This is a genomic window from Vibrio sp. B1FIG11, from assembly GCF_905175335.1.
GTDB lineage: Bacteria > Pseudomonadota > Gammaproteobacteria > Enterobacterales > Vibrionaceae > Vibrio > Vibrio campbellii.
Genome location: NZ_HG992751.1, coordinates 2,362,349 through 2,420,019 on the forward strand (window position 1 = coordinate 2,362,349; position 57,671 = coordinate 2,420,019).

Here is a 57,671-nt window from a genome sequence, read left to right on the forward strand (position 1 = left end):
TTGAATGTATAAGCATTGATTGCTCGCCCTGATGACTTCAAATCAATTTTGAATTGAGCAGCAGAAACGTTCTGATAAGCTCCCGCAGCAGAGAAGTTTCTCGCTACGCTTGGAATGGTTGATGTCGATAAGAAGGCCTTTTCATGCAAGATATCACCAATATTCAGCTTTTCTAAAAGACTGTTCTTAATTGATGAGCCTCGATAGACCGTCCCTTTAAAGTTGGGCAATTTATTCATTACGCTACGCATATGAGAAACCCGTACTTTTAGAGCTTCCGCATACCCTGGCATCAAAAATTCTTTGGGTTCACCCGCTCGCATGTACTCATTAACAACATCATGATCAGTGCGGCCATAACGTTTGATTGCCGAGTATTCCTCTGGGATCATCTTTCTTTCTGCTTTTGCGTGATGAACAATTGACCAATCCATCAGGTCATCGGCCATCTGCTCTTGCTGCATAGGCGATAGGCCTCGCCCTTTAAACTCGGCAAAGTCTTCTGCCAATGCAGCACTCTGAGCAACAATCGTTAAAAGTGTAGCCAATAGTCTCTTGTACATATTTCGCTCCCTGCTTAACCGCAAACTAGAGAACACCAGTAAGATTGGCTTATCTCTTCACCCGAATATAGGTTGTATGTCACGCCCTCTACCGCTTCGTGTGATGAAACTGTCTCTAGCGCCACCATTGCAGAACCTCGATTTAACTCGATGTTCGTTACTTTGTAGTAGGTGTTAGGTGGTAACAACACCTCAGCCTCTCCTCCAAATTCGGACAAACCGCCAAGCGCGCGACCATTACTCTTCACTTGAACTTCATACAACACGCGCTGTAGAGGTTGTGGAGAGTTCGGCCTTACAACAGCGAAACGCTTCGCAACTTCAGGAATGGTACTGCTTGATGTAAACGCAGGCTCAACCACCACATCCCCCACTTGGAGTTTGTTTAAAAGAGACTGTTTTGCCCATGCGCCGCGGTAAGTCACCCCCTTGTAACGAGGCAGCTTTTTCATGGCACTACGAACCTGCTTAATAAACCTCCTTGCACTTTTTCCCGCACTCCCCCAAGTAGAGGTATCCGCAGCTCTCAAGTAATCATTCGCAAGCTGATAGCCAGAAACGGAAAAATCTTCCAAGGCCTCTGCTTCATTAGCCGTCATCAATTTGTAGCGCCAACCACTGGAAGCTTTCGCCCAATCAGAAAATTGTGAGGCTAATTCATCGACTTGTACTTGGCTACGTAAAGGGGCTTTCAATGCCTCAAAAGGCGCAGCCTGGGCGACGAAGCTAAAACAGAGAAAACAGAGTGAAATAATTCTCAACATAGTCTGTTCCTCCCTTTACCAATATCTAGGGTTATTTGGGCTTAAATCACAGGAGATATTTAGCTCATTCTGCTTGATGACTCCGAAACGAATCGCACTAAACAGCTCTAGCTGTTGGCGAGTCACACTGTCAAACCAATCAGAAAATGGGGTTAACCAATACATTGACTCATCACCGGAGATCTTAAACAAGGCGTCTTTCAGTTGCGGGTACATGATCATGCAAGTTCTGCCCGGTAGGTTGGTAAAGTTGTCATTAACTTGAACTAGCAGGTCGAGCTTTCTACCTAATTCAGAATTAGCGTTAAACAAATCATCGATAGATGCATGTAGACGCGCGTCATAACTCATGTCTTCGCCATTATTCGCTCGGTAGTAATATGCAGATTCGCTATCGTCGATATTGTAATAAACGTCCAACGTCATGTAGCGCAGTAGATGAGCAGGTAATGGCTCAGATAGGAGTGCGGTCGTCCCCATTTCTCCTGATGCGTAGTGGCCTGTAGAAATATTCTGCGCATGGATAATACCAATGTATCTCTGGAAGTCGCCAAGCTGTGCAGCAAGCCATTCCTCACCATTGCTGTCAGCCACGCTCATCGCTTCTAAAATACGATTTTTTACCACGCTTTTCGCTAGCGGTAATGCTGCAGCAAGATTGCTGGTATTCAAGTTGGACGCCTTTAGTGCTGACGCAATTAAAGGTGCATGTTTATCGAGATCAAAGCTTCCCGGATATAGGTAACTATAAAATCCGTTTACATGTGTTGCTTGCCATTCACTCTCTAGTGCCGAGCTAATAAAACCTTCCAGTTTTGCCAAGCGCTTTGAATGCACGTAATAACCTGAGTCTTTGTTCCTTTCATGCCAATCAGCAATGTGGTGCAATGACGATTCGCGAGAGAGGTTTTCTTTTGCTAGGTAGCTAGGAGACCAAGCGGCACAAGCATTACCACCGCCACACTCAGCTTCCAGTGCCGCACTGGAATCAAACATCCAACGCATCACTCGTGCTTTATCAGCTTCTGCAGTTGTGATGATGCGTTGCTTGTCGGAAAAGCTTAGGATCTGCTGCTCAAGCCAAGCCTCTTCATGTTGAGAGCTCCAACCTTCGTTGATCAGTTCATCCATAGATTGTGTAAAGACACGCTTGATCGCATCGCGATTTGGCATCACCATCTGCGAAATTACTTCATCTTTTGCAGAGTCATAATGCTCTTTCTCTGCAGGAATCCACGTGTACTCAGTACACCCTCTGAAGTTCGGGTCCCCCCCAAGTATCCCAATTCGAGTACACTTCTCGTACCCTTCTTGAATAACAAAGTACTTTTGACGACGTTCAGTAGCCGTGGCTGGACGCCCAAAAATACTGCGAGACATTTCATCTATCGCTAAATAATCCGCTTGGTCTTTAAAATAGCGATGGGCTTTCGCAACCGCTTCTGAATCAAACAAACGATCGATGGCATTCATGCCTTCTGCATACATTTCTTCTTTTAACTTGGCTCTAAGCACATCAAGCTGGGCGTTCGCGGTCTCGACGATTTTGATCTTCGAATTGAGAACTTGTCGGTAAAGTTGATGCAGTGATTGACGATCTAAGCCTTCCACTTCCCCATTTCTAAGCTCATCAAGCACCGCCACTGCCATGTCCAGATGGTCTTGCTGGCAATGCTGCAAGCGCGCTAGTGCTCGATTAGCTTCTCGCTTAGATGGCACATACATTGGACGGTTGTTGTTTTCTTCCTGCTCTGGGTACAAAGCCAGCAACGCATCAATCTCAGTACGGCAAGTTGAAGCAAGATCAGAGGCAAACAGTTTGGCATTCGCACCTTCTAGCGCGAGCTTATTAAAAATGGCTTTCTGAACTTCAGTCTCGACAGAGTTAATCAACGTCTCTGCTAACACGGCTTGTGCTTTTAACGCTTCTTGATAATGCTGCTGATATTTAAGCGCTACATCAGAGGCATACCCCTTCGCCAGCGCTTCAAGCATGCGCTGTTGACCGGATGCAAGATCCGCCCAATGCTGCTTATCTTTTTTGTCTTGTTGAGTGACGATGTCGTCGTGAACGGTAAAGCTATAATGATCGCCCGCGGCAACTCGATTCCAACGAGCCGTTAGGATCTTACGATCAATTTCTCGCTCAGGTAGCTTTAGAACGCCAAACCAATCAATCAGGCTCATCACCGTAGCAAAACGGTCGTATGACGTTTTTGTCTCATCTTCAAAGGCTTGAGCCACATCATTTGCCCACAACCCCACCGCAATGGTATCGCCGACTGGCCCTAACGCTTCAAGCGCGCCCTTGGCAAAGCCTGCCGTCGAGTGTCCGATTGTCGCAAGCAGGCTCGCCGCTTCTTCGGATTCTAGAACGGCAACATTGGCAGGACCGACCTCAAGTAGAGATGCAGTTTCTGGGAAAACTTCATCTGCCTCAGCAAGCGAAGGTCGAGCGTCTGCGTGGTGTTCGGGCGCAGACAAAAATAAATCTTCTGGCGTTAGGTCTTCACTGAAGTTTCGGTAATTTGACTTACGTATATCGTGGAAGCTCTCACGATCCAATACGTTGTATTCGTCACCAATATTACAAACTTCAAAGGCACTAACACAGGGGGAAGCAATGGCACACGCCAATACCAATTTTCGTAACTTCATATAATTATCCTTGGTTTGAGAAGTTATTTGCTTCTTGCAGGAAGCAACAAGCCTCCGATTACTTATTCGCAACCGGAAATTGAACGTTTTTAATTAAGATGCTCTCGTGGGCAAACGCTGAGAGCAGAGAGACTTAGGGTTAAGTCTTTGGATGATGCCGAGGGATCATTGATTTCATAGACAGCCAAACTTTTGTTGTTGTGTTTTATTACCTCCTGCGTACAAGACAGTCTGTCAGAAAGAGGCTATCAAGGTTGCAAGGGCGCTATTTTTTATTGTTTTTATAAAATTTCGCAAAACATTAAACCAGCAGCCCAGTTGCGGCAATGCACCTTATCTCAACTTGTTGTAAGTGATTCGCCACTTAAGATAATGATAATTAAGACATTAAATCATATGAGAATTACAACTGGGAATGTTCCCAATAAAGATAATAATAACAATATAGATTACTGTTTCATTTCAATTATCTTCATTTCGGTCGATACCAGAGATAATTAAAAATAAAAGAATCAATAATATACTTTTGAGTAAAGCGGTCGAAGGTTGAGCAAATCGCAGAGTCAAACGAGAAGTAAACCATTCAACAAATTCATCATTAAGAGCTTGTTTTATAACATCTTAATAATTCAACTACTCATTAATTAGCAAGGTAAATGGTCGATATCTCACAATACAAAAAGAAATTAGCCATTGCACCGACTATACATAGCCTTAATCGATACACTTGAACTATGGTTTACCTTTCAGACCGACCATTTCCCTAGGTATTTACAAACCAACAATAAACGAGTGTTCTGCGGCTTTATTCGCCACCTTTATCGTTTCATTGTTAAGATGCAGTGAACTTTTCACTGGATGGACCATTGATAGGGAGGTCTTCGCCTATAATCCCTGACAGTTTTGGTTACTACGTAAAAATTATGTTTCTAACACCTTATTTTTCAGACACTAATCACCAATTTCAGTTTACTCGTGAGCAAGCAAGTCACTTTGCAAAGCGCGTAGCTGGTGATTACAACCCTATTCATGATGAAGACAACAAACGCTTTTGTGTGCCAGGCGATCTGCTTTTTGCCGTCTTGCTAAGCAAAGAAGGCGTGAGCCACAAAATGCGCTTCGATTTCTCCGGAATGGTGAACGATGGTGTGGCACTTCACATTGAAAATAAGTGTGAAAAAGAAAGTGCTGTTGTAGACGAAGCAGGCAAAGAATACCTGCACATGTCTCGCGAGGGTGAAACCAACCACGATCCAGCCTTCATTGAACATGTAGTCACAAACTACGTTCAGTTCTCTGGCATGAACTTCCCGCACATCATGGTTCCTCTAATGGAAGAGAAGCAAATGATGATCAACTGCCAACGTCCATTGGTGATTTACGAAAGCATGGAAGTGGAATTCAACCGTCTAGACCTGACTCACCCTGAAGTCGACTTCACAGGTGCAACATTCGATGTTGAAGGTAAGCGTGGTGTGGTAACGCTAAACTTTGCCTTTAAAGAAGATGGTGAAGTAGTAGGCAAAGGCATCAAACGTATGGTAGCGAGTGGCCTTAAACCTTACGACCAAGAAGCGGTAGACGATTTAGTCCAACGCTTTAACGAACGCAAGAACGCCTTCCTAGCAAAGTTCGCTAAGGCAGCCTAGTCTTCAGGAAGCAGACTTCAACAGAGTAAGCTTCACTAGATAAGGCCCTGCCGACCAATTTCAAAAATTCATAAGAAAGCCCAGTGACTTCACTGGGCTTTCTTTTTATCTGTGTTTTTTATCTGCGTTTTTTTATCTATGGCTCTCTTTTTGTAAGCGATTGGCTTTACGGTCATCAAATCCAGCGACGTACTTGGTTCTTATAATCCAAATAATCTTCACCAAACAGTCGTTCTAATGCCCGCTCCTCTGGCTTAATTTGAAAGCGATTCATGTAAGCAACAAACAATGCACCACATAAGATAACACTGAGGTGCTGCCACCATAGTCCAATCGCAATGATGACAAGCAATAGCGCGACGTACATTGGGTTACGTGTGTAAGCGAACACGCCAGTATCCACCACCTGCGAAGCGGTTTCAGGCTTCACTGGGTTCACGGTTGTTTTCGCTTTACGAAATTCGTAAACACCTGCGATTCCGATAAAGCCAGCAATCACAATGAGCCCAGCGGTAACAAACTCAACGAACGGCACGGTAATTTTCATCTCTGGCATGGCGTCTTTTAGCCAGTACATCAGGAGTACCATCAACAGAAACAAAGCGACAGGTGGGACTTTCAGCTCAAGCTTTTTCAATCTTCATATCCTTATGAGAATAAAACGTTGTCATCGTCAATAACGGTTCTTAAATAATAAAAAGCCCAGTCAAACTGGGCTTTTATAAAATACTATATCAAGGTTAGCAAAGCTTGAACTGGGTGTTTAGGTTTTACCCCTTCAAAGCGTTTGACTTGGCTTCGGCAGGAATACCCCGTAATCAAGCAGCGTTCATTGTCGAGCTTGTCCAAGTTTGGCTTCCAGCTCAGATCATAAATGTCACGCGACATCGATAGCTTGTCTACCTCATGGCCAAAGGTCCCTGCCATGCCACAACAGCCAACAGGCACGGTGTTCAACACTGCACCAAAGTGAGCGAAAATAGCCCCCCACTCTTTCTCGGCATTTGGCATTTTGGTCTTCTCAGTACAATGGGCGAACAAATACCAAGGCGCTTGCTGTTTCGATTCAAGAGCATCGAACTCGTTCAGCCTTGGATACAACCACTCATGAGCGGTAAGCACATCGAACTCGCCGCGCTTGCTACCTAATACCTCAGCGTACTCATCGCGGTAACACAGCACCAATGCAGGATCGACGCCCACCATTGGAATGCCTAAATCCGCGACCATTTCCAAAAACTTCGCGGTATCTTGCGCGGTGTTCTTAAACTGACGTAAGAAACCTTTGATGTGCTGGGCTTTACCATTTGGCTTAAACGGTAGAAGAACCGGATTCATGCCGAGTTTCTGAACGAGCTTGATGAAGTCTTCCACCACCTCGGCGTCGTAATAACTGGTGAACGGGTCTTGAACAATCAGCACATGCTTTTGTTTGTCTTCAGAAGATAAACCGCTGAGTGCTTGCAAGTCATAAGCCGTGGTTAACGTCTCTACTCGCTCTTTCAAAGTCGGCACAGACAACAACGGAGCATCAACATAACCTACAGTCGAAGCCGTTAAACTCTGCACCCAAGATTGTTTAAGCACACCATTTACCACACTTGGCGCTTTGGCCATCAGTGGCAACATGGATTCAATGTTTGATACCAAGTAGTCTTTTGCCGGACGTTGGTAACGTGAGTGGTAAATATTGAGAAAGCGAGAGCGAAAGCTAGGCACATCCACTTTAATAGGACACTGGCTCGCACACGCTTTACACGCTAAACAGCCATTCATCGCTTCATACACTTCATGGGAGAAGTCATACTCGTGACGACGATTAATAGAATGACGTACACGGTCGATCATGGTTTTGATGGACGTTTTGTTTTCCAACGTCTGCTTCTCTAGGTCGAGAATATCAATGCCCTGCTCAGTCAATTGGCGCAGCCACTCACGAACTAAGCCCGCACGCCCTTTCGGTGAATGACGGCGGTCTGCCGTGACTTTCATTGAAGGGCACATAGGTGAGCTGGTGTCGTAGTTAAAACACAGGCCGTTACCGTTACACTCCATCGCTTGCTTGAAGCTATCACGTACCTGTACGTCAATCTGACGATCGAAGTAGCCGCGTTTGGTGTCGGTGACTTTCACAAGCTCTGCATCGCTATTTAGCGGCGTACAGATCTTACCTGGGTTCATTTTGTTGTGTGGGTCGAAAGCGGCTTTGACGCGACGTAGTTCAGTAAAAAGTTCTTCACCAAAGAACTCTGGGCCGTACTCAGAGCGGAACCCTTTACCGTGCTCACCCCACATTAAACCACCGTATTTTGCCACCAGCTTAACCACTTCATCCGAGATTTCGTGCATCAAGGCTTCTTGATGAGGATCGCACAGATCCAATGCAGGACGAACGTGGAGCACACCTGCGTCTACGTGGCCAAACATGCCGTAGTTAAGTAATTTTGCATCAAGCAACTCGCGGAACTCAACGATAAAGTCCGCCAAGTTTTCCGGTGGAACACAGGTGTCTTCGGCAAACGCAACAGGCTTAGCGCGCCCTTTCGCTGCACCCAATAGACCCACAGCTTTTTTACGCATGTTGTAGATACGGCCGATGCTCGCGACATCACTGCACACTTGGTAGCCAATGATGCCCGCTTCTTCTGTTTCTAGCATGCTATCAAGCTTGGCCGTTAGGAACGCAACTTGAGAAGCAACTTCTTCTTCATCCTGGCCAGCGTACTCGACCATGTTAATGCCAAGCATCTCTTTATCAGGTACGTCGGTAATCAAGTCACTAACGGTGTGCCAAACGATGTCTTGTTTCGCGAGGTTCAGTACTTTTGAGTCTACGGTTTCAACCGACAACGCTTTTGCTTCAACCATGAATGGTGCGTTACGCAATGCAGAATCAAAACTGTTGTATTTAACGTTAACCAGAGTTCGCGCTTTAGGAATGCGGGTTAGGTTGAGCTTCGCTTCCGTGATAAACGCTAATGAGCCTTCCGCACCACATAAAACTCTTGTGATATCGAAGCTATCTTTCTCTTCGTCAAACGCATTTTTAAGGTCATAGCCCGTAAGAAATCGGTTTAACGGAGGAAACTTATCGTTAATTTGCTGGCGTTTGTCACGGCATACCGACTCCGTCACACGCATTGCCGTATCGGCAAATTCCCCTTCATTCGGCAAGCCATGAGAAAGGTCGGATTCCAAAACAGAACCATCGGCAAACACTGCTTGGAGAGAGAGAACGTGATCGGACGTTTTACCGTATTTAAGCGAACCTTGACCGGACGCATCCGTGTTGATCATCCCGCCGATCGTGGCGCGGTTACTGGTCGATAAGTCTGGAGAGAAGAAGTACCCATAAGGACGAACGGCATCATTCAATTGGTCTTTGACCACACCCGTTTGAACACGAACCCAGCCCTCTTCTTCATTCACCTCTAACACTTTGTTCATGTGGCGAGACAAGTCGACCACAATACCTTTCGTTAAAGACTGGCCATTGGTGCCAGTGCCGCCCCCACGAGGAGAAAAAGTAATGCGTTCGTATTCTTCTCTATTGCTGAGTTTACCGATGAGGGAAACATCTTGGGTGGTTTTGGGATGGACAACAGCCTGAGGGAGTTGTTGGTAGACACTGTTGTCAGTGGCTACCGCGAGACGGCTAGAATACTGGCTTTCGATATCGCCAGTGAACCCGTAATGCTCCAGCTCTTTGAGAAAACTAAGAACAAGAGGATCGACATCCGTTTGCGAGTGTAATCTTGGTAACATTTGCTTCCTGCCCCTACTGCGCTGATCCAATCAGCTGCGGGTTATCTAATTTTTAATCATCCTTGCCTTTCGCTCCAACAGCCGTTTACGGAGGAAAGTCGTGAATGAAGTTGTTTTCTTTGAATTATGTCACTTTACAACATTTAAAAAAGCGTTCAAATCAGAATCTCAATACAATATTTAAACTTATACTTTATTTTTGAAGGCTTGATGCCTTACATTGAAAGGGAAATAGCCTTTCAATATGAGCTTTCAGGATGAAAAAAAAATAAAGTTGTAACCACTGAAGATATCCTTCTAAAACTTTGCCAGTCGGTTTCTGGCGTTCTCACTTCAGCAACCTCTTCTCAAATTAATTACTCTGCAATGGTGCAAAAGATCAATAAAACCAGCCTCAAGCCGGATTTTGGTTGTTTTGTGCTGTTTGATGGCGGTTTCACTGGCCTAGTTGTGATTAACTTTACCGCGAAGGCGCGCTTGAGATCTACACCAATTACATGCGCAATATGGGCATGCCAGAAGAAGAACTGGCAATCTCACACACCTCAGATGAAGTGGGCGATGTACTGGGTGAGCTGATGAACCAACTTGTTGGTGACTTCACCAACAAGATTCGCAAAGAGCTACAAACCAATATCACTCAGAATCAGCCAAAAATGCTATCACTGAACAAGCAAGTGATTCTGCAAGTCGATACCAACCTCGACCGCCCACAAGCGCGACGTGTGACTTTCTCAACAGCAAACAAAATCAATAACTACATTGATAAAGAATTCAAAAACATCGATCGTGAGACGTTCAAGAAGCAGCTCAAAGAAGCGATGAAAAACATCACGGCAGACTATGAAGTAGGCTTGAAGAAAGGCCGTAAAGTCTCCGTTAACCGTGGTGTTGGCGGTGAACAAGCTAGGAAAATGTTGGGCGACTCTTCTAAGTAACAATAGAACTGGTCACAACGTCGCCAACTATAAGAAAAAGCTTACAAAAGTTCTCTCTGCCTGACGTTCTCATAACAAATATCAATACTTTCTATTCCATAATTCACATCCCATTATGAGGCGCACTTGCGCCTCGGCTTATACGGAGATTTTCCCTTGAAAAAGATGTCTATTGCACTTGCGCTAGTGCTGGCTCTTACTGGCTGTCAAGCAACACAACGCCAAAACGCAACCACAGGTGAATACGAAACTAACTCAACCACGCAAGGTGCGCTTATCGGTGCGATCGCAGGTGCGGCAATTGGCCTAGCTGTGGGTGATAACGCAAAAGAACGCCGTAAAGGTGCTTTGATTGGTGCAGCTGCTGGCGGTGCAACAGGCGCTGGTGTTGGCTACTACTTCGACCAACAAGAAGCGGAACTGCGTCGTGCCCTACTAAACTCTGGCGTACAAGTTGAACGCGTTGGCGAAAACCAACTGCTTCTTCGCATGGAAAACGGCATTGGCTTCTCTTCAAGCTCTTACCAACTTGATTCAAGCATCCACAACACACTGCGTGGCGTGGCTCGAATCCTAGTTGAATACCCAGACACAAGTCTTGTGATCGATGGTTACACAGACAGCACAGGTAGCGATTCTTACAACCAAACGTTATCAGAGCGTCGTGCTGAATCAGTACGTCAATACCTAGTATCACAAAACGTTGCACCAGGTCGCGCAATCGCCCGTGGCTACGGTGAGCGTAACCCAATTTGCTCAAACCAAACTTCTGAAGGTCGTGCTTGCAACCGTCGTGTTGAAATCCAGATCTTGCCACTGAAGTAATTTGGTTGCACCATATCGGTAATAATAATGATTACCGGAGCAGGTCTAGCGAAGTGCGCTAGACCTGACATACCCAATGTCTTTCAGAACCATTGCCCTCACCTTTGCTTTAAGTACCTGCTTTAGCAACACAGCATTTGCTTCCCCAAACCCAACACAACCGGAAGCCCAATTCGACCTTGCTCAGCAACTGGCACTGAAACCCAACCCAGAGTCACCTACAGATGCCCGTTATTGGTTAGAGCAATCGGCACATCAAGGTTATTTGCCCGCTCAAAAGCAATTAGCAGAAGATTACGCACGCGGCTTAAGCGGTAATATCGACTACACTCAGGCAGTCTATTGGTTTACCTCGGTTGCATTAAATGATCCGACTGACCGCGGCTTTCTGTTAGCGGATTTTGTTCAGCATCATCAAGCTGACATTTCAAACTCTGATCTGGTGGAAGCTTGGTATCAATTGTCTGCACTTAAAAACCCTCAAGCAGAACAAGCCTACAATCAGTTTTTAGAAGAGCGCTTCAATCAACTCAGAGCGAAACAAGTTTCTGAGATTGTCGAGCTTGATAAAAAAGCCACCGATGAAGAGAAACAAGAAAAAGTAGAGATACAGCAAGAGGCTAAAGCGGACGAGTCCAACATTTGGTACGCTTCCGGTGCACTGGCTGTCGCTTTGCTGCTGGGTGGAGGTGCCTTTGGGTTCCGTAGAAACAGTCATAAAGCTAAAGTGAGCGCTGCGTACGAAGCCTCTAAGGCTCAGCAACTAGAGACACAAGTTAAAGAACTGCAGTTTGCTAACAAACAGCTTAAACGCCAATTGGAAAAAGTATTTAAAGAGTTTAAGAAGATCAAAGGGCAGCCTGAAAACCAAAAGCTCCTCATCGCTTGTGCCATGTTTGGCTATACTCCGCAAACCATCCCAGACAGTAAGGCAGTAAAGTTGCGCTACAGACAATTGTCAAAACTCTATCATCCTGATTCTAGGGGAAGTGAAGAAGAGATGAAGCGTTTAAATCAAGCGTTTAAAACTATTTCACAAAATGTTACAAAAGAGTAAAACACCGTCGCACACCTTAGGCTTGCGAGCTTTTCACCCTCGAAAACAAAGGCTCGCAATCGATCTCCCTCTCAAACAAATTAACAGACATTTAACCTGCCTATCTTTTGTATGCCATAATACTCGGCGAAAAATAACACCTAACGACTCAAAATTCATATAGGTGGGGAGAAAATCAATGTTCACTGAAGAAGGCACCTGTGACTGGTGTAAAAAACCTAGCTTTGTAACTCGTCATGATTACGTAGATGGTAAGTACCACAGTTCTTGCAAAGCTTGCTACGACATCGCCAAAATCGATGTTCGCCTATTCAACCAAGGCGAATTGCAAATGCGTGAGCGCATGGCGCAAAGAGCAAGTTAACAAGAACAAATCAACGGAACTGATTTTCAAGGGCGCCTTTTTACAAGGCGCTTTTTTGATCCCGCTTCAATACTTGCCTCACCGAGATTGTCTTGAGGGTATTCATATTCCCTAACTCTCCGGTGTTTCGATGTCTATTAACAAACCTATCTAAAACAATGTCACTTATTTCATAGTGAAGACGATGGTATTCCCTGTCAGCGGGTCAAACCAATGATGGTTCTGGAGTATAGTTTTTGCTCAAACACAAAACATTGGTGACCACATGTATACAGATGAAGCAGCCGCAATCATTGCCAACCAGCCGCCTGAAGTCGTTGCGACTGGTGAGTTGATGGTTTTGAAGAACACAATCAAGCGAAAAGTGTCAGGGCCTAATAGAGCTCGTCTACTGAGAATCGCAGGCTCCGATTTAGGCAGTCTATGTACACGAGCAAACCCTGGCAACATAGAACAGATTCGTGCCATGTTTCAATCCATGGTACAGCTCGTTAGAGCCGGTAACATTGGCCAGTTTGAAACAGAAGTCGCACGCGCAAAAACCGAATTCTAACCATTATTAAACATCGATCCTTGTATTTTCAGGCTGCGAATTCGCAGCCTGCTTTTTATCTACTTATCGAATTAGGTCCCCTGTTAGCAGCCATCTTACTGCCCGCTTCACTTCAAACTTCCGCTGTATATTTATCTTCCTCACAACTTTAAGGACTCTTAAAACCCAGTAGAGAGTCTCAAAAAGTACTGTATAAACCTGGAAAAACCACTGTATATAGAGCTCGAAAGTACTGTATATACAGTAGTAAACACCTGTATATACTGTACCGAAATGCAGACCATCTCACATTTCTCCACCCTTATCAAATATGTCAAAAATTAAAAATAGTCATTTAATTTCAATAACTTAACAAAAATAAAATGATAACTAAGAGAACGTTTTTCAACTCAATTCATAAAAATCGGTTGATCAGGAATCAAAAACAAACTACTGTATACACATACAGCATGTATAAAGGAACAGTAAGATGCAGTTACAAACTCAATCTCATACATACTCTCGTTACAACGTATTGGCACAAGCAACACAACCTATGGATGTGTCTGACCAACTGCTTTCTAAGTTGGCAGTATTGTCTCAACAGCAACAATGGGTCCTGTTTACCGCTGATTGCCCTCGTCCTGATTTTGAGCAACTTGCTGCTTCCAACATTCGCTGTCAAAACATCATTCAGATGAAGCCATCTCAACAGCTTTCTGAAGTGGAAATCGTGATTAAAGCTATTCAGTCTGGTAACGCCAGCGCCGTCGTCGCGTCGAACAAGATTGCATTAATGAACCAATCAATGCTTCGCGACATCGCTCAACGTTATCAGTGTGAAGTCTTTTTCGTCGAAGGCAGAGTGAACAAGTACCACTAACAAGATCGACGTTATCCATCCTGCATCTCGCCTCCTTTTAAGGAGGCTTTTTTTGTGCTTTAATAAATCAAAGCAAACGTTTGCTTTTTCTCTGGCGAGTTCAAATAGTTCTGGTATGATGCCTTCATTCGATTTATTCAGCGCATACTTCTCGCTGGATATCTTCTCTTTATGACGTTTGATTAAGATGATAGGAATGTCGCAATGAGCCTTGCTAATCAAGTACTTGCCGTCAATGACGACCTGCCAATTCGCACCCACAAGCCTGTTCACAGCGGAAAAGTCCGCTCTGTTTACTGGTTAACTGAAGAAGACAGCGCACGACTGATCAAAGAAAAAGGATACGATGTCGCTCCTGATGCCCCACTGGCCATCATGGTGATCAGTGATCGTATCTCAGCCTTCGATTGTATCTGGCATGGCGAAGGTGGGCTCAAAGGCGTTCCGGGTAAAGGCGCTGCGTTGAACGCAATCTCTAACCACTGGTTCAAATTGTTTAAAGATAACGGCCTTGCTGATAGCCACATCTTGGATATCCCTCACCCATTTGTTTGGATCGTACAAAAAGCGAAGCCAGTTAAGATTGAGGCAATCTGCCGTAAATACATCACGGGCTCTATGTGGCGTGCCTACGCAAACGGCGAACGTGAATTCTGTGGTATTGAACTTCCTGAAGGTCTTGAGAAAGATAAAGCGCTACCTGAATTGCTCATGACGCCTTCAACCAAAGGTATTTTGAAAGGCATTCCTGGCGTTCCTGAAGCGGATGATGTCAATATTACTCGCCAGAACATCGTAGACAACTTCAAAGCCTTTAACTTTTCAAACGCAGAAGACATCGCGGAGTACGAGAAGCTATTAAAAGAAGGCTTTAACGTTATCAGCAATGCACTCGAAGCTATTGACCAAACGTTTGTAGATACCAAGTTTGAATTTGGCTATGTACACGACGCGGCAGGTAATGAGAAGCTTATTTATATGGATGAAGTCGGTACGCCTGATTCATCGCGTATTTGGGATACGAAAGAATACCAAGCGGGTAACATCGTTGAGAACTCGAAAGAAGGTTTCCGTCAGTTCTTGCTAAACCACTTCCCAGATCCCGATATTCTACTAAACAAAGAGCGCATGCCAGAACGTGAAGCGCTTGCTCGTGATAACGAACTGCCAGTAGAGTCTTTGATGGACATCTCACGCACTTACATCGGTATTGCAGAGAAGATAACGGGCCAACCAATCAAGTTGAGCAACGATCCAAAAGCTGAAATCATCGAAATTTTGAGCAAAGAATACGGTTTGATCGACTGAAGTAACACTCAGTATTGAACGGTTAAATTAACCAAACGAAAAGTCCGCACAAGTGCGGACTTTTTTATGTTTTGAACAAAGCGACGAGTCGTCCCCTACTCTATATCAAGCGTCAACCCATCCGATGTGGATGCCACTTTTTTGGTTACTTGATAGTTTCTATCTTTAATCGTAGATAACATATACCACGTTGACTCTGCTTTCTCTGGTGTAAAGGTGACACCCATAAAGCCACGTTGCTTGATGTCTGTCCATTGCAGTTCAGAAACTAAATTCGGCAATGTATATTCCATTTGAGCAATGGCGACGGGCTCCAACGCTAAATATTCTTCCAAGCCCGGAGAGCTGACCGAACTTGTCGCGAACTCGACACCAACAGGGTTGTTTGACACATCCTTCAGTTCACTGGTCCACGCATTGTGCGTATCACCAGCTAAGCAAACAAAGTTGCCTGAGCTTGCTCTAGCGATTTCATAAACACGCTCACGTTCCACATAATAGCCATCCCAAGCGTCTAGGTTGTATGGCAACTTTATGGTGTCTGAACTTGGATCAGCAAGATAACTGGCGATCGCATTGTTTACTGCTAGCAGCGCGTCCATTTTCTGCTCATCCGTCGCCGTAAAGAGTTGGAACATCGCCAACATCACCGAGCTAGGTAGCTCCATTCTCGACATAAGAACCTGCTGCCCAAGCACATTCCATTTTGCTTCTTGATTAAACGCATTCATTAACCAAGCGAGCTGCTCTGTACCAAGTAGTTCTCGTTCTGTACTGCGAGACTGCGCAACTAATCCACCAATCGCTTCCATAGTAGGAGCATCGAGAGAAAAATAATCCAATGGCTGGTCACGGCCTACCAATCGAGTATCGAGCATCATCAAATTGATCAAATCACCAAAGGCAAACTGACGATAAATCAGCATATTTGAAAAGGTATTTTCTCGCACAGGAAGCCACTCAGTCCAAGCCGCTGCAGCCGCGGCGCGTCTATCATTAAAACTGCCTTCGCTGTTGTGGTGGTTTTCCGCCCCTTCCTTCCACGCATCATTGGCTAACTCGTGGTCATCCCAGATTGCGATCATCGGTAATGCTGCATGCAGAGCTTGGAGATCTTGATCTTGGCGATATTGAGCGTAGCGCTTTCGGTAGTCATCTAACGTAATACATTCGGTGCCCTTGCTTGGCTCACGTCCCAATGCTGCCGCATCCTCACTGGCATAACCCCCAGCACCATATTCGTAGATGTAATCGCCAAGATGTAAAACCACATCGAATGACGCTTTTTGGTGCTGTTCCAAGATCTCTTTATAGACATTGAAGTAACCCGCCGGATAATTCGCACAAGACACAACGGCCATCGATGCTTTGTCTACACTGCCTTCTGGTAGAGTCTGCGTTATGCCTACAATACTGCTCGCCTCACCGACCATAAAACGGTAGTAATACTGTGTATTGGGGTTGAGATTTTGCACATCTACCTTCACCGTGAAATCACGACTGGTATCTGTCGCAAAGGTGCCGCTTTGCTCAATACTAGAGAAATCTTCCGTTGCAGACACCTGCCAAGAGACATCGACATAACTCTCCTCCGTAGTCACGCGTGTCCAGATGATTACTTGAGTTTGAGTTGGGTCACCACTGGCGACACCATGTTCGAATGAGGCAGCGGTGACTGTATTTTTATCATCACTCCCACATGCAGTTAGTGTGGTAGCAACGGCTCCTGAAGAGACGGCTTTTATAAAATCTCGGCGAGACAATGACATAGTAACTTCCTTTGTTATTGTGTTCTTATCGATGCGCGTTTTCCTACGCTAAGTAATAAGCCAATTTTGGTATTGGGTTTGTTTGGCTAATTACTCTAAAAAACATTAAGTTAGAAGCTAGTTATGACAATTGCATTTCTGGATGTGACATTTTTGTTAATTAAAGTGTAAATGCTCTATATTCATCACATTTCCAACAAACTATGAACCTATTGATAAATATGATATTCAAAACAAAAAAAGCGACCCGTTATAGGTCGCTTTGTGTTTGAGGATATGTTCCTTGGCGTTAGAGCTTCAAATTAAGCACATCTTGCTCTGCAGTTTCTACTTTTAGTTTACTTCGAGATTCAATGTACTCTATCTGCTGAGAGTCTAACGAATAAGGCATCACTACACGTAACTCATGGATTCCTTCATGTTTTGCTAGTTTCACCAACATCACTAGATTGGATTCATCGCTCTGACGTGAAGACATCGATTTTAAGGCAGCATCCCAAAGGCGATCCTCTGGTTGGCTTAATTCCGCGATGTTCTGTTTCCACATCAGACCAAAAATGGGAGCGATGGTGGCGAAGGCCTCCAAAAAGGTCCACTTCTTACTTCCCGTTGCTCCTAGGAAGCTTGTGTAGTCGAATTCAATGCATGTCTTTCCTTGTTGCTCCATCCTATGCCTCGACACTCTGAACTGAGGTATACAAAATATCGTTCAATTACTTTGATATAGCAATAGGATATAAAACAATGGTCTTTTATGCCTTAATTTGACCTCAAAAGGAAATATTAAAACCAGCTTTGTAACAAATGATGTACAGCTTCGCCATATATACGCATCCAATTGATTAATATTTTAAACGCCAAACTAAAAGCACGCTCCCACAAGGAGAAGAAGCAAATCGGTACTAGAGGTTAACCAATTTGATTCCCAGTCCAATACGGGTTTGTGAATGGTCATAATCAATCAAGGTTTCACCATAGCCATGGTAGCCCTGAACATACAAACCTAGGATGTCATTAAAGTACAAGGTGTACCCCAATTCTACGCCACCTTTGTCATCGGCAAAGTTGTAGAAGCCTCGGGTATTAAACACACCAGCGCCAGTGTAGAACTTCGCCCACAATTCATAGGGTGCATAGTAGTCTTCCATGTCGTCATTTTCTGTGGTGACGACCCACCAAGCATGCGCACCGTATTCAACTGGACCGGAGAAACGCTCAGCAGCGAGATAAAGACGATCCCAGCTACGAGAAAGCTTACTCGACTGGCCGTTTGATTCATGCTTGTAACCTAACTCTAAGTGGTTAAATAACAGCATGTTTGATTGGTGAGCCAAGAACACTTGTGGTTTGTAATTGGTCTCTCTGAACGGAGAGGAAATGTCAGAGTTAGCGAGTTGCCAGAGAGACTTTTGCGTGTATGCGCCCATTAACGCGGTGCCAGAGCTGAATCGGTAAAACGGGATCGAAGCTGAGATCTGAAACTTCACTTCAAACTGTTGCAGCGAGTCCATTTCAGAACCGAGTTCGTTGTAAGCGTTTTGATTGATGTCGGTGGTGTATGTACCTAATACGTAGTTGTCTTCATAAGTTGAAATCTGTGCAATGTTTTTTCCGTAAGCCAATGCGGGACACAACAAGAATGGAATTACTTTATATTTCATCGTTTTCCTTCACGCCGCTCAAGAGGAGCGGCAAATTCATTCCTTATCACCTAAAAATTAGGTCATAAGCTGCAAGGGAGACGTATTAAAGCAATTATCGTTCCGGGTTATGAATTTCCTTATTTCACATCCAGCACACGACTGGCTTTTTTGTACTGCACTTTCCAACCAGACCAACGAGGTAGCTCCCAGCGTTTAGGGTCCCCCTTTCGATTGCCATCGGTATAAATAACATGAACCAACTTGCGAGACACGAAGTACTCCACGTCGAGTTTTAATTCAGCCAACAGCAGTTTAAGCGGAAATTGCTCTGCAAAGTCCTGATACTCCCAATCAGGAATGCCTTCGAATGAGATATCGTCCGCTTCAAACAGTTCAATGTCTTCCATGCTTTCCACACCAAGCGTTTCTAACTGTTCCACGAGCCAAGTTGAAAACGACAAACTATCAAGCTTTGCTTTATCAACAGGCTCAGGGTTTAATCCAAGCGCGTTATAAATCTTCCAATGTTGTATTTGCTGTTTTCTTAACGGGGCAAAACCCGGTAGTAGCGTTTCGGCTTCAATCATCTCCACGATGGACTGAACGGCGACACCACCTTCAAGCGCTTGGTATTCAGTGCAAATGGTTCGCCCAGCATAGATCAAATGCATGGTCGCGCGCGGCGCTTCTTCCTCATAATTGGTTTCGCCTTGCTGCCACTCGCCAAGTTCTAATTCACGCAACAGCTTAAGTGAAATGGGCAGCATGACAGAGGCAAGGTTAAGAGTCTGCTTTACGCCTCGTCCGGGCACGCTATGACTATCTAGCACCAATGCTGCTTCGCTTTTTTCGGGGAAACGGCTATTGCGCCCGACCATCATTTCCATCAAGCCATTGCCTAGCGCGTCACGACGTCGTTCTCGGCGCACAAATACAAGTTCTGGATGTAACTTGGCAATGGCTTTGGTCAACTCATCACGTTTGTATCGCGATGCGACTTCAAGATCCGGCAATTCAAATACTTCTCGCATTTGTTTTGCTAAACCTCGCGCTTCATCAAGCACGCTTGCATCAACATTAACGCCAGGAAGCTGCTCCCCTCGCACCAAACGAATCATCAACGAGGCATCGCAGCCAAATGGCTCTTCTTGTGCTAATGCTTCGGCCGATTCCCCACCTTGCAATTGATACAATTGAGCGGGTACAGACAACGCTGCTGCTAAGTCGATCATTGCTTCTTTTTCTGCTTTGGTTTGGATACGAGTCACTAAATCCGCAAATAAGGCATCAATTGGTAAAGGGTAAACTTTTTTACCGTGTTCGGTGATGTCACCTTGCTCGTCTATCGCTTCCATCCCTTGCAGGGTTTGGCGTGCTGAGTTAAGTGACTTTTCAGGCACAGAGTCGAGGAAGGAAAGTTCGGAAAGCCTATAACCACAACAAGCCGCAGCGAGCATTGACTCTACAAGTTCTTCACGGTGCAATTCAGGTGGCGTCACCAGTTCCAACGGAGCATGCTCACCAAACAAGCGAATACACGCCCCTTCAGCAACACGACCTGCCCGCCCCATTCGCTGCGCCGCACTGGCTTTAGAAATGTTGGTTAATGTGAGTGCTGTGCGTCCATTTCGTTGCACGGTTCTGCGTTCTAAACCACTGTCGATCACGACGCGGATGTTTGGAATGGTCAGAGAGGTTTCCGCGACGTTGGTTGCCAACACCACTTTGCGTTGCTTTTGTGCTGTCAATGCACGGTGTCGTTCTTCATCACTGACTGACGCATGTAACTTCACCACCAGCACATCATCAAGGTTTTGCAGCATCTGTGAACATTGAGTGATCTCTTTACGACCCGGTAAGAAAACGAGAATATCGCCCTCTTCGTCTTCCAAAGCTTCTTTCACTGTTCGAACTACATCATTCTCGCAACCCTTTTTGTTCGGCAAGTAACGGCTATCCAGTGAACGATGGGTAACGGTAACAGGAAAACAACGACCTTCCGAGCGCAGCCGTTTGGCATCCAAATAGTTCGCCAGTTTTTCACCCTCTAAGGTCGCTGACGCGACAATCAAACGGTGCTGTTTTTCTTGCTTTAAAATCGCCGTAAGGAGATCAATGTCCCAGCGGCGTTCATGAAATTCGTCCACCATCACGATATCGAAGCTAGCCAGTTTGTCTTCCGCGAACCAACGCAGTGCAACACCGGGTGTCACGAACACGACATTGGTGTTTTCATCGTAGTGTGCATGAAGCTTAATCGCGTAACCAATCTGCTTACCAAGTGGTTGGCCGGATTGTTCGGCAAGAAACTCGGCTAACGATGTGCAAGCAATTCGACGTGGCTCAATCACCAATACTCGGCCGTGATTGGCCGCCCAAAGCGGCAACCGTGTGGATTTACCAGAACCGGTTTCGGCTTCTACCACTAAATGGTGGTGGTTCACGAGTTGGTCAAATTCAGCTTGTAAGCTATCGATAGGTAATTGAGACATAAAAGATAGAACGTGATAATGGATTGCGAGGCATTATACCTGAGTGAGAAATTCCTGCTTTAGGAATCGCTTCTGACTAATTAATGACAGTATTATCGTTTCAGTGACGATATTTTCGTCGGTAATTGGATTTTTTTTGCGACATTACGTTGATGTACATCAACGAATGTTTACAACTAAATAGTGAACCCGTTAGAATTTTGCACGCATCCTTCAACCCTACATTTAAGGCACCCAATGAACAACGACAAGCGCCCACTCTATATCCCATATGCGGGTCCGGCTCTTTTAGCGACCCCTCTTTTGAACAAGGGCAGTGCGTTCTCCGGAGAAGAACGTAGTTCATTCAACTTGGAAGGTCTTCTACCAGAGACGACTGAAACCATCCAAGAACAAGTAGAGCGTGCGTACCAACAGTACAAAAGCTTTGAAAGTGACATGGACAAGCACATTTACCTACGCAACATCCAAGACACGAACGAAACGCTATTCTACCGCCTAGTTCAAAACCACATTTCAGAGATGATGCCGATCATCTATACACCAACCGTTGGTGCAGCGTGTGAGAACTTCTCAAACATCTACCGTCGTGGTCGTGGTCTGTTTATCTCGTACCCGAACCGTGATCGTATCGATGACCTGCTAAACAACGCAGCAAACCACAACGTTAAAGTTATCGTGGTAACGGATGGCGAACGTATCTTGGGCTTGGGTGACCAAGGTATCGGCGGCATGGGTATTCCAATCGGTAAGCTTTCTCTGTACACAGCGTGTGGCGGTATTAGCCCGGCTTACACACTACCAATCGTACTGGATGTGGGTACTAACAACCCGCAACGTCTAGCAGATCCTATGTACATGGGTTGGCGTCATCCACGTATCACTGGTCCAGATTACGATGCGTTTGTTGAAGAGTTTATCCAAGCAGTACAACGCCGTTGGCCAGATGCCCTGATCCAGTTCGAAGACTTTGCACAGAAAAACGCAATGCCACTTCTAGAGCGCTACAAAGACCGCATCTGTTGTTTCAACGACGACATTCAAGGTACAGCGGCGGTAACCGTAGGTTCTCTACTTGCAGCATGTAAAGCGGCAGGTACTAAGCTATCTGATCAACGTATTACTTTCTTGGGTGCTGGCTCAGCAGGTTGTGGTATCGCAGAAGCGATCATCGCACAAATGGTGTCGGAAGGGATTTCTGATGAGAAAGCACGTTCACAAGTTTACATGGTTGACCGTTGGGGTCTATTGCAAGAAGGCATGCCTAACCTTCTTGATTTCCAACAGCGCCTAGTTCAGAAGTTCGATAACACGAAGAAGTGGGAAAATGAAGGAAATGGCTTCTCACTTCTTGATGTGATGCACAACGCTAAGCCTACTGTACTGATTGGTGTATCGGGTGCTCCAGGTCTCTTCAGCGAAGAAGTGATCAAAGAGATGCACAAGCACTGCAAGCGTCCAATCGTGTTCCCACTATCGAACCCAACGAGCCGCGTAGAAGCAACACCAAACGACATCATTCGTTGGACAAACGGTGAGGCACTAGTAGCAACTGGTAGCCCATTTGAGCCAGTGGTTCATGAAGGTCGCTCTTACCCAATCGCACAATGTAACAACAGCTACATCTTCCCTGGTATTGGTCTCGGTGTACTAGCAGTGAATGCCAAGCGCGTAACGGACGAAATGTTGATGGAATCAAGCCGTGCATTGGCAACATGTTCGCCATTGGCTATCAACGGCAACGGTGCCCTACTTCCGCCACTAGAAGAAATTCACTTGGTATCGAAGAAGATTGCATTCGCTGTAGCGAAGAAAGCGATTGAACAAGGCGTTGCGCTAGAAATCACCGATGAAGCGCTAAACGATGCCATTGACCAAGCATTCTGGCAGCCAGTTTACCGTCGTTACAAACGCACAGCATTCTAAGTTTTGCTACGCTTTGTATAATATTTAGCCCTCGCATTGCGGGGGCTTTTGTTTTTTATGCTTTTTTTTCTCATCCTAACCATATTTTGGCATAAATGGGCTTCTCTCTTTTCATTTCTATCAGATATGATGAGGGATACACATTGAAATAAGGACATCGAACGTTTTGCTGTTTTCTCGCATAAAGTCAAACTGGAAGCTCAAGTTCTCATGGAAGCGTCTGGCTTTGGTTTTGTCGATCTCTTTACTCGGACTCTTGGTCACCGTTATCGCCATTGACCGTTGGGTCGTGCTGCAAGCGCAAGAAGAAATCTTCACCGACTACGAACAAGTACCAGAGCACGAAGTCGCAGTCGTACTTGGCACCAGTAAGTACATTGGGAAAATCCTTAATACTTATTACACCCACAGAATCAACGCCGCTATCGAGCTGTACAAACAAGGAAAAGTGAAGCAGTTTTTGTTGAGTGGAGACAACGCACATCGCTCTTACAATGAACCTTGGACGATGAAGCGCGATTTACTCAGAGCTGGTGTGCCAGAAGAAGTGATTCATCTCGATTATGCAGGATTTCGTACTTTAGACTCGATCGTGCGCGCTAAAAAGATTTTCGCCTCCGAGCGTTTCTTGATTGTCACACAACGATTCCATTGTGAGCGTGCTCTGTTTATTGCTGATGCTTATAATATCGATGCACAGTGTTTGGCCGTAGCGGGCCCAACAGCGAGTAAGCAGAAACTCAATATGAGAACACGTGAACTGATGGCCCGCGTGAAAGCATTTTTGGACTTGTACATCATGAATACGCAACCGCGCTTCCTTGGCCCTCAAGAGCCAATCGTTGCAGTGGAAGAAAAGCAGGAAGCCATCGACAACGAACGCAATATCCCGGTTCAGTGAGTCGAGCCAAGTGTCGCTTCTTTCAACATCCTTGTTCAATACAACACCGCGATAACAATTCATTAAAAGTAAATGGGTAGATTTCTACCCATTTCCAATTCTCAACCTCACACTTTCTTATTCCGCCGCCGATTCAGACAAAACACCCTTTCGCATTCGCAGTAACATTTAAATTAATAAATAACTACAAGTCAGTTACTTTGCCATAAAAAACCAACACTAAGGCAATGCAAAAGGAGCACAACCATGACCGCACTCGCTGTGACATTGAAGAACTGGTTCTTCACACGCAACAGCATGATATTGACGTCTAATGTCCTGCTATTCGCTATTCTGTTCAACACCTTACCCTTTGAGCCCCAAGTCGTAACCGGCTTATGTATTTTGATTTTCGTTGCCGTACTTTGGTTGACGGAAGCCATTCACGTAAGCATCACGGCCCTATTAATCCCGTTACTTGCGGTGTTCTTAGGCGTATTCAATACCCAAGCCGCATTGAACAACTTCTCCAACTCGATCATTTTCTTGTTCTTGGGTGGTTTCGCACTCGCCGCCGCGCTTCACAAGCAAAAACTCGATCAAGCGATTGCCGACAAGGTATTGCTGATTGCGCGCGGTAAAATGTCTGTCGCGGTCTTCATGTTGTTTGGTGTGAGCGCTGGCCTATCAATGTGGATCTCTAACACCGCAACAACAGCGATGATGCTGCCTTTGGTTCTTGGTGTAATGAGCAAACTAGATGCGAAGAAGAGTCACAGCACTTACCTATTCGTGCTACTTGGTATCGCTTACAGTGCGTCGATTGGTGGTATCGCAACACTGGTTGGTAGCCCACCAAACGCAATCGCAGCGGCAGAAGTTGGTCTGAGCTTCACTGAGTGGATGGAACTTGGCTTGCCGATTTCATTGATTCTTATGCCTATCGCAATCTTGGTGCTTTACGTGATGACCAAGCCGGATTTAAGTCATCAATTCGAACTTGACCACAAACCTGTTGAGTGGACAAACGGTAAGAAGATCACGCTGGCGATTTTCCTATTAACAGTAACATTCTGGATTTTCAGCAAACCAATTAACGCCATGCTGGGCGGCTTCGCGAAGTTCGATACTTTGGTGGCGATTGGTGCGATTCTTTTGCTTGGTGCTTCTCGCGCTGTAGAGTGGAAAGACATTGAGAAGACGACTGACTGGGGTGTTTTGATCCTATTCGGCGGCGGTATTTGTCTAAGTAACGTCCTTAAAGCAACAGGCACAAGCGTATTCTTAGCTAACGGTCTAGCTGGTTTCCTAGAGCAAGCAGGCGTACTACTCACGATCCTATCAGTGGTTGCGTTTGTTGTTTTCTTAACAGAGTTTGCAAGTAACACAGCAAGTGCGGCGCTATTGGTGCCCGTATTTGCCACCATTGCAGAGGCACTTGGTCTATCGCCAGTCATTCTGTCAGCATTGATTGCTGTAGCTGCATCATGTGCGTTCATGCTGCCAGTAGCAACGCCACCTAACGCGATTGTATTTGCGACGGGTCATATCAAACAGAAAGAGATGATGCGAATCGGTATGGTGCTGAACGTTGCATGTATCGGTGCACTAACTCTATTCGCTTGGTTGTTCTGGTAAGCATCACTCAAATAAAAAAGAGCTGCGCTCAAACGCAGCTCTCTTTTCAAACTAGCACTACGACTGCTGTCCTTGGTAATCACCCGAATACCTAACTACTACCCCCTAGTCATGTTCAGCAGTTCCCTTTTGGTGGTCGGTCGGCCACCTTTTTTCTATGAAGCCTCAATTACCGCTTCAGATTGCTTTTGCATACCGTAGTTCACCTCTATTCTATTTCGGCCGTTACGTTTGGCTAAATACAAGACTTCATCAGCACGTGCCATGGTTTCAGAAACACGCTCATTCTGCATTTGAGCAACACCAATGCTGCACGTCAAAAGCTCACCATGCACCCAAAGATGCTTCTCAACATTCTCTCTGATCAATTCCGCTTTTTTAACGGCTTGTTCGATATTCGTGTTCGGACAGAAAACCACAAATTCTTCCCCTCCCCAACGAACAAGGCGATCTTCAGGTAGGATTGAGCTCGCAATCACCATCACAAACTCACGCAAGATATCATCGCCCATCTGATGGCCATATTTATCGTTAACACGTTTAAACTTATCCAAGTCCATGTAAAGAATGGAGAACGAATCATGTCCCCATCGAACTTGTCGTGCTTGCTGCTCTAGCCAACTTTGTACCGCGTGGCGGTTCATCGCACCAGTTAAAGCATCGCGATGAGCCAGTTCCGCAAACTCATAATTTTGTGTACGAAGCGTCGAATTCACCTTCTCTAAATGACGGTGGCGTTTCCGTGCTTTGTTGTATGCGATTTTATTTTTGCGCATTTCTTGTAGTGAGAATGCTAAACCCAGCGCCATCCATGAGAACAACAAAGCGAACAACAGTGTCGACTGCTCTACATATGCGCCTTCAAACTCAATCTTATCGATAACGATCTTATGTTTACCGAGTGCCGCCCCCGCTCCGGTTGCGATATCAATTCGAGTGATATTGGAGAACTCCGGTGCAGAATGTTCAATCGCGACATCGTTGTCATTCAACCACCATGTCATCACCTGAAGGTTTGCAATTGGAATTTCTATGATCTCACTAAAATCTGAGGGAGAAAACTGCATGCCATTGTATTTAATGGTGTACTCATCATTTGGATCTGAGTAAGCCGAGTTAAAGTTTCTCAAATACAAACGTAAGTTCTTACTAGGATTCTCTCCATTCCCTGCCGATTCATAGCGGACTTTAAGACGAACGGTATGGTAACTCGAAAGATCGAGCCCTTTCGTTGCTTCTTTTACATCGGTATAGACTGAGATTCCGCAGTATGGCCATGCATATTTGCTCTCTTTCAAATCACAGTTCAACACCAAGCTGTGATTCTGGTAGGTAATGTCAGACTCGCTAAGGCCACCAGCAACTGCATCGTTTGTTACGTGGATATTGAACAAGTCTGGGGTCACAACCAGTTTACGAGTATCACCAAGCAAACTGTATAGCGCCACTAAACTGATGGTGCATATCGACAATGCAAAGATTAATTTATGTATCCACTTCATAATGATAGACCTAGTTACTGACTACTGTACTGTTTATATAGTGCAATGTACTGAAAGTTTTTTAACAATTCAAATAAAGTTATTTATCAAGCTAAAAAGTGATTTTTGATTCACACTCTCGTTTTCAATACACCTCCCTTACAAACTAAATGTGATTTTGGTTCAAGTCTGTAAGAATGTTCTCGCTAATTCTTATTTGCGAAGCATTTCACGCTGCTCAGAGGTGAGTGTTTAAAAAGGCAGCGAACACGCTTCAATTCAACTTCAGCGCCGCTTTCTTCTGCCTCTCTTCTTTACTTCGGTATATACTGGTCAAAAACACAATAATGAGTAATGTCATGTCAATAATTGCTACAGGCACGCTAAACAAAATGCGTGCTTCTCTAGATGGTGCAGTAAGCTACCGACTGCCAGTGGGTGAAGAAGAAGTGGATTTGAGTCCGTTTCTTGGAAGAACCCTCACCCTAACTCACACAGGTAACATCTATTGTTGTTCTTGTGGTAAGAAAACCAAGAAGAGCTACTCTCAAGGCCACTGCTTTGTTTGCATGAAGAAGTTGGCAAGTTGCGACATGTGCATCATGAAGCCAGAAACTTGCCACTACGAACAAGGCACCTGCCGTGAGCCGCAGTGGGGTGAAGAGAATTGCATGGTGGACCACTTCGTTTACCTATCGAATACTTCGAGTTTAAAAGTGGGCATCACGCGCCATACGCAAATTCCAACCCGTTGGATCGATCAAGGCGCGACACAAGGTCTGCCTATCTTCAAAGTGAAAACTCGTCATATCTCTGGCTTGATTGAAATCGAGCTAGCAAAACACATCGCCGATAAGACCAACTGGCGAACGCTACTTAAGGGCGATGGTGAGCCAATTGAGCTGCAAGAACGCTTCGCAGAACTGCTGCCATTAGTGGAAGATAAAATCGCTGAGATTAAGCAACAGTACGGTGACGACGCGATCGAAGTGCTAAGTGAAAATATCACTGCCCTAAGCTACCCAGTTCAGCAGCATCCCACCAAAATTACTTCGCACAACTTCGATAAAAACCCAGTTGTTACGGGTACGCTGCAAGGCATTAAAGGCCAATACCTGATCTTTGATACTGGCGTGATCAACGTGCGTAAGTTCACCTCTTATGAGGTTGAAGTGAGCGAATAAGCCCACCTTCACTCTATAAAAACAAAAAAGCTCGAGCCAAGTGCTCGAGCTTTTGATTTGTGGAATCGTCGATGATTACGCGTCGAGTATGCTCTCTAACACATCAAACAACATATCGATCTCTGCAGTTGTGTTGTAGTGCATACAACCAATTCGCACCACGCCACCCGACTCATCTAAACCCAGTTGGCGAACAAGTCCTAGCGCATAGAAGTGGCCGTTCCAAACGCAGAGATTGTGCTCACCTAATGTCTTAGCAATAAATTCTGGGGAGTATTTATCAAACGTAAGCGCGAATGTTGGCGTTCTCAGTTGGCTACTTTCATTGTTAATACCAAACAGATTCACCCCATCAAGCGCACTCAAGCGCTGCAAGAAATGCGCACTTAATTGCTGCTCATGCTGATTGTACAAAGCATAACTTTGCTCTAAGCGCTGACGAAGTGATGTACCTTCATCACCAAATTGCGCTAGGTATTCGATAGCAGCAGTCACGCCAGCTAAACCTTCGAAGCTCTGCGTGCCCGTTTCAAAACGTCCTGGGCCAATATTGGTTGCAGGCTCAACTTTATAAGGCTTGATTGCGTGCAACCATTGCTCGGCGATGTAAGCGATACCAACATGAGGTCCAAAGAACTTATAAGCAGAACAAGCAAGGAAATCACAACCTAGCGCTTGTACATCAACCAAATGATGTGGCGCATAATGAACAGCATCCACATACACCTGAGCACCAATGTTATGTGCCATTTCGACTACACGATGCATATCGACAATTGAGCCGGTGGTGTTCGATGCGTAAGTCACCGCGACTAAGCGCGTTTTTTCATTCAACAAGTTCTGAAGGTGCTCAAGATCCAGCGTACAGTCTTCTTCATTAATTCTGACTTGATGAACCACCACGCCTTTGTCTTCAGCCGCTTGCTGCCAACTCGACACGTTAGAGTAATGGTCTAGAGCTGAAACAATGATCTCTTCGCCCTCTTGCCAATCGCGGCTAATCGCACGACTAAGCTGGAATGTCAGCGAAGTCATATTCGCACCAAACACGATATTGCCGGAAGACGGTGCGTTTAGCAGAGCTTGTGCCGATTCGCGAGCCGATTGCATGACATCAACTGTCTCTCGACTTGAGAAATAATGACCACCAAGGTTGGAGTTGAATCGTCCAAGGTAGCTAACCATACTATCCAACACCGACTGCGGAACTTGAGAGCCGCCAGGACCATCAAAAAACGTTACTGGACGGTCGTTATGGTATTGCGCCAATGCCGGAAACTGCTCTCGAATTTGGTTAAGATTGAAGTTCATTTCGCTTATCCGTCGCTGTCAGTACAAATACATCCATGTGACCTTCTTGATCATTAATCACTGAGCGAATTGGAACGGCGTTGTGCCACAGTTTGCTGTCTGCCAGCATTGCTACTTCCCCATTCTCCAGCACTTTACGGAAGAAAGGCGCTTGGTTGTGGCTGCTGTAAAGCATGATGTCACCACCCATGATGTTGTGACGCCCGACACCGACTAATGCAATATGGTCAAAGCCGTCTTGGTGTACTCCTTCTGGCGCAACTTGTGTTTCATCGTAAATTGCGGTGATTCGCATTTGGTGAATTTCGATTTCCTGACCATTTGGTAGATGATTTGCGTTAACGAACAGCTCACACATTTCTCGCAAACCTTCGCTGGAAAGAATCCCTTTTTCAATTGGCTCAAATTGACGAACCACATCGCCTTGAAAACGATTTATATCCGAAGACTGTACAAAGCTGTTTTTGTTTAAATCGACTACCTGACCATTTTCGAACCCCACAACCGAGTAACGACGAAGACGATATTGGCCGTCAGCGTGTTCAGTACGAGGTAAACCTTCAAAGGAAGGAGAAAGCTGCTCAATCGCTGCCATGCTGAGCTGAGTTAAATGTAGGGTGTTCTCACGTGAATGTAACATCATTGGCTCCTTTAATGAGGCACATCTGGTTTGTATTAGTTAACATTTAATTTACAACCTAGGATACGCAAATATTCTGCAATTACCAGAATTTGACGTTGATAGCTTCAACAAAAACAAAAAAACAACATACATATCTACTACATGGCTACATATTAGTTTAAACATTCAAACTAGAGACTCAGCAGTATTTGAAACTAGAACTCTGCACTATGAATAGAATTTTATGCTAGAAGAAAACACTTCACGATGAACATCAGCAAGTTCTAACCTATAACCAATAATTCGATCAGTACAATCCGTTTATGCTTTTAAAGCACTAAGAATTTCCATACAATCGAAAGAAATGTTCAGCCCTCTATGGAGCCATAATGAGCGACGTAAAACACTGTAAATTATTAATTCTTGGTTCTGGCCCAGCAGGTTACACCGCAGCAGTCTACGCAGCGCGTGCTAACTTAAACCCTGTGCTAGTAACGGGAATGCAGCAAGGTGGTCAGCTAACGACCACTACTGAAGTAGAAAACTGGCCTGGTGACGCAGAAGGTCTTACTGGCCCAGGTTTGATGGAACGCATGAAAGAGCACGCAGAACGATTCGAAACAGAAATCGTGTTCGATCACATCAACGAAGTGGATCTGTCTCAACGTCCATTCCGTCTAAAAGGTGACTCTGGTGAGTACACTTGTGATGCGTTGATCATCTCGACAGGTGCATCAGCGAAATACCTAGGTCTTGAATCTGAAGAAGCATTTAAAGGTCGCGGCGTTTCAGCTTGTGCAACTTGTGATGGTTTCTTCTACCGCAATCAGAAAGTTGCGGTTGTGGGCGGTGGTAACACGGCAGTTGAAGAAGCGCTTTACCTATCAAACATTGCATCAGAAGTTCATCTGATCCACCGTCGTGATTCATTCCGCGCAGAGAAGATCCTTGTAAAACGTCTGATGGATAAGGTTGAAAGCGGCAATATCGTTCTTCACACAGACCGCACACTAGATGAAGTACTAGGCGACGACATGGGCGTAACAGGTGTTCGCATCAAAGATGTTAACAGCGGTACGACTGAGGATCTGGCAGTAATGGGGGCATTCATCGCGATCGGCCACCAGCCAAACACGCAAATCTTCGAAGGCCAAGTAGACATGAAAGATGGTTACATCATCGTTCAATCCGGCCTTGAAGGTAATGCAACACAAACTAGCATCGAAGGTGTGTTTGCTGCAGGTGACGTCATGGACCATAACTACCGCCAAGCGATTACTTCTGCTGGTACAGGTTGTATGGCAGCATTGGATGCAGAACGCTTCCTAGACGCGCTTACTGACAAATAACTTTTCACATTTGTGTCATATCCTTAAAGCCCAGCGGTATTCCCGCTGGGTTTTCTTTTGTATACTACCGCCTCATTAAAACAATTATCATTAAGCCTTCACAATGGATAAGAAAAAGCAAAGCAGCTTGAATAAGTGGCTTAAGCAACAGAGTAAGTTGGCCAAGCGCTGGCTGATGGTTGCGATAGGCCTAGGCGTACTATCAAGCGTGTTTTTATTGGCTCAAGCAGCCCTGCTCGCCTCCATTCTTCACCAATTAATTATCGAGCATGTCGACAAGAGTGAACTTGTTTGGCACTTCGTCGGATTGGGTGTCACCGTTGTCGGTCGCGCGGCCTGTACTTGGGGGCGCGAAATTGCCGGTTACCGTTGCGGTGAACAAATCCGCGTTTATATTCGTCAACTGATTCTCGATAAAGTCCACCAACTGGGTCCTGCTTATATCAAAGGCAAGCCAGCAGGTAGCTGGGCAACGTTGATTTTGGAACAAGTAGAAGACATGCAAGATTTCTTCTCTCGCTACCTTCCACAAATGTCGTTGTCTGTATTGGTACCTTTCATCATCCTAGTGGTGGTTTTCCCAATCAACTGGGCGGCAGGCCTCATTTTCCTTGTCACTGCACCTCTTGTTCCTATGTTTATGGCATTGGTCGGCATGAAGGCCGCGGATGCAAACCGTAAGAACTTTAAAGCACTACAGCGTCTTTCAGGTCACTTCTATGACCGTTTGCAGGCGATGACAACCATTCGTTTGTTCGACCGCACTAAATCAGAAACCGAAGCTTTGAAAGGAGCATCTGAAGTTTTCCGTACACGTACGATGGATGTATTGAAGATTGCCTTTCTATCTTCTGCGGTACTTGAGTTCTTCACTTCGATTTCAATTGCGATTACGGCGGTTTACTTCGGTTTCAGCTACATCGGTGAACTTAACTTTGGTTACTACGGTGCTGGTGTAACCCTCTTCGCAGGTTTGTTTATTCTGATCCTTGCGCCTGAGTTCTACCAACCACTTCGCGACCTTGGCACTTTCTACCATGCGAAGCAACAAGCGGTCGGTGCAGCAGAAAGTATCGTTGAATTCCTAGAGCTAGACGTTGACCAAGTAAAAGATGGTCACAAAGCTGTTGAACAAAACGCCGCGATTTATATCGAAGCGAACGATCTTGTTATCTTCAGCCCTGAAGGTAAGCAACTTGTCGGTCCCCTATCCTTCTCCCTAGATGCCAACCAAAGCACGGCACTAGTCGGCCCAAGTGGCGCAGGTAAAACCAGCTTGGTGAATACCATCCTTGGTTTTATGCCATACAAGGGCAGCTTGAAAATTAACGGCTGTGAATTGTCTGAGTTGGATCTAGCAACATGGCGCGAAGCCATCAGTTGGATTGGGCAAAACCCAATGCTTCTGCACGGCAGTATTCGTGACAATGTCACCTTAGGTAAGCAAGATATTCAAGACCAACAAATCCATTCGGTACTCAACGACTCCCACGCCGCAGAGTTTGTTGAAATGCATGGCTTGGATTACCAAATTTCTGACCGCTCAGGTGGTTTATCTGTTGGTCAGGCACAACGCCTTGCTCTTGCTCGTGCAATGCTACAAAACGGTCGTTTTTGGTTACTTGATGAGCCAACCGCAAGTCTGGATGCACGAAGCGAAAAACTGGTTATGGAAGGCATCGGTAAATACACCGAGTCCACCACTAACTTGATGATCACTCACCAATTGGCACCACTGCAAAATGTGTCTCAGATTTTGGTGATGCAAGAAGGTCAAATTGTCCAACGTGGTGATTACGCAACGTTAGCATCGCAAGATGGTTTATTTAAAGAAATGTTGGCTGCCAACCTAGCTCAACGTGAATCAGACAAGGGGAACTTAGATGCGTGATTTACTCCCTTATCTAAAACTGTACAAAAAGCACTGGTTTGGTTTGTCTCTGGGGATGCTTCTAACGTTTCTGACGCTGGCCGCTTCTGTTGGTCTATTAACGCTGTCCGGCTGGTTTATCTCTGCGGCCGCTGTAGCGGGTTTGACCATTGCTCGTGAGACCTTTAACTACATGCTGCCTGGCGCAGGTGTTCGTGGCGCTGCGATGGCGCGTACTGCTGGCCGCTGGGGCGAGCGTGTTGTTAGCCACAATGCAACCTTCAAGCTACTGACTGATCTTCGTATCTTCTTCTTCAAGAAGCTTGCGCCGCTGATCCCTGGCCGCGTTTCTACAATGCGTGATGCGGATCTACTGAACCGCCTAGTGGCAGACGTAGATGCAATGGATCACGTGTACTTGCGTCTTATCAGCCCTGTGATTGTTGGCGTATTCGGTATCTTATCGCTAACCGCAGTGCTTGCTTTCTTTGACTGGCATCTTGCCCTATTGCTTGGCGGTATCCTGACTGTGATGCTGTTGGTATGGCCGGTATTGTTCTACAAACTTGGCAAACATAACGGCGAACATCTTACACAAAATAAAGCACAGCTACGAGTGGCGACACTGGACTGGCTTCAAGGTTACAGCGAACTGAGCTTATTTGGCGCAGAAGAGCGCTACCGTAACGTAATTCTAGAGAAGCAAAAACAACTGCTATCCAACCAGTTCGTCAACGCTAACCTAACGGGTATGGCTTCTGGTCTGCTGATGCTAGCGAATGGTTTAACGCTCGTTGCTATGCTGTGGTTTGCTGCGGATGGAGTTGGTGGTCGTGCGCCAGATCCTTGGATTGCGCTGTTCGCATTTGCCACCATGGCAAGCTTTGAAATTCTGATGCCAATCGCCGGTGCTTTCCAATATCTAGGTCAAACACTGACTTCAGCGCGTCGATTGAACGAAATCACCTTAGCGGAACCAGACGTTATCTTCCCAGAACAATCTAAACGTGAAGATAAGCCGCTAGATATTGAGTTCAGCGAGGTTAATTTCACCTACCCTGATGGTCAGAAAAAAGTACTGAAAGATCTCACGCTATCACTGCCTCTGGGCTCAAAAACGGCGATTGTTGGTCAAACTGGTTCAGGTAAATCAACGCTAATTCAATTGCTTTGTCGCTACTGGGATGTAAACCAAGGTCAAGTGAGCATCGGTGGTGCGCCTCTGCAAGATTGGAGTGAATCTGATCTGCGCGCTGCAATCACAGTAGTAAGCCAACGTGTTGATGTTCTCAATGGCACATTGCGTGACAACCTGTTGCTTGCAGCCCCTGAAGCCACGGACGAGCAGCTAGCTGATATTCTGACCAAAGTGGACTTAGCGAATCTCTTAGAAGAGCCAGGATTAAATGCTTGGTTAGGTGATGGCGGACGTCAACTGTCTGGTGGTGAAAAACGTCGAATTGGTATTGCGCGCGCTCTGTTGCGTGATGCCCCAATTCTGCTTCTTGATGAACCAACTGAAGGTCTAGACAAACGCACAGAGCAAACGGTAATGGAACTGTTCAAAGAGCACTTTGCGAACAAAACCGTGGTATTTATCACCCACCGTTTGATTGAGCTAGAAAGCATGGACAACATCTGTCTGATGGAGCAAGGCGAGATCATCGAACAAGGTAGCCACCAAGCACTGCTTGCAGAAAAAGGTCGTTACCACCAGCTATTACAATCTCTGTAGTCTGGAATTAACATAAACAAAGGGCTCATCCATTGATGAGCCCTTTTCTTTTACTCTCGCAGTTTCCAAAGCAAGAGCAAACGCGATTATCGACCAGATTTTGCAAGGTACGCCGACATTTCAGCCTCTGGCACCATGCCGCCACCCGTCGCCCAAACGAGGTGAATGGCGTTATTCATCTTATCTTCACTAAATTGCATTCGAGCTTGGTAAGCTTGGTCTTGTGAAACGTGCACTGCCCCCATCATGCCCGCCAGTGCAGAAGGCTCTAAACGAATGTCTTCTTGTTCACTTAGCTCACCTAGATGATGATACATGCGCTCATCCGTCATGGTGTAGTAACCATCAAGCAGTCTTTCCATTGCTCGCCCAACAAAACCAGACGCACGCCCTACCGCTAGACCATCAGCGGCAGTAATGTTGTCGATACCAAGATCTTGTACTGCAATACCATCATGCAAACCAGTGTGCACGCCAAGCAGCATACACGGAGAGTGTGTCGGCTCCGCGAAGATACAATGAACGTGGTCACCAAACGCCATCTTCAAGCCAAACGCCACACCGCCAGGACCACCACCCACACCACAAGGTAGGTAAACAAACAGAGGGTGCTCCGCGTCAACAATGATACCCATATCATCAAATTGTTGCTTCAAGCGTTCACCTGCAACGGAATAACCTAAGAACAAGGTCTGAGAATTTTCATCGTCAATAAAGAAGCAAGTTGGATCTTTTTCCGCTTCTTTGCGTCCCTGCTCTACAGCAACACCGTAGTCTTGCTCGTACTCCACCACGTTTACGCCGTGAGAACGCAGCTTGTTTTTCTTCCACTCTCTTGCATCCGCTGACATATGAACCGATACCGAGAAGCCGAGTTTTGCACTCATGATGCCGATAGACATACCGAGATTCCCTGTCGAACCTACGGCAATGCTGTACTGCTGAAAGAACTGACGAAACTCTTCACTGAACAATTTGCTGTAATCATCACTTTCATTTAGAAGCCCAGCTTCAATCGCCAACTTCTCTGCGTGTGTTAGCACTTCATAGATGCCACCACGCGCCTTTATTGAACCTGAAATAGGCAGGTGACTGTCTTTTTTAAGCATCAAACGTCCAAGAATTTGAGTGCCGTATTGCGCTTCCAAGCAGGACTTCATCTTGTCGATTTCAACAACGTTCGATTCAATAATTCCGTCAGAAGCCGCCGTTTCTGGAAAGGCTTTCATTAAGTATGGAGCAAAGCGTTTTAGTCGTTCACTCGCGTCTTTGATGTTGGCAGCACCTAAGCCAACGTATGGTAGACCTTCTTCAAGTGTGGTGATATTTGGGTTGAACCAAACCACCTCTTCTAAATCGATCAGCCGTTTAACTAACGGGAACTCGGTTATGAGCGCACATATGTTATGGGTTGTCATCTTTTCCTAGCTGCAAATTACTGTCTATGAGCACTATTAAAGCAAATCTATGCTTTAACTGACAAACGATCAAAACTCACCTTTAGATGAATTGAATTTAAACAAAATCGTGATTTACACGACGTTTAGTGAATTTTTCGACTCATAGGTGAGCCTAAATATAACAACGCCGTTATTATGTGTTCTATCAAGTTAGACTCAATAACGCACATGTACACCAGAGACAATATTTTCGCCAAGAATCAGCGCATCAATAGTTTTCAGCTTTCCAAGCTTCATACTTTTGAAGTGGCAGCACGACACAGCTCATTTTCTCTTGCGGCAGAAGAGCTCTCCATGACGCCCAGCGCCATCTCTCACCGTATCAACAAGCTCGAAGAAGAGCTTGGCATTGCCTTGTTTACCCGCTCTCACCGAAAAATCACGCTCACTGAAGAAGGGGAGCGTATTTATCTCGCCTTGAACAGAACGCTCAACGAGTTAAACCAAGAGGTAATGGAAGTCAGAAATGGCGAAGTCTCCGGAGAGCTGACGATTTACTCCCGCCCTTCTTTTGCACAATGTTGGCTTGTGCCTAGGTTGTACCTATTTAAGCAAAAGTACCCTTCCATCGAGCTGAATATTCTTACTGGCAATGAGAACGTCAATTTCCAAGGTTATGGCATTGATGCCGCAATCTATTTCGATGAGCAAATGCCAGAAAAGTTGTGGTCGAAAGAATTGATGAGCGAAGAGATAATCCCGGTCTGCACTCAAACATATGCAGAACAATTTAACCTATTTGAAAAGCCAGCGAATTTGGTAAACGCCACCCTGCTTCACGACAACCAAGCATGGGACTACAACTCCCATCACGATGAATGGACGCTGTGGGCAAAGGAAAATGGCATAACAGACATTGACGATATTCCAAGCATTTCATTCGACCGTTCCGATTTAGCCGTTAGTGCCGCAATGCATAATGCGGGCGTTGCTATCGGTCGATTATCGCTGGTGGAAAAACGACTTAAATCCGGCGAACTGATCACGCCTTTTAAAAACCAAACTCTGCAATGCAAACAGAAATATTATGTCGTTACGGCTAACGAAAAGCATTCTCGAAAGCTCGAGCTTTTTATTGCGTGGCTAAATCAACAAGTTGGAAATATCTGACCTTTAAGCCCACAACGCTGTGGGCGCTGCAACGCCCAGTTTATACTCACATAATTTAGGGCAAAAATCGGCTGCCAAAACTGGCCTATGAAGGTAATAACCCTGAGCATAACAAATGCCTAAACTCTTCATAAAGTTGAGCTCATCCGAGGTTTCGATCCCCTCCGCAACCAGATCAAATTTATATTGAAGCTTCCAACTCGCCAAACGTTGCCAAAACTTTTCGTATTGAGCCCCCTGTCTTCTCAACAAGCTTCGGTCGAGTTTAATGACATCAGGTGCGACATAGCGAATGATCGACTCGTCCCTATGGTTATCACGTCCAAAGTCATCTAGGGCAATCTTAACGCCCAAACATTGGCATAACTGCAGGTTCATTTTAAACACGGCTCTGTTCCAAACCTCAGCGGGATACTGTGTCTGCTCTGTGATTTCAAGCCAAAGTGTCACTCCAAAACGCTTACATGCTTTAAGTAGCGGAAGCGCATCAGAAAAAAAGGATAGGCTTGAAAGATAAGACGGTGGAATATTAGCCGAAATAAAACTGATAGACTCAGGCAACTCTCCCAGACTGGTAGAGAGCTTTTTAAATAACCGCTGAGTAAAAAAGTTGGCATAGCCTTCTTCTTCGATGCAACGGAACGATTTTTCATTGCATCGAGGTTTATTCCATCGAGTTAAAACCTCGGCACCGATCTGGTTTTCGCGTTGTAACCCATAGATAGGTTGAAAGATAGGATAAAAAGCACCTTCGCGTATATCTGCAAAGACCGTTTTACATTCATCCTCCCTTGTTGAATTTTTCATAAGTATAACCGTCTACCATCATTTTCTAATATAAAGATTAACGGAGCGTATTGCACAATAGTAGGCATCAGAAAAGCCAATTTCTTGAGCTCTGCTATGCGGAACCTATAATGACATAGCAATCAATAACCTAATCCAGAGCTCGAAATGTGAGGAAGTGAATGTTCGGGGAATACCTAAAACGACTACGGGAAGAGGTTGGACTGACACAAAAAGAGCTCGCGACGAAGTTAAACCTTGCGAGCGTTGATTTTGCTTCGATTGATCCTGTAACGATTAGCCGCTGGGAAAGAGGAACCACTGCCCCTACTACCGTTAAAGCGATCAAGGTCCTCAGAGTACTGACAACAGATCTAATGCCTTTTCTTAGCTCTCTTCCAGTGGAGTCAGGTAAAAGTATCTTTGACGAGATCGTTGAGTATCGATTTAAGTCTCCTTGGGCCAAATTAATGAGTGATTCTTATGAGGCTCCGACCCAATGTAAAGATGTCCTAGAGGCACCGCTACTCGAGAGCAGCCAGGATGATTATCTAAACAGCTTAAAGCACTTTTTTGCGAGTCTATCTCTAGACAACAGTGCATTATTTGATATCGACTTGTATCAATATCAACAAGAGCAAAAAGCCGTTACTCGTAAGTATATTGCCAAAGAAAGCGAAGAGATCCTTGGACACAATATCTCCTTCTTATTTGATGCAAACGAGCTACGCCAATATCTTTCATCTCCTTTCTTTCCTGTTCCGTTGCAGCAATCTCGACCTTATTCAGCAAACCGCACTATGGCCGTCTGCACCGTTTCCCGCTTCTCATCGAATGAAGCAGTTTTTTGGAAAAATGGTGCGTTTGGTGCAAAGTTTGTTGCAACTCATGCGAATATTCATGATATGTATTTTTATGCAGTAGACCATTGGTCAGTAAGTTATATGAATAGTTTAGATGCAGAGAAAGTGGCCTTTGATACACCAAGTGACAACGGCATTGTAAAAATAGGTAACCAATCATTTAAACGCTGTTTATATCGCGTCGACAGTGCAATTTGGTTATCAAGGCCAGAAATTCTATCCCTACTAACATGTGAATAAGCAAGACCGATTATTGTTATCGCCTCCTATAGATGAACAGGATATAACCAAATTCAGACATATTATTGACATGAGTAAAGGTAACTCTGCCTAGCATAAAAACGGTTACTACTGTTTATGTGGTATCAAGAAAGAATGAAATACGATTCAAGTCATCATGAGGCTTATGTATGTTTGGGGATTACCTGAAACGACTTAGGACTGAAGCACAACTTACGCAAAAGGAACTCGCGGTAAAACTGAATTTAGCAGATCCAGAATTTGCCTCTATCGACTCCGTAACGGTCAGTCGTTGGGAACGTAATATTACGTCACCGAATCCCGTTAAAGCGGTGAAAGTGCTGCGTACACTCACAAACGATATTAGACCCTATCTCCTCTCTATTGAGTTCGATGAAGATAAAACGCAAATTGACCATTATCTCAATGAGCGTTACCACTCACCGAAAGATGTGCTTATGAATACATCATACCGTTCTAATCGAGACGCAGAGCCAAGCGATGTCGTTGAAGCCCCTCTGTTTGAAGCTAGAGGAGAAAAGTATGAAGAAAGTTTGAAGAACTTCTTAAGCGGTATTGGCATTGATCATAACTTGCTGTTTGATGTTGACCTTTATCAGTATCAACAAGATCATAAGATTTACGGCAAAAAATATCTGGATAGCTTGACGGGAAAGTTGCACGGGCACTCCTTGTCTTTCTTCTTTCATGCAGACGACTTGAGAGACTATTTTTGCTCCCCTTATCTCAAAGTACCGATAAGGAAAACCAAGCCCTATGCTGAAACGAAAAAGATGGCAATCTGCGCGTTAACCCACTTTTGCTCTGACGAGCCAACCTTTTGGATTGACCATCAAACTGGAATCGACTTTCTAGCTACACACGCTAACGTGCAAGATCTCTATTACTATGCCGTTGATAAGCTCACGGCTGACTATATGATTGGGATTGGGGCAGAGAAAGTCGCTTTTGATGAACCTAGTGTGCATGGCATCGTCAAAATTGGGACAGAAAAGTACATGCGCTGCCTCCTCAAACTTGATAGTGCAATTTGGATGACTCGCCCTGAGTTATTGCTACTATTGAAGAAACAATATTCTCAATAATCAACTAACCTAATTTAGGAGGCCAAAGTAATGCAGGCCTCCTTTCAATAATAACAACAAGGTACATGTATGTTTGGAGACTATCTAAAACAGTTGAGAGTGCAACAAGGATTAACCCAAAGGGAACTGGCCACAAAGCTCAACCTTGCGAACCCCGAATTCGCATCCGTTGACTCAGTGACAGTAAGTCGCTGGGAGAGAAACACCACCACACCCAATACGATTAAAGCTATCAAAGTATTGCGTGAGTTAACACTGAATCTAAAGCCCTTCTTACTGTCCATCCCCTCCCCTGAAGATGAGACATTTCTAGATGATATTCTTTATACACGCTTTCGCTCCCAGCGTGCGTTATTGATGATGTCAGACTATGAAGAGTTGAAGCCCAGCGAAGAGATTGAGATTACCGAAGAAACGTTATTTGAAGACGAGGTTGACGCTCACCTTACTCGGTTAAAAAACTTTTTCCTGAATGCAGATGCCCACTATCCTGGCATGATCGATCTGGACTTCTTAACAATGCATGAAGAAAAGAAACTGATTGCCAAAGTCTACAAAGACAGTGCTTCACAAAAAGTTCGCGGTCATTCCATTTCTTTTTTATTTCGCGTGGAAGATCTAGATACCTGCTTTAATACACCGCATCAAACCTTACCGTTTAACCTTGCACGGGCATACTCAGAAGCCAGAAAACTTGCTTTATGTTGTTTAAGTCGTTATGCGACCAGCGAACAGGTATTCATGATTCTTCACCCTACATTGGTCGATTACATTGCTCAGCGTTCTAACATTACTCAACTGTACTACTACGCCTTTGATAACCAGTTTACTGATTATTTGGTAAGCCTAGGGGCAGAAAAAATCGCTTACGATACTCCCGATAAAATAGGGTCAGTTAAAATTGGAAAAACAGCATATCGTAAATGCTTACTAAAAGTAGATACAGCAGTTTTATTAGCTCAACCATCGATTATTTCTCTTCTTCATCAACATCAAGCCAATATCATCAATGGCTAAAAATCGATATAAGTCATCCTTCTAATATAACAAGCACTATGAAATCGTATTAATTACCATTAAAAATTAGTGCTTGTACTCTAATTAATCCTGAGCAACTAACTCCTTAATAAATATCTAATATACTCATATGAAATATGTTCTCCCAGCCGAACGTTTCTCACTTTTAAGATAAGTGCAAAAAATAATTTACCGTATGGATAAGTGTATATATTTCATTAACCTATGAGATTCAAATCTAAAAAAGAGAGTAAATTCAAGGCATTTTTATTGTTATTTAGGACAAATAAGTCCTGAACTAGGCATCTTCTATTCTCTCAATAAGTACAATGCCTTCTCAATTTAACAACAAACATAATACGATTTGCGTAATATTTATGAACAAATACGACATAAATATTAATGCATTATCAGCCTCCCATACGCCATATCAATTTTTAAGGGCTGTGTGTAAATGGAATACCATTTCAAGTAATTGACATATTCGGCAGGGAAATATCATGCACATAACTTCTACCAAATATAACAAATTTAGCTATGGACATGTTTTAAACCAAAGGGGGAAAGTAAAGTGTTCGGGAGTTATCTAAAATCAATAAGAACCACATTAGGGTTAACTCAGGAGCAAGCATCGATAAGGTTAAACCTATTAGGTGGTGATTTAGCCAACATAGATTGTGTCACTTTCAGTCGCTGGGAAAGAGGCATCACTCAACCAAGCCTTAGTCGAAGGGTAAGGGTGCTTAGGGCATTTGAAAATAACTTGCTGCCTTATTTGTGCAGTTTGGGGGTGGACTCATCGTTAAAAGATGACGTGGAGCAATTTGAATTGTCGTTGAAGCAGCGATATCAGGATGCGATGTCTATTCTTTCAGGAATTGACTACAACACGCCATTTCCTATTGAGCATAACCATATTGACGAGGAAGAGCTCAGCCAAAGTAATGAGCAAGACTTCATCCATAGTCTCAACAACTTTCACAATCAGTTGAAGTGGCTTAACGTCAAACATAATCTCACTTCCATCGATCTGGTTGAATACCAGCGAGACGGTCGAGCAATCGCTTACAAATACCTTTCTAACAAGGAGTTAGTTGGCCATAACATTGGCATGTTCTTTACTGAACCAACATTTGAAAATGAGATTGATAGAATTAAAAAGAACCGCTTACCTATCGATTCAATCGATCTTAGGCTGACTAAGGGGATAAAAGACAAAGGGGTGTATTCTTATTACGCCATCAGTCAACACTCAAAGAACGAGCGTGTTTTTCGGAAGCAATTGCATACTGAGTTCACTTTCTTAGCTCAAAATGCTCAGATCCATCATTACTATGCGAGTGTGACACTCAAAAGCTCGGTAGATGTCATGCTAAAGATGGGCTTCAGCGTAGCCGCCTATGAAGGCGAAAACCCTGTAGGAGCGATTAAGGTTGGTTCTAAGCGCTATACTCGAGCCATCATGTACATAGAGACAAGTGAATTGTTTACTCAACCAGAATTTCTCTATCTGCTTACTTGCTGTGGTGTTTGTTCTCACCGAAACTGCGAAGCCTGTACAGAACGTTCCGGCTGCATCTGCTAAGTAAGCTTCCCCAATTTCATCATTGAGTATCCACTGCGATTAAAGGCCAACATTGCACCTCCCTCTTTCCTATGCCTCGTTGGTCTTTTCATTATTTCGTACTTGGTCAATAGGCCTTGCATCAGCAATCTTTGCCAAAGGGCACGAAATCAATGTGTTTATATTCTAGTTTTCTCAAATCTCATTTCGTAGGCAAATAACAGATTAGATTTCAATAATATGCTTATTGTTGACTACTTCGCCGTCACTTTAGTTCAATCTCATTCCTTAGCGTTTTCACATTTGCTCTGCAAAACCAACTTAGCAAACATGCTTTTATCTATTTCTTGGATGCTATCCCATGTTTCCATTCACTCGTTAATATCGGTAGGTAGATTGCCTCCGATTTACCTACAGGTGAGAACCATGAAAAAAATTCGCTATCCATTTGATTTACATGGAACGCTATCGATTCGATACAGGGATAAAGTAAACCCAATTTTCTTGGATACTGATGAAGAGAATCAGTCCATTATCAATATCGACGACTTCGCTGTAAGGTCATTCAGTTACGATGCTGAAGATCGATTACTTAAGATCTCTTTACAAAAAGCCGTCAACCTCACTGAAATCTCTGACTGCGGCACCGTGTTTACCGGCGTGGAATTAGAACAAAGCAACATCAAACTGGATCTTGTGTACTGCCTCTACAACGCAGGCATCATTAGTTCGAATATCTCTTACCCGCTTGATGATGCCTCACCCATCGCCTCAATTGCAGTCGCAAAACCCCTAACTCTGCACCTAAAGTAAATTTTCGGCATTAAAAAGCCCTCACTCCAACATGGAGTGAGGGCTCTCTATTGCTGTTTATATTAGCGATTATTCGTTGCCTGAGAGTTGATAGAAGGCTCGCTTTTTCTCATACATAGCCTCGTCTGCCATGGAAAATAGATTATCTAGTGAAACATTATCACTCGATGCCCCGCCGACAGAGAACTTGAGTGGATGACGCTTGTGCTCCGATAGATCAATCCATTTGTCTTCTTGCGCTTCTTCTAGCGAGCTTATCAATGCTTCCAGCGATTGCTGGCTTTGTTCAGGTGCAATGATCGCGAACTCATCGCCACCGATGCGATAAAGCATCAACTCATCTCGCAATATCGACTTAATCAATTGCGTAGATTTTGAAATCAGCAAGTCGCCTCGATCGTGTCCATAATTATCATTAAGCGTTTTGAGCCCATTAATATCGATGATAATGACTGCCATCGAGTCCCAGCAACCTTTTGCTACCGATTGGCGAGCGAACTCATAATCATCATCAAACGCTTTACGGTTTAGGCACTTAGATAGTTTGTCTCTGCGCGCGAAATCTTCCAGTTCTAACCATGAGTACAACTGCTTTTTGAATAGCTCAAGTAAGATGCGTTCTTCTTCATCTAACGCATAGGTGCCGTAATCAAAATACCCCACCACAGTGCCAGTTGATGAACGCATGGTTTTCACTCTCTCGCCTTTGGGCTTCGTAAAGCTAAAACGCATATCAGACTGAGGTAACAAGCGATTCAAACCCGAGTTAATCACTTCAGGAATAGCGTGATAACCAACACCAGCGTGACTGGTCGTGAAATTAATCAATGTCATCAACTTAGCTTTGTGCGCTTCCTCTCGTGTTAGGTTCACACGCAATTCTGCCGTTTGCTCTTCTACTCTGTGTTCTAGAACTTGGTTAAAGTTCGCTAACTGCGCATTGGTATCTTGAACTTGTTGGTTAGCTTTACGTAACGCTTGGTTTCGAATCTCGAGCTCGTCCATGTGATTCGTCAATTGAACCCACAGTGAATCTAAAAGGTTCATAAGCTGCCTAAACTCTTTGAATTGAAAGCGTTTAGGTGTGAGATCTGGCCGCTTATTATTTTTAAAACTACGAACCACCATCGTCATTTCTCGGATTGGTAGGGTCAGCCAACGACTTGCCAAAATTGCGATAACAAGCGTCACTACTAACGTTGCAACAATAATGTTTAACAACTGCTGCTTGGATTGCATCAACTCTTGATCACGAGCAGCGTTAGAAACCGAATGGATCATTGTGATTTCTAGGGGCTCAACAAAGTTCCGGTTTGTAACCACGATGTCGCTCATGAACTTTGAGTCATCTCCTTTCGTCAAGCTGACATCGCCGTAGTGAAAATTAACCGATTCTTGCTTGTAGAGAAAAGGTTGAGAGATCTGGATCAGATCTTGGTAAGACACCAACACGACCAGATAACCTTGAGGCTCATATTCTGAACCAGGTAACAAAGTGTACGGTAAAAGTGGGCTAACAATCGCAATGCCACTCTGTCCACCTTTATAAACCAAGCCTTCATCAAAGTAAGTGGTATGGTACATCTTACCTTGCTTATAAAGTGTATCTGCGGCTCTAATTTTGGTTAAAAGGCGGCTGTTCTCTAGATGATAGACAGAGCCGTTACTCTCGTACATCGGCTGCCAATTCTTATCAATGATGTAGGTCGTACTGACGTTCGTTGCAAGCCCTTCAAAGGTCTCAATCATTTGCCAGATAACACTTGAATAAAGCACGTTATCCATGCCTTGCACTAACAGGCGATCTTTTGAATACCAGCGAGTTAAGTTAGCAATGAATGTTAGATCTTCACTGATGGTTTTCTGAATACCTTGATTAGTGTTTTCCAACTTGATCTCTTTTTGTACCAAGAGGTCTGCTTGGTGCTTATCGATCATGCTGATCCCAACCCAATAGGCAGGCAAAAGAGAGCCAGCAACGACAATCAAAGTCAGTATGCTACGCAAACTAATCATGATGACTTCCTACGACGATGGATATGCTGTGAGTGATTTTGGATAAAATCGACCACAAATTGAGCTGCGCTTTTGGCTGGCATCCCCGAACGATAACGCTTATAACCGCGAATAAGCGCTTCCCATGTTACCGCCATTTCGACCGTACTTGGCATCGCATAGGCTGGCGTCAGCTCTTTGTACAACTCGCTATAATAGGTGCTATTTGCATCATACCATTTACGGTTTATGGAACGGTTCGTGGAAATAAGGTTCTGATTAATAATCACATCTTCAATAAACTCAGGGTTTTGTACAATGGTGGCCAAAGTACGCATTGCTTTACGTTTATCGCTATTTGCCATAGCTTCGGCATTGAAAGCGAGCACCTTTCCACCACTCAGAGAATGCATGTGATGGTTATTGTAAGTCGGTAAGCTGCTGATCTTCAGCTCGTTTGAAAAATGCTGCTTCAACTCACCCAATGCCCAGTCTCCATCAATCAAATACGGGACTTTGCCTTGAATGAACTGAGCGCGCGCTTGCTCTTGAGATACTTCATCGTGCACCACCCCTTTTTCAGGCAACGCGCCATAGAATTTGAGTGCTGCTGCTAACGCAGAGACATCGATATCAGTAAGTGGTTCAGGTCTGTGATCAGAGAACATAGGAACGAACGACATAAGAAAGTACATGTTGGGATATTGCATCGCTAGGGCGTTTTCTCCCTGCTTCGCTTTTTCCAATAACGTTTCCCATGTCGGCTGTATGTCATCCGTAAGTTTTGTATTCACGTACAAAACAAGGTGATTCCCCAAACCGAGTGGCACACCGTAGATGGCACCATCTACCGTTACTAATTCAAGAGCTTTAGGTTCAATACTCTTTTCCTCTATCCAACTCGGTGGAATCTTGGCGAGGTCAAAGTAATCGTGTAAACCAAGAAAGTCTGAAGGCACCCAAATTACATCAGGTACCGTAATCCCGGTTTGCTTGGCGAGCAGCAACTCAGAGCGGATATTATTAACATCAAATTCTCGGATGGCGAGTGTATTGCCTGTCTCTTCCTGAAATCGCTCATTGATTTCAGCAACCGTGGAGTACTCAATACCACTCCACACTTGGATTTCCTGCGCGGAAATCAAAGAAGGAAGAAACAAGAGAAGGAAACAGCTCAGATATCTCACAAGAACCCTCGAAAATGACTGACATCAAAACAAACATAGCGAACCACAAGTACCGATTCAAACAAGCGCCATGGAAATGTGCGAATGCTTCCATTGACGATTTCACTGTGCTGCAGAAAGCAAAAAGCGCCGCTTTTGCGACGCCTTTTTGGATTATATCACAGCAAATGTTTAAGCGTACTGTTGCTCAAACTCACGCATGAAATCGACAAGCGCTTGAACACCCTCAAGTGGCATCGCGTTGTAGATTGACGCACGCATCCCTCCTACTGCTCGGTGACCTTTTAGCGCTTTAAGGCCTTTCGCATCAGCAAGCTCTAGGAATGTGCCGTCAAGCTCTGGCTTCGCAAGCTGGAATGGAACATTCATTAGCGAGCGGTTAGCTGAATAAACACCATTGCGGTAGAAATCAGACTGATCGATGTAATCGTAAAGCAGCGCCGCTTTCTCACGGTTTACTTGCTCAATCGCTTTCACACCGCCCTGTTCTTTCAGCCATTTGAATACCAGACCAGACAAGTACCAAGCAAACGTTGGTGGCGTATTGAACATCGACTCTTTTTCTGCCAACACTTTGTAATCCAAAATGCTTGGTAGTACTTGCTTCGCCAAGCCAAGCAGATCATCACGTACGATGGCAATCGCGATGCCAGAAGGGCCAATGTTCTTCTGTGCGCCAGCGTAAATCACGCCGTACTTTGAAATGTCAATTTCACGAGAAAGAATGGTTGAAGACATATCAGCAACGATTGGTTTGTCCGTTACTGGTAGGTCGTTAATTTCAACACCATCAATGGTTTCGTTAGGACAGAAGTGAACGTAAGCCGCATCAGGTGAGATCTTCCACTCTGTTGCAGGTAGCACAGCAGCCTTTCCATCGATGACTGTTTTTGCATTAAACACGTCAGGTTCACAGTACTTTTTCGCTTCTGCTACGGCACTTTCTGCCCAGTAACCACCATCAATGTAAGTCGCAGTTTCCGCATCACCTAGCAAGTTAAGTGGAACAGCGGCAAATTGAGCACGAGCACCACCTTGGCAAAACAGTACTTTGTAATTGTCTGGGATATTCAGAAGATCACGAAGGTCTTGCTCTGCTTCTTCCGCAACCTTGATGAACTCTTTACTTCGGTGACTGATCTCCATCACTGAAGTACCAAGACCTTGCCAGTTGATTAGCTCCTTTTGTGCTTGCTGCATGACTGCTTTTGGCAGACCTGCTGGCCCTGCACTGAAGTTAAATACGTTGTCCGTATTTTGTTCCATGATGCTCATTGCTCCTGCTAAGTAAGTATGACGAAATTAATATCACGTTTTTGCAGGGATAAAAACAAGAAAAGAGGTCTTACGACCTCTTTTTAAACTGAAAAAGCTAAAAACTTACTTTGTAAACTTCTCTATTGCATCATCGCTGGCATAAGCAGTGCGATTAAAGGAAACTCTTGTCCATTTTCGAACTTCAATTTCCCATCCGAAATTTGCGCTTTTAGTTCATAACCGTCATCTTTTTTCTCGATAAGCTCCATCACCATCAACTCATCAACACTTTCTTGAATGAATGGGTAGAGATCCACCAGCTCATCCGAGAAATAGGTGTTAAGTGAACCACTCGTTGCTGTCATCAACTTCATAGGGTCTTGAGTGATGTTGTCCGTGCCTTGAGGAACAGACAGTTGCCATTCATTACGGAACTTACCTTCACCAAACGCCAAAGACAGTTCGTTCACAGAAAGACTAAAGCCTTTGCTGAAGAGCGCATCAATATGTGGCAACAGTTTTTGGATTTCTTGCTCATCCAGCATTGGCGAGCTTTGGTAAATCGACATGATCTCATCAAACGATTTGCTATCTACGTCGCCAATAGCAAAGTCCAGCTTGAAGTTATCAACATCTGTTCCATCCGTTAGACGCATTTGCTTCGCATCCAACACCAGTTTCGAACTCAGCTTATCACCCGCTTCGTTGAGAGAGGTATTGCCGCTGTAGCTAGCATTTTCAATCAGGAACAAAGGCGCCAGTTGTGCATCAACGATATCCAACTTTTGCAGTGAGAAAGATTGCTCACCTAACCAGTAACCTTTCGCTTGTTTGCCTTTACCCTCGCCAGTCAATTCAGTGAGGTGAATTTCTTCGCCATTTTCAAAATCAATCTGTACCGAAGGGATCGACACTTGGTAGTTCAAATCACCAAGAACTGTCACGTTACCTTTAACCTGAGCAGGACTTGATGAAAGGTGCATGCCTTGAGCGTCGTTTTGGTAGTTCCAGCTCGCTAAATCAAGCGTGAAATCGGTATTGCCGTTAAGCTGAGTTTGGCTGTGCATTGTCAACGGCAAGAAATCCGCGTCTACCAATCTAGAATCTGCACTTAGGCTTGTTAAACCATGAGTTACGTCACTGGTCACATCAAATGCTGTTGGCAAACCATCACGTTCAAGCTGCGCTTTGATTTCTGGATCAACCACGGTGTAACGCGTCAAAACAACGGAAGATAAGTAACCGCGGTCATATTCAACAACCTCGCCTTTCACCATCTCATCGTTCATATTGGCAATGCCGTCTTCAATAATAGATTGACCAATCTGACCAACCGCTAGCGGCCAACATAGCGCAAGAGAAATAGCGCCACCGATGGCACCCATTTTTTTTAGATTTTCCATAACGTCACTTATTGAGTATTTGTGCTCAGTCTAACCCAAACCCAAAACGGATAAAACATTGAGATATATCAGACTATTGATGGTTATTTTAGTTCATTAATCGAGAACAATACCCAGCTCCCAACCATTCTTGTATTTAATTGATATGTTGTTAGTGCCAAGTTTTAACCGGAGCTCAAACCACTGTGAACCGCTACGCCGTATTGTGCCTCGACAACAATCCCATTAGTGCCGAGCAGTTTCGCTTGGAGTTGTCAGCCTTCTCGAGCAAGTTTGATATTCTGTCGGTAGAATCGATAGAAGAAGCACAGAGCGCTCTCGAATATCTCGAAGAAAGAGAACAAAAAGTGGCACTCGTTATCGCTAGCCATCACGCGCATTTCAACGGCGTCGATTTTCTTATCGGTTTAGATCGTAAACCTCATACCGAGCAAGCTCGAAAGATCCTTATCAGTTGTTCTTCTGATATTGAGGCAATCTTAACCGCCGTCAATGAAGGACGCCTAGATCATTGCTTAACGAAACCACTGCCAGACAAGGTGCTTCGTGCTCACATCGAAAATCAAATGAGCAACTATCAAGCTGGCTTCTTGAACGACTACCACTCCCTTTCTGACGAAGAGCTGGCGGAGCAAGTGATCAGCGCACTACAACATTTCTTTGAACAAGATGACGATAGTGAAGCATGTCGAACCTACTCCCCAGAACACTTACTGACGGTAGAAGGCGAACCCAACAGTTTCTTGTGGTTTATCACCAGTGGTGAAGTTGCGCTGTACAAACGCGACGAGCTAGGAATGCAGCGTGAGGTGGTTCGTCACTCTAAAGGTAATATCATTGGCGGCATGTCCTTTGTCACCGGAGAAAACTCATTTTCTACGGCACTGACCCTGACTCAAACAGAAGTCATTAAACTAGATAGAAACGAATTCCGCAAAGTAATGCAGAGCGATTCAAACTTATTACCGCTCTTTACTAACCTGCTCCTCCGTCATTTCAACCGACGATTGCAACGCAGCATCAACACCAAGTTACAACTACAAAAAACTCTGGAGTCTCTAGAATCTGCCCACCAGCAACTTATTGAGAGAGAGAAAATGGCGATGCTTGGGCAACTTGTCGCCGGCGTTGCCCATGAGTTAAACAATCCTATCGCAGCCATTCTCCGCGGGGTGGAAAATCTGACGCATACACTGGAGAATCTGCTCACAGAACTCCCTAGCCACGACATTCAAGAAAAGGGCGTTGTTTTGTTGACTAGAGCCCAAAGGGTTAAGCCAGCTTCAACCGCGGAGTTAAGAGAGCGCGTTAAACAGCTTAGCAACTCCCTGCCAGACAGGAACCTAGCCAAAAAAGTCGTGAACCTTGGTCTCGAATCCGATAAAGCGTTGATAACAGATCTTACTCGTCAAAAAGCGGATTCATTACAGACATTAGGAACATTAGAGCAATATCATCAAGTCGGCTCATCACTTCGCTCGATAAATGTTTGTGCTGCCCGCATTGCCGACATGGTGAAGAGCTTGAAGGGATATGCACGTTCCGATGATGAAAGCCTGCACTTTGCTGATCTGCATGAAGGCATTGAAGATACGTTAGTGATCTTTGAAAACAAGCTCAAAATGCACAAGGTCACCACTGACTACGCTCCGCTGCCTCATACGCTCTGCCAACCCATTGCGCTGCAGCAAGTATGGACCAACCTGATTTCCAACGCGATTGATGCCTTCCCCGATAAAGGCGAGCTGACTATTCGATCGCGATCGGTCGAGAAAAATAATCAAACCTACGCTGTCATCTCATTCAAAGACAACGGATGCGGCATCCCAAAATCACAACAAAAAGCCATTTTTGAACTCAACTTTACAACCAAGAAAGAAGGCAATTTCGGCTTAGGAATCGGACTTTCTATCTGCCAACAAATTATGGCTAGCCATAAAGGCTGGATAGAGGTGGAGTCTGAGCTCAACCAGTACACTTGCATGACCGTCTGGTTACCTATCACTCAAGAAGGAGATGAAGCATGACTAAATATCTGATTTTGTGCGTGGATGATGAAAGAGAAGTCTTGGATAGTGTCCTTCAGGATTTGATTCCATTTGAAGATAACTTTGTGGTCGAAGGCGCGGAGTCCGTCACGGAAGCCAAACAAGTGATTGAAGAAATGGCGGAAGATGGCATTCAGCTCGCCCTCATTCTTTGTGACCACATCATGCCAGAGCAGACCGGTATAAGCTTCTTAATCGAGCTCAGTCAAAATGGTGACACAAAATCGGCACGTAAACTCTTGCTCACCGGGCAAGCAGGCCTAGAAGACACCGTTGAAGCTGTAAATCATGGAAGTCTCGATTACTACATCGCCAAGCCATGGAAAGGTGAAGAACTACGGGAAGCCACCACGTCTCAACTGACTGCTTTTATGATAGAAAATGATGACAACCTGTTGTCGTGGACCTCAATTCTGGATACAGAAGCCATCCTCAATGCAATGGCTGACAGACGAGCAAGCTTCGGCGAATAATCGTTTTGCGAGAAAAAGGCACCAAGATACCTCCTACATGGCGCGTTTTTTGCTGTGAACATGGCACAATTGACTCATTTGACAAAACATCGACACTTTTTTGTTGGTCGTCGACCTTGGTTTTTATTATGATGTCGAACAAATCAGATTACGGTTCAAGTGGTTACTTGGACCCATGGAACTATAAGACAAGGTTTATCGTTAGTTATGCGTAAAACACTATTAGCCACTGCCCTTTTGCTGGCATCTAGCCAAGCTCTAGCTGCGAACGACTACAACGCTCCAGCAACAATGAGCAACTTTAGCTACGACTACATGGAAGCTCGCATTGGTGCAAGCCCTGTGACATTCGGTGCTGGTTTTAGCAAATCAATCCACCCAAATGCACACGTAGTTGCGCGCATCGATTCTGAATTCGATGGCGATTTCGACTCAGCTGCAGGTTTTGGTTTCCACTCTCCACTTAACAACTGGGCAGACCTAACTGGTGAAATGCTAATGCGTGTTGTGCAGCCATCAAACTCAAGCAGCACAGACGTGGGTATGGAACTTAACCTTGGTGTACGCCAGTGGCTTGGTCCTCAGCTAGAAGTGGGTGGCAAAGCAGGTTACGTATCTATCGACAACGATGACGATTGGATCGGTTCGGTTTACGCTCGATTCCACTCTACAGAGCTATTCTCTCTAGGTGCAGAAGCGCGTATCAACGACTTCTACGGTGACCAAGTAATGTTCACGACTCGCTTCAAGTTCTAATCAATCATTTGATTACGCTCCAACAGAAGCAAAAAATAAAAAAACCGAGGCATATGCCTCGGTTTTTATGGGTAAAAACTAATTTGTTGCAATGACTAACTCAAATGAAGTGGTCAAAAACATCAACTTCCTTTTTGTCGCTTTCAACACTCACCTTTTATGACTCGCTAACTTCATCCTAAACGAGTCAATCATCGTGAAACTAAATAGATTTATTCACACATAGCCAGTAGCTGCTTCTTGCGTGGTTCTTGGATCAGTTTCCAATGGATACCATCAATCGCACCAGCAAACTTCCAAAGCAGCTTAACGTCTACATCACTGCCGTATGCCACTCTTACTTTGTTGAAGACTTCTACTGGGCCAAGCTCCAAAAACGTGTCTACGTCATCAATACCCGCTTTCTTTACCATACGCTCTAGCGTTAGCTGCATATTCGGTAGATCACGCAAACGTCTACTGGCTGAAGACTTTTGGTATTTGCGTTCCTTAATAGAACAATTAATTGATTTTTGTAGCAGCTCATCCAATCCAGCAAAACCGGAATCGAACAATTCTGTTACATCGTAATAATTTACCGTTGCCGTCGTTTGTTTTTTGACGTGCTTATATTTTTCACAGTTTAGTTGAGTAAACTCTTCATCAAGGCCATTGCCACCGCGCAAGTAACAGCAGTCGTTACTTACCAGAGCAAACATTGCGTCGTTGCTGAATAAACCAATACCGCCAAACATTGAACGTTTTTGGTACTCACTAAAATTGCTTACATAGTTAAAAAAAAGCTTGGTCTGTCATGTCCATTGACCTCTTTAATTGGAATAAGTTACCCCGATTAGCGATGTCACCAGATAAACAGCAGCTTGTAGCGAATTATAAATTGTCGATATGTTGGCGTATTTTTTGTGAATTGCGCTCACCAACTGTCTTAATCATACTTAACGTTAAAAAATAAGTTAGGATCTATGTCACAGATGCCAAAGTACAAATTCAACATACGTGATTAGTTTCACATTTACAACTCCTAGACCGATGTTTTTTTGACGCAATCACTGCCAAAAATTAAGCATCATGGTGATTAATACGGCAATTGCGAAAGCGAGACAGGTATTTAATTGATAACTAACATACTGTGAGGGTACACTGTGCGAAAGCTCTCAAGCACAGCGTCGTAATGGAACATCTATCATTTTTCTGGCTACCGAATAATAAAGATAAGCTTATAAAAGCACTCGAATCTGAGTTCGCTCAGCTGGTAGAACAGTCTATTTCTACTGGCAAAATTTCCCTTCCTCCGATCCCAGATGTCGTACTCAGGATTCAACAGCTTTGCACTGAAGAACACACCACCATCGCAGACGTTGCCAATGCACTTTTAGAAGATCCTGGCCTAGCTGCTGTTGTCGTGCGTGTCGCGAACTCCGTTATCTTTAATCGTCGCAATATCACTTGTAATGACTTAATAACGGCAGTTTCTCGACTCGGTATTCTTCGCGTAAGAGACATTGTCACTGCACAAGCGATTGAACAATTAAAGCATTCAGTAAACTTAACCAAAGAATGTAATAGTATCTTGGTGAAAAGTGCCGCAGTTTCTCGTGAGCTTGGCGCAACCATGGTGTTGGTGGTTCAGGAGTTTCGCAAGCATGAACCTGCGACTTATGGTCATCTAGAACAAGAGAAAGCATTGTTGGTTGGCTTATTGGCGGACATCGGCTTGTTCTGCTTGATAAACGAATACCACTTGTATCTTGATCGCGGTAATTACCTCGATCCAGATATCGCATTACAGATATTCCAGACCCGCTGTTCTGCAACAAGTAAATTAGTGCTTGAGAAATGGGGCTTTGATAACGATTTCCGCGAAGTTTCATCTAATGAGAAATACGAAGCTTCACGTCCAGAGGTCAGCTACCTCGATATTGCTCGCATTGCTAATCACCTCTTAATGTTCCGTAATCAAGATGACCGTATCGAAGATCACGAAGTAGAGTTCAATTTAACTGGCGCCGAGGTCTTGTACGATCTCAGCAATATGAGTGATACTGACTTCCAAAGTGAAATTAAAGAAGTGCTTAGCGCAAGCGGTCTTTAATCTCTAATACATCAAAATCCAGCCACGACTTCATTCAGATAGTATTCTGATTCATTTTTGCGTGGCTGAATTATCTTGCTTATCTCAGAAAGGAATCATTGAGTTTTATGTTCTCAGGGATGCTATTTATCTTCGCCCCATTAGTGGTGGGCTATTTAATTCCAGTTTCTCGCTCGTCAATACTGGAGAAGATCAATAAATCGACCTCTTACCTTATTTACGTCATCCTCTCTTTGATGGGATTGAGCCTGGCCGCGCTTGATAACCTTGGTAGCAACCTGCAAACCATCCTCCTCTACGCGGGCACTTTTTTTTGTTTGCTTGGGTGTATGTAACCTCATGGCTTTGCCACTGGTTGATAAACTGCTGCCTTTGCAGACGGACCAAAATCAAAAGAAACTTCCTCTCTCTTCTATGGCATTAGAATCAGTCAAATTAGTGGTCGTTGTTGGCGGTGGTTTGATTGCTGGCTTAATTCTTCCTATTGGGCTTTCTTGGGTTGATACCGCAAGCGAGTGGATTTTATTTCTATTGCTGTTCTTTATTGGTATTCAACTGCGCAACAGTGGCCTAACGCTGCGCCAGATTCTTTTGAATAAACAAGGCATGGCAATCGCTTCAGTGATCGTAGTGACATGCATGATCGGTGGCGTCATTGCCGGAATGATTCTCGACCTACCACTCTATCAAGCGTTAGCAATGTCATCGGGCTTTGGCTGGTACTCTCTGGCGGGTATTTTGATGGGCGATGCATTTGGCCCAATCTTTGGCGGAGCCTCCTTCTTGATTGAGTTAATGCGAGAGCTGGTTGCATTGGTCGCGATTCCACTATTTATTCGTACTTATCCTTCAACGGCTATTGGCTATGCGGGTGCTACAGCAATGGACTTTACCCTACCGGTGATTCAAACCACTGGTGGTGTGCGATGTGTGCCTGTCGCGATTGTTAGCGGCTTTATCCTAAGCTTATTAGTGCCTGTAATGATGCTTTTCTTTGTGTCTCTTGCTAGCTAGATCTCAGGAATAGTCCTTAACATCCATTACAATACGGCAAAAATTCAAATACCCAAGTAACCTCAAAATGCTCAATTCAAAGAGAATTTTCTGGTTTACCGCTTTGTTATCGAGCCCTTTGATTTTTAACTCTTGGATCGGTAATCAGTGACAGGCAAGGCATAGTGCCTATTAGGGTTACAAAGGGAATACAACCAAAAGGAATAACAATGAAACGCTTTGTCGTTGCGGCGCTCCTCGCTACAAGCTCAACTTTCACTTTTGCTGCTGATCAGCAATGTCTTGCAAACAAATACGACGGTTACATCGATGCTTCTCTGCAGTGGTACCAAGATCTCGTTGACCTAACCGTTACGCAATACCCTGATTTGAAAGAAGTAAGTCAGTGGTTCTTAGAAGGTCGTAAGCACCACTTTGAGCTTAACCGTGAAGCGGTACATTACTTCTTGAAAAACGATCCTAGCCGTGTTGCAACAGAGCAACCCGTCGAAGCATGGCTGAAGCTAGAACAGCACGATGTAAAACAACTGGCGACACGCAGCGATGAACTAGGCCAAGCGGCACAAAAGACGTTCAGCGACCGCCAATCAGCAAACCACCCAAAGAACTATGACCTACGTTCTGCTTTTGCTGACTTATTAAGCCATCCAAAACAGATCGATTCTGCACTTAATAAGTACAATCAATCAATTGCTAAGATTGAAAAGCAGAAGTGTGAATAAACCTCGCCTAAGAATTTCATTTCAGCAACATGGGTTTCAATAATTAAAACGGGACTTTGCGCCCGTTTTGGTTTAGATTGTGCCGCTCGCATTACCAAAATAACTACAAAGATTCTTTGCTATGGTTAAGGAACAAAAAACCGCTGACGTTAGCTTCGAGAGCTTGTTAAAGATCTTCACGATTCCTGAAGGTCCAGATTCGACGTTGACCAAAATCGACGAAAGTCTCTCCCAGAACTTGAATCAATTTCTTCGTGAACACATCGTGGCAGAAGAAAAGCCTTTACACGAAATAGAGAAAGACTTTTCTTCTGCTCAGATTCCTGAACAACCTGAGTTCGTTTCAGACCACACCGAGCACCTGCTTGATACTTTGGTATCTCACTCGGTTCACACTTCTGCACCAAGCTTTATTGGTCACATGACTTCTGCCCTACCGTATTTCTTAATGCCGTTGTCGAAGATCATGATTGCTTTAAACCAAAACTTGGTAAAGATTGAAACTTCGAAAGCATTCACACCACTTGAACGCCAAGTGCTTGGTATGCTGCACCGCCTT

44 protein-coding genes and 3 pseudogenes (2 of these 47 running past the window's edge) are annotated in these 57,671 nt (G+C 44.6%); 28 read left to right on the forward strand and 19 right to left on the reverse strand.

Annotated elements, in window-relative coordinates; translation table 11 throughout:
* The 3 genes in view from KHO06_RS10970 to KHO06_RS10980 are tightly spaced (at most 15 nt apart) and all read right to left on the reverse strand, a layout consistent with a single transcriptional unit that may run on beyond the window.
* Window positions 1-563, reverse strand: partial view of an ADP-ribosyltransferase gene (locus tag KHO06_RS10970; RefSeq protein WP_212581577.1) — the 5' portion only. The gene continues 211 nt to the left of window position 1, outside the view; only the first 563 of its 774 coding nucleotides appear in the window; its start codon is at window positions 561-563; its stop codon lies off the left edge, out of view.
* A 14-nt stretch (window positions 564-577) separates the two neighbouring features.
* Complete coding sequence (locus KHO06_RS10975) at window positions 578-1,327, reverse strand: ADP-ribosyltransferase (protein WP_212581578.1); 750 nt, start codon at window positions 1,325-1,327, stop codon at window positions 578-580.
* A 15-nt stretch (window positions 1,328-1,342) separates the two neighbouring features.
* Complete coding sequence (locus tag KHO06_RS10980) at window positions 1,343-3,985, reverse strand: hypothetical protein (protein WP_212581579.1); 2,643 nt, start codon at window positions 3,983-3,985, stop codon at window positions 1,343-1,345.
* 923 nt (window positions 3,986-4,908) lie between these two features.
* On the opposite strand from KHO06_RS10980, the gene KHO06_RS10985 reads away from it, so the two are divergent.
* The gene (locus tag KHO06_RS10985) at window positions 4,909-5,634 is read left to right on the forward strand and encodes a DUF3581 domain-containing protein (RefSeq protein ID WP_212581580.1); all 726 of its coding nucleotides are present in this window, start codon (window positions 4,909-4,911) and stop codon (window positions 5,632-5,634) included.
* A gap of 175 nt (window positions 5,635-5,809) precedes the next feature.
* Here the strand turns inward: KHO06_RS10985 and KHO06_RS10990 are convergent, their stop codons facing one another.
* A complete protein-coding gene (locus KHO06_RS10990) occupies window positions 5,810-6,271 on the reverse strand; it encodes an isoprenylcysteine carboxylmethyltransferase family protein (protein ID WP_005428055.1) in 462 nt (153 codons plus the stop codon).
* A gap of 92 nt (window positions 6,272-6,363) precedes the next feature.
* The gene (locus KHO06_RS10995) at window positions 6,364-9,399 is read right to left on the reverse strand and encodes an FAD-binding and (Fe-S)-binding domain-containing protein (RefSeq protein WP_212581581.1); all 3,036 of its coding nucleotides are present in this window, start codon (window positions 9,397-9,399) and stop codon (window positions 6,364-6,366) included.
* A gap of 291 nt (window positions 9,400-9,690) precedes the next feature.
* Between KHO06_RS10995 and KHO06_RS11000 the strand changes: the two are divergent.
* From KHO06_RS11000 to KHO06_RS11035, 7 genes and pseudogenes are all read left to right on the forward strand, one after another.
* A pseudogene (locus KHO06_RS11000) lies at window positions 9,691-10,337 on the forward strand (DUF3334 family protein).
* A gap of 156 nt (window positions 10,338-10,493) precedes the next feature.
* Window positions 10,494-11,162: an OmpA family protein gene (locus KHO06_RS11010; protein WP_005428024.1), complete on the forward strand. Its 669-nt coding sequence runs from the start codon at window positions 10,494-10,496 to the stop codon at window positions 11,160-11,162.
* A gap of 76 nt (window positions 11,163-11,238) precedes the next feature.
* Window positions 11,239-12,219: a J domain-containing protein gene (locus KHO06_RS11015; RefSeq protein ID WP_212581582.1), complete on the forward strand. Its 981-nt coding sequence runs from the start codon at window positions 11,239-11,241 to the stop codon at window positions 12,217-12,219.
* A gap of 178 nt (window positions 12,220-12,397) precedes the next feature.
* On the forward strand, window positions 12,398-12,583 hold the full coding sequence (locus tag KHO06_RS11020) for a hypothetical protein (RefSeq protein ID WP_005428035.1): 186 nt from the start codon (window positions 12,398-12,400) through the stop codon (window positions 12,581-12,583).
* 265 nt (window positions 12,584-12,848) lie between these two features.
* The gene (locus KHO06_RS11025) at window positions 12,849-13,136 is read left to right on the forward strand and encodes a hypothetical protein (RefSeq protein ID WP_005428049.1); all 288 of its coding nucleotides are present in this window, start codon (window positions 12,849-12,851) and stop codon (window positions 13,134-13,136) included.
* 469 nt (window positions 13,137-13,605) lie between these two features.
* Window positions 13,606-13,998 (forward strand): SulA-like leucine-rich domain-containing protein, encoded by a 393-nt coding sequence (locus KHO06_RS11030; RefSeq protein ID WP_105065168.1) that lies wholly within the window; start codon window positions 13,606-13,608, stop codon window positions 13,996-13,998.
* Window positions 13,999-14,202: 204 nt separating this feature from the next.
* A complete protein-coding gene (locus KHO06_RS11035; RefSeq protein WP_005428063.1) occupies window positions 14,203-15,306 on the forward strand; it encodes a phosphoribosylaminoimidazolesuccinocarboxamide synthase in 1,104 nt (367 codons plus the stop codon).
* A gap of 95 nt (window positions 15,307-15,401) precedes the next feature.
* Here KHO06_RS11035 and KHO06_RS11040 read toward each other — a convergent pair whose 3' ends face one another.
* The 4 genes from KHO06_RS11040 to KHO06_RS11055 form a co-directional block, all read right to left on the reverse strand.
* Window positions 15,402-17,075 carry an alkaline phosphatase D family protein gene (locus tag KHO06_RS11040; protein WP_212581583.1) on the reverse strand — a complete coding sequence of 558 codons (1,674 nt, stop codon included), beginning with the start codon at window positions 17,073-17,075 and terminating at the stop codon, window positions 15,402-15,404.
* A 289-nt stretch (window positions 17,076-17,364) separates the two neighbouring features.
* Window positions 17,365-17,742, reverse strand: a complete 378-nt coding sequence (locus KHO06_RS11045) for a hypothetical protein (RefSeq protein WP_005428025.1) — start codon at window positions 17,740-17,742, stop codon at window positions 17,365-17,367.
* A 235-nt stretch (window positions 17,743-17,977) separates the two neighbouring features.
* Window positions 17,978-18,736, reverse strand: coding sequence for a phospholipase A (locus tag KHO06_RS11050; RefSeq protein WP_005428061.1), 759 nt, complete (start codon window positions 18,734-18,736; stop codon window positions 17,978-17,980).
* Window positions 18,737-18,855: 119 nt separating this feature from the next.
* Complete coding sequence (locus KHO06_RS11055) at window positions 18,856-21,210, reverse strand: helicase-related protein (protein WP_212581584.1); 2,355 nt, start codon at window positions 21,208-21,210, stop codon at window positions 18,856-18,858.
* Between the two features lie 237 nt (window positions 21,211-21,447).
* Between KHO06_RS11055 and KHO06_RS11060 the strand changes: the two genes are divergently transcribed.
* The 3 genes from KHO06_RS11060 (at window position 21,448) to KHO06_RS11070 (ending at window position 25,654) form a co-directional block, all read left to right on the forward strand.
* A complete protein-coding gene (locus KHO06_RS11060) occupies window positions 21,448-23,136 on the forward strand; it encodes an NAD-dependent malic enzyme (RefSeq protein WP_038891325.1) in 1,689 nt (562 codons plus the stop codon).
* 166 nt (window positions 23,137-23,302) lie between these two features.
* Complete coding sequence (locus tag KHO06_RS11065; protein ID WP_005533464.1) at window positions 23,303-24,037, forward strand: ElyC/SanA/YdcF family protein; 735 nt, start codon at window positions 23,303-23,305, stop codon at window positions 24,035-24,037.
* Window positions 24,038-24,283: 246 nt separating this feature from the next.
* Complete coding sequence (locus KHO06_RS11070; protein ID WP_038891330.1) at window positions 24,284-25,654, forward strand: DASS family sodium-coupled anion symporter; 1,371 nt, start codon at window positions 24,284-24,286, stop codon at window positions 25,652-25,654.
* Between the two features lie 155 nt (window positions 25,655-25,809).
* On the opposite strand, the gene KHO06_RS11075 is transcribed toward KHO06_RS11070, so the two are convergent.
* Window positions 25,810-27,156, reverse strand: a complete 1,347-nt coding sequence (locus KHO06_RS11075; RefSeq protein ID WP_038891332.1) for a diguanylate cyclase — start codon at window positions 27,154-27,156, stop codon at window positions 25,810-25,812.
* A gap of 338 nt (window positions 27,157-27,494) precedes the next feature.
* Here KHO06_RS11075 and KHO06_RS11080 point away from each other — a divergent pair, with 338 nt between their 5' ends.
* The gene (locus KHO06_RS11080; RefSeq protein ID WP_050913462.1) at window positions 27,495-28,319 is read left to right on the forward strand and encodes a DUF2797 domain-containing protein; all 825 of its coding nucleotides are present in this window, start codon (window positions 27,495-27,497) and stop codon (window positions 28,317-28,319) included.
* Between the two features lie 75 nt (window positions 28,320-28,394).
* On the opposite strand, the gene KHO06_RS11085 is transcribed toward KHO06_RS11080, so the two are convergent.
* A complete protein-coding gene (locus KHO06_RS11085; protein ID WP_212581585.1) occupies window positions 28,395-29,630 on the reverse strand; it encodes a cysteine desulfurase-like protein in 1,236 nt (411 codons plus the stop codon).
* The gene (locus tag KHO06_RS11090; protein ID WP_005428534.1) at window positions 29,614-30,270 is read right to left on the reverse strand and encodes a 2OG-Fe dioxygenase family protein; all 657 of its coding nucleotides are present in this window, start codon (window positions 30,268-30,270) and stop codon (window positions 29,614-29,616) included. The genes KHO06_RS11085 and KHO06_RS11090 overlap by 17 nt, the downstream gene beginning before the upstream one ends.
* Before the next feature lie 371 nt (window positions 30,271-30,641).
* Here KHO06_RS11090 and trxB point away from each other — a divergent pair, with 371 nt between their 5' ends.
* The 3 genes from trxB (at window position 30,642) to cydC (ending at window position 35,206) form a co-directional block, all read left to right on the forward strand.
* A complete protein-coding gene (gene trxB, locus KHO06_RS11095; protein WP_212581586.1) occupies window positions 30,642-31,601 on the forward strand; it encodes a thioredoxin-disulfide reductase in 960 nt (319 codons plus the stop codon).
* Window positions 31,602-31,704: 103 nt separating this feature from the next.
* Window positions 31,705-33,492, forward strand: coding sequence for a cysteine/glutathione ABC transporter permease/ATP-binding protein CydD (cydD, locus tag KHO06_RS11100; RefSeq protein ID WP_212581587.1), 1,788 nt, complete (start codon window positions 31,705-31,707; stop codon window positions 33,490-33,492).
* Window positions 33,485-35,206: a cysteine/glutathione ABC transporter ATP-binding protein/permease CydC gene (gene cydC, locus KHO06_RS11105; RefSeq protein WP_212581588.1), complete on the forward strand. Its 1,722-nt coding sequence runs from the start codon at window positions 33,485-33,487 to the stop codon at window positions 35,204-35,206. Before cydD ends, cydC begins: the two co-directional genes overlap by 8 nt.
* An 86-nt stretch (window positions 35,207-35,292) precedes the next feature.
* On the opposite strand, the gene dsdA is transcribed toward cydC, so the two are convergent.
* Window positions 35,293-36,624: a D-serine ammonia-lyase gene (gene dsdA, locus KHO06_RS11110; RefSeq protein WP_212581589.1), complete on the reverse strand. Its 1,332-nt coding sequence runs from the start codon at window positions 36,622-36,624 to the stop codon at window positions 35,293-35,295.
* A 210-nt stretch (window positions 36,625-36,834) separates the two neighbouring features.
* Here dsdA and dsdC point away from each other — a divergent pair, with 210 nt between their 5' ends.
* Complete coding sequence (gene dsdC / locus KHO06_RS11115; protein ID WP_212581590.1) at window positions 36,835-37,776, forward strand: DNA-binding transcriptional regulator DsdC; 942 nt, start codon at window positions 36,835-36,837, stop codon at window positions 37,774-37,776.
* 3 nt (window positions 37,777-37,779) lie between these two features.
* Here the strand turns inward: dsdC and KHO06_RS11120 are convergent, their stop codons facing one another.
* Window positions 37,780-38,583, reverse strand: a complete 804-nt coding sequence (locus KHO06_RS11120) for an EAL domain-containing protein (protein ID WP_212581591.1) — start codon at window positions 38,581-38,583, stop codon at window positions 37,780-37,782.
* Between the two features lie 161 nt (window positions 38,584-38,744).
* On the opposite strand from KHO06_RS11120, the gene KHO06_RS11125 reads away from it, so the two are divergent.
* From KHO06_RS11125 to KHO06_RS11145, 5 genes are all read left to right on the forward strand, one after another.
* Window positions 38,745-39,665 carry a helix-turn-helix transcriptional regulator gene (locus KHO06_RS11125; protein ID WP_038891344.1) on the forward strand — a complete coding sequence of 307 codons (921 nt, stop codon included), beginning with the start codon at window positions 38,745-38,747 and terminating at the stop codon, window positions 39,663-39,665.
* Window positions 39,666-39,835: 170 nt separating this feature from the next.
* Window positions 39,836-40,771: a helix-turn-helix transcriptional regulator gene (locus KHO06_RS11130; RefSeq protein ID WP_050913470.1), complete on the forward strand. Its 936-nt coding sequence runs from the start codon at window positions 39,836-39,838 to the stop codon at window positions 40,769-40,771.
* Window positions 40,772-40,840: 69 nt separating this feature from the next.
* Window positions 40,841-41,788, forward strand: a complete 948-nt coding sequence (locus KHO06_RS11135) for a helix-turn-helix transcriptional regulator (RefSeq protein WP_212581592.1) — start codon at window positions 40,841-40,843, stop codon at window positions 41,786-41,788.
* 571 nt (window positions 41,789-42,359) lie between these two features.
* Entirely contained in the window at window positions 42,360-43,373 is a 1,014-nt protein-coding gene (locus KHO06_RS11140) for a DNA-binding protein (RefSeq protein ID WP_086369488.1), read from the forward strand.
* A gap of 405 nt (window positions 43,374-43,778) precedes the next feature.
* Window positions 43,779-44,165, forward strand: a complete 387-nt coding sequence (locus KHO06_RS11145; protein WP_005428530.1) for a hypothetical protein — start codon at window positions 43,779-43,781, stop codon at window positions 44,163-44,165.
* A 69-nt stretch (window positions 44,166-44,234) separates the two neighbouring features.
* On the opposite strand, the gene KHO06_RS11150 is transcribed toward KHO06_RS11145, so the two are convergent.
* The 4 genes from KHO06_RS11150 to KHO06_RS11165 all read right to left on the reverse strand — a co-directional run bounded on the left by KHO06_RS11150 (window position 44,235) and on the right by KHO06_RS11165 (window position 50,007).
* Window positions 44,235-46,181 (reverse strand): diguanylate cyclase, encoded by a 1,947-nt coding sequence (locus tag KHO06_RS11150; protein WP_045452897.1) that lies wholly within the window; start codon window positions 46,179-46,181, stop codon window positions 44,235-44,237.
* Entirely contained in the window at window positions 46,178-47,281 is a 1,104-nt protein-coding gene (locus tag KHO06_RS11155) for an extracellular solute-binding protein (RefSeq protein WP_223975923.1), read from the reverse strand. The genes KHO06_RS11150 and KHO06_RS11155 overlap by 4 nt, the downstream gene beginning before the upstream one ends.
* A gap of 237 nt (window positions 47,282-47,518) precedes the next feature.
* Entirely contained in the window at window positions 47,519-48,613 is a 1,095-nt protein-coding gene (gene serC, locus KHO06_RS11160; protein ID WP_045368981.1) for a 3-phosphoserine/phosphohydroxythreonine transaminase, read from the reverse strand.
* Window positions 48,614-48,744: 131 nt separating this feature from the next.
* Entirely contained in the window at window positions 48,745-50,007 is a 1,263-nt protein-coding gene (locus tag KHO06_RS11165; protein WP_045378356.1) for a DUF945 family protein, read from the reverse strand.
* Between the two features lie 185 nt (window positions 50,008-50,192).
* On the opposite strand from KHO06_RS11165, the gene KHO06_RS11170 reads away from it, so the two are divergent.
* From KHO06_RS11170 to KHO06_RS11180, 3 genes are all read left to right on the forward strand, one after another.
* Window positions 50,193-52,034: an ATP-binding protein gene (locus tag KHO06_RS11170; RefSeq protein ID WP_212581593.1), complete on the forward strand. Its 1,842-nt coding sequence runs from the start codon at window positions 50,193-50,195 to the stop codon at window positions 52,032-52,034.
* Window positions 52,031-52,528, forward strand: a complete 498-nt coding sequence (locus tag KHO06_RS11175) for a response regulator (RefSeq protein ID WP_005428532.1) — start codon at window positions 52,031-52,033, stop codon at window positions 52,526-52,528. Before KHO06_RS11170 ends, KHO06_RS11175 begins: the two co-directional genes overlap by 4 nt.
* A gap of 207 nt (window positions 52,529-52,735) precedes the next feature.
* Window positions 52,736-53,284: a hypothetical protein gene (locus KHO06_RS11180; protein WP_005428519.1), complete on the forward strand. Its 549-nt coding sequence runs from the start codon at window positions 52,736-52,738 to the stop codon at window positions 53,282-53,284.
* Window positions 53,285-53,496: 212 nt separating this feature from the next.
* Here KHO06_RS11180 and KHO06_RS11185 read toward each other — a convergent pair whose 3' ends face one another.
* Window positions 53,497-54,018: a TfoX/Sxy family DNA transformation protein gene (locus tag KHO06_RS11185; RefSeq protein WP_212581594.1), complete on the reverse strand. Its 522-nt coding sequence runs from the start codon at window positions 54,016-54,018 to the stop codon at window positions 53,497-53,499.
* Between the two features lie 437 nt (window positions 54,019-54,455).
* On the opposite strand from KHO06_RS11185, the gene KHO06_RS11190 reads away from it, so the two are divergent.
* The 4 genes and pseudogenes from KHO06_RS11190 to panP form a co-directional block, all read left to right on the forward strand.
* Window positions 54,456-55,376: an HDOD domain-containing protein gene (locus tag KHO06_RS11190; protein ID WP_005428540.1), complete on the forward strand. Its 921-nt coding sequence runs from the start codon at window positions 54,456-54,458 to the stop codon at window positions 55,374-55,376.
* 107 nt (window positions 55,377-55,483) lie between these two features.
* Window positions 55,484-56,390 (forward strand): annotated as a pseudogene (locus tag KHO06_RS11195) (lysine exporter LysO family protein).
* Window positions 56,391-56,599: 209 nt separating this feature from the next.
* Window positions 56,600-57,112 carry a hypothetical protein gene (locus KHO06_RS11200; RefSeq protein WP_038891356.1) on the forward strand — a complete coding sequence of 171 codons (513 nt, stop codon included), beginning with the start codon at window positions 56,600-56,602 and terminating at the stop codon, window positions 57,110-57,112.
* 121 nt (window positions 57,113-57,233) lie between these two features.
* Window positions 57,234-57,671 (forward strand): annotated as a pseudogene (panP, locus tag KHO06_RS11205) (pyridoxal-dependent aspartate 1-decarboxylase PanP); it runs 1,210 nt beyond the window's last position.

Excerpts from the sequence above, each read along its gene's own strand:
- KHO06_RS10975 (WP_212581578.1), bottom strand. The coding sequence starts at position 1,327 with ATGTTGAGAATTATTTCACTCTGTTTTCTCTGTTTTAGCTTCGTCGCC.
- KHO06_RS10980 (WP_212581579.1), bottom strand. The coding sequence starts at position 3,985 with ATGAAGTTACGAAAATTGGTATTGGCGTGTGCCATTGCTTCCCCCTGT.
- KHO06_RS10985 (WP_212581580.1), top strand. The coding sequence starts at position 4,909 with ATGTTTCTAACACCTTATTTTTCAGACACTAATCACCAATTTCAGTTT.
- KHO06_RS10995 (WP_212581581.1), bottom strand. The coding sequence starts at position 9,399 with ATGTTACCAAGATTACACTCGCAAACGGATGTCGATCCTCTTGTTCTT.
- KHO06_RS11015 (WP_212581582.1), top strand. The coding sequence starts at position 11,239 with ATGTCTTTCAGAACCATTGCCCTCACCTTTGCTTTAAGTACCTGCTTT.
- KHO06_RS11020 (WP_005428035.1), top strand. The coding sequence starts at position 12,398 with ATGTTCACTGAAGAAGGCACCTGTGACTGGTGTAAAAAACCTAGCTTT.
- KHO06_RS11025 (WP_005428049.1), top strand. The coding sequence starts at position 12,849 with ATGTATACAGATGAAGCAGCCGCAATCATTGCCAACCAGCCGCCTGAA.
- KHO06_RS11030 (WP_105065168.1), top strand. The coding sequence starts at position 13,606 with ATGCAGTTACAAACTCAATCTCATACATACTCTCGTTACAACGTATTG.
- KHO06_RS11035 (WP_005428063.1), top strand. The coding sequence starts at position 14,203 with ATGAGCCTTGCTAATCAAGTACTTGCCGTCAATGACGACCTGCCAATT.
- KHO06_RS11040 (WP_212581583.1), bottom strand. The coding sequence starts at position 17,075 with ATGTCATTGTCTCGCCGAGATTTTATAAAAGCCGTCTCTTCAGGAGCC.
- KHO06_RS11045 (WP_005428025.1), bottom strand. The coding sequence starts at position 17,742 with ATGGAGCAACAAGGAAAGACATGCATTGAATTCGACTACACAAGCTTC.
- KHO06_RS11050 (WP_005428061.1), bottom strand. The coding sequence starts at position 18,736 with ATGAAATATAAAGTAATTCCATTCTTGTTGTGTCCCGCATTGGCTTAC.
- KHO06_RS11055 (WP_212581584.1), bottom strand. The coding sequence starts at position 21,210 with ATGTCTCAATTACCTATCGATAGCTTACAAGCTGAATTTGACCAACTC.
- KHO06_RS11060 (WP_038891325.1), top strand. The coding sequence starts at position 21,448 with ATGAACAACGACAAGCGCCCACTCTATATCCCATATGCGGGTCCGGCT.
- KHO06_RS11070 (WP_038891330.1), top strand. The coding sequence starts at position 24,284 with ATGACCGCACTCGCTGTGACATTGAAGAACTGGTTCTTCACACGCAAC.
- KHO06_RS11075 (WP_038891332.1), bottom strand. The coding sequence starts at position 27,156 with ATGAAGTGGATACATAAATTAATCTTTGCATTGTCGATATGCACCATC.
- KHO06_RS11080 (WP_050913462.1), top strand. The coding sequence starts at position 27,495 with ATGTCAATAATTGCTACAGGCACGCTAAACAAAATGCGTGCTTCTCTA.
- KHO06_RS11085 (WP_212581585.1), bottom strand. The coding sequence starts at position 29,630 with ATGAACTTCAATCTTAACCAAATTCGAGAGCAGTTTCCGGCATTGGCG.
- KHO06_RS11090 (WP_005428534.1), bottom strand. The coding sequence starts at position 30,270 with ATGTTACATTCACGTGAGAACACCCTACATTTAACTCAGCTCAGCATG.
- trxB (WP_212581586.1), top strand. The coding sequence starts at position 30,642 with ATGAGCGACGTAAAACACTGTAAATTATTAATTCTTGGTTCTGGCCCA.
- cydD (WP_212581587.1), top strand. The coding sequence starts at position 31,705 with ATGGATAAGAAAAAGCAAAGCAGCTTGAATAAGTGGCTTAAGCAACAG.
- cydC (WP_212581588.1), top strand. The coding sequence starts at position 33,485 with ATGCGTGATTTACTCCCTTATCTAAAACTGTACAAAAAGCACTGGTTT.
- dsdA (WP_212581589.1), bottom strand. The coding sequence starts at position 36,624 with ATGACAACCCATAACATATGTGCGCTCATAACCGAGTTCCCGTTAGTT.
- dsdC (WP_212581590.1), top strand. The coding sequence starts at position 36,835 with ATGTACACCAGAGACAATATTTTCGCCAAGAATCAGCGCATCAATAGT.
- KHO06_RS11120 (WP_212581591.1), bottom strand. The coding sequence starts at position 38,583 with ATGAAAAATTCAACAAGGGAGGATGAATGTAAAACGGTCTTTGCAGAT.
- KHO06_RS11125 (WP_038891344.1), top strand. The coding sequence starts at position 38,745 with ATGTTCGGGGAATACCTAAAACGACTACGGGAAGAGGTTGGACTGACA.
- KHO06_RS11130 (WP_050913470.1), top strand. The coding sequence starts at position 39,836 with ATGTTTGGGGATTACCTGAAACGACTTAGGACTGAAGCACAACTTACG.
- KHO06_RS11135 (WP_212581592.1), top strand. The coding sequence starts at position 40,841 with ATGTTTGGAGACTATCTAAAACAGTTGAGAGTGCAACAAGGATTAACC.
- KHO06_RS11145 (WP_005428530.1), top strand. The coding sequence starts at position 43,779 with ATGAAAAAAATTCGCTATCCATTTGATTTACATGGAACGCTATCGATT.
- KHO06_RS11150 (WP_045452897.1), bottom strand. The coding sequence starts at position 46,181 with ATGATTAGTTTGCGTAGCATACTGACTTTGATTGTCGTTGCTGGCTCT.
- serC (WP_045368981.1), bottom strand. The coding sequence starts at position 48,613 with ATGGAACAAAATACGGACAACGTATTTAACTTCAGTGCAGGGCCAGCA.
- KHO06_RS11165 (WP_045378356.1), bottom strand. The coding sequence starts at position 50,007 with ATGGAAAATCTAAAAAAAATGGGTGCCATCGGTGGCGCTATTTCTCTT.
- KHO06_RS11175 (WP_005428532.1), top strand. The coding sequence starts at position 52,031 with ATGACTAAATATCTGATTTTGTGCGTGGATGATGAAAGAGAAGTCTTG.
- KHO06_RS11180 (WP_005428519.1), top strand. The coding sequence starts at position 52,736 with ATGCGTAAAACACTATTAGCCACTGCCCTTTTGCTGGCATCTAGCCAA.
- KHO06_RS11185 (WP_212581594.1), bottom strand. The coding sequence starts at position 54,018 with ATGTTTGGCGGTATTGGTTTATTCAGCAACGACGCAATGTTTGCTCTG.
- KHO06_RS11190 (WP_005428540.1), top strand. The coding sequence starts at position 54,456 with ATGGAACATCTATCATTTTTCTGGCTACCGAATAATAAAGATAAGCTT.
- KHO06_RS11200 (WP_038891356.1), top strand. The coding sequence starts at position 56,600 with ATGAAACGCTTTGTCGTTGCGGCGCTCCTCGCTACAAGCTCAACTTTC.